Source organism: Amycolatopsis albidoflavus (genome assembly GCF_039525725.1).
In the GTDB taxonomy this organism is placed as follows: Bacteria; Actinomycetota; Actinomycetes; order Mycobacteriales; family Pseudonocardiaceae; genus Amycolatopsis; species Amycolatopsis albidoflava.
This window is the reverse complement of the sequence record NZ_BAAAHV010000024.1, coordinates 16,032-73,702: the sequence shown is the minus strand read 5'-3', so window position 1 is coordinate 73,702 and position 57,671 is coordinate 16,032. Positions and strand designations below refer to the sequence as shown.

Genomic DNA, 57,671 nt, shown 5'->3' with positions numbered 1-57,671 from the left:
ATCCGCACCGCAGTGACCGCCGCCGGGCTCCAGCCCGCGTCGAGCACTGCTTTGGCGAGCGGGCCGGAACTCGCGAACAGCACCCAGGAGACCAGGCTCAGCCCGGTCGCCCGCGCGGTACTGCCCTGGTCGGCCACGTCCGCATTCTGCGTCCCGGCCCCGCGCCCGAGCCACCGGTTTTCCCGGTGCGACGCGGGTCACATCCGGAGTTGTCACATCCGGCGGGCGGCCGGCATCTCATGGGCATCCGCTTCACCACACTGGAGGATCTGATGAGCGCACGGTTCGATCTGATGAACAACGACCTCGGCAAGTCGATCGGCAAGCGGTTCGCCGGGCTGAGCATGCTGGTGCACAACTCGTCGCTGCCGAGGTCGACGCAGGAGCTGGTTTCGCTGCGGGCCAGCCAGATCAACGGCTGCGGTTTCTGCACCGACATGCACACCAAGGACGCCACCGCCGCGGGCGAGACCGCGGAACGGCTGCACCTGGTCGCAGTCTGGCGCGAGGCGACCGTGTTCACCCCCGCCGAGCGGGCCGCGCTCGCGCTGGCGGAAGAGGGCACCCGAATCGCGGACGCCGGCGACGTTTCCGACGCGACGTGGGCGCAGGCGCGCGAGCACTACGACGACGACCAGCTCGCCACGCTGGTATTCCTGATCGGCCTGATCAACGCGGCCAACCGGATGAACGTCATCGTGCGCACGCCGGCCGGGCTGTACCAGCCGGGCCAGTTCGCCAACGCCAGCTGAGGCGAACACGGGACGCCGCCGAGCAACGGTGGAACTCGGCGGCGACCCGTGCGCTTCCCCGATATGGCCAGGCTGTGCGCTTTCGTCAGCGGCAAGGCGCAGATCGCGTCGGCGTGGTGACCTACTCGAAGCAAGCCACGCCTCTCGATCACCGCACTCGCAGCCGGGCATCCACATCGCTTCTGCCCGTCGCGAAACAGGCAGGCGTGGTGGCTTTCGCTGTCAAGCCGGACAGGCTGCGCCACCTCGTCGCGGGACGATGGAGCACTGGCCGGACCATCGGGCACAAGCAGTGCCCCTGGGCCGACCGTCCCGCCGGACCAGTTCGCCGCCTTGGCCTGTCTGGTCGGACTGATCAACGCAGCCAACTGCACGCCGGCCGGGCCAGTTCGCCAACGCCAGCTGAGGCGAACACGGGACGCCGCCGAGCAACGGTGGAACTCGGCGGCGACCCGTGCGCTTCCCCGACGCGGGGGGCCGGGGATGTCCTTCCGGCGCGCTGAAGTCCACTCTCGTCGGAGAACGGCCGGTGGACAACGGACTGGTTTTCAGATGGTGACAACGGCCGGGGTCAGTGCGCGACGGCTAACGTGCGAGACACCCGGCAGGCGGTGATGGCACGCCGCGACAGGCACTGCTCGCCCCCGACGCCGGACAGAACGCCCGCGCCAAAACGCCATCACCCACGCCAATTCGTACCCGCAGACCCACAAACGGCCGGTGTCACTGCGCGACGACCAGCGCACGAGACACCCGGCAAGCAGTGCGGCGCACCGACTCCACCCGAGCCGAACCCAACCTCCGCACCGGCAGCGAAATTGCCACCGCGCCCAGCACCCCCGGTGCGCGAACCGTCGTCGCCACGCAAGCCATGCCGAGCAAGTACTCCTCACGGTCGCTGAAAACATCGCCGCATCGCGCCAGCTTCTGTTCCAGGACCCGGCTGTCGGTAATGGTGTTCGGCGTGAGATCCGCCAGCCGATGCCGCGACAGGTACTCCCGCCGGTGCTCGCTGGCGAGGCCGGACAGGATGCACTTTCCGAACGCCGTCGCGTGCGCCGATTCGTGGACGCCGACCCACAAGTCGACCGACGGGGCGGCCGCGCTGTCGGCGATGTCGATGAGTTTGATGTCGCCGTCGGAGTACAGCGAGAGGTAGGCCGCGCCGCGCACCTCGTCGCGCAGCGCTCGCAGTGCCGGGCGGATTCGCGGCAGGACGGCGTGCAGCGACGTGCGCTGGCACAGTTCGCTGACCTGGCCGCCGAGTGCGTAGCCGTCGTCGAGTTTCCGGAGGTAGCCCTCGTGGACGAGGGTGCGCAGCAGGTGATACGTCGTGGGCAACGGCAGTCCGACGCTGCGGGCGAGCACTTTGGCCGGCACCGGCCGCTCGCTCGCGCCGACGGCGTCGAGCAGGTGCAACGCGCGTCGCACGGATCCGATCAAGGTCGGCCCGGCCGTCATCCCGTCACCTCCGCCCCGTGTGCTCCAGGATGCGCTTCCTGGTCTGACCTGGGCAAGGGCAGTTCCGCGAGGCGGATCACGAGGATCCGCAGAAGGTCCGTTCGGCGGCGAACGGGTCCGGCGGGACAGTCACCCCGGTCCGGTGCACGGCGCCGGTGAGGTTGGCCCAGAACCGGCCCGGCGACATCGGTTCTCGCACCGAGCGCTGGATTTCCGCCAGCTCGCCGCAACTCAGCGCGTGCCGGGCGGCGGCGACCTGGTCCGCGGTCACGTCGGCGCGCACCGCGAAGTTGCCCGGGCTGGGGACCGGCGCGGAAGGGTCCGCGTAATCCGCGAGCAGCCAGGCGTTGCTCAACGGTTTCGAGTGTCCCGGTTTCACCGTCGGGAATTCGAACCGCGCGCCGATCGGGTTGGCCAGGCCCCAGAAATCGACCACGCCTGCGTCCACCGGCGACATGACCCCGGTCGTCCCCAGGTACACCCCGATGATCACGGACTTCGACGGGACGTCCGCGCGCAGCGGTACCGTCAGAATCCGCGCTTGCGGGCCGGGGCCTTCGTAGGTCAACATCCGCGGCCTGGCGGCGTTCCGGAGGTATTCCAGCTTCCAGGTGAAGTCCGCCGATTCGGTGGGCCACGCCTGACCGGTCCACGCGTGGTAGTAACCGCGCTCGTCGTCGATCAGTTCGCCGTTCCGCGGCACGAATTGCCCGAGACTGCCGCAAAGAACGGCCCACGCGAGCAGGACGACGGCAGCCACGCGAGTGTTCTTCGAAGCCGGGACCACCAGTACCGGCAGCATCAGCAGGAAGAAGATCGGCAGCGCCATCCGCGCGTGCATGTAGTCGCCGCCGACCTTGAGCAGATATCCCAGCGACAGCAGACCCGCGACGACCGGGGTGAGCGTGACGACCAGATCGGTGCGGCGCCGCAGCACTCCGGCGAGCAGGACCGTGCAGAGCACCAGCGGCAGCCACAGCAGATACGGGTTCGCGAAGTCTCCGACGTACCCGAATCCCCTTGCCCAGAAGGATTCGCTCGCGTTTTTGGTGAGCGCGGGCATCGGCACGAGGATGCCGTAGAAGCCCATGCGGAAGATCTCGTAACCGACCGGCAGCGCGCCGGCGGCGGCGACCGCGCCGAGCGTGACTCGCCAGGACGGCTTCGCCACCAACCACAACGCGGCCAGGAACACCGCCGCGACCAACGCTTGTTCCGGACGGACCAGCGGCCCCAGTCCCATCGCGAACGCCGCGCCGACCACCGACCTGGCGGACCTGGCCGACCCGCCGCCGCGCGAGCGCACCAGCAGCCACCAGCACAGAGCCATCCAGAACGTGTTGAGCCCGGTCTCCAGCCCGGACGTCGCGTATTGCCACACCGGCCGGACGCCCAGCAGTGCGAGAACACCGCACGGCACCATCGCCGCGACGTGCCCGCCGTGCAACCGGCTCGTCGCGCTCACCGCGAAGCCGAACCCGGCCGCGGTGAGCAGCAGGCCGAGCATCCAGGACAGCGTCGAGGTGTCCGACTGGCCGAACACGAACCCGGCGAACGCGAGCAGCCATTGCCACAGCGTGCTTGTCGACGCTTCGGCCCGTTCGCCGAGATTGTAGACCGGACCGTTCCCGGCGAGGATCTGCTCGACGATTCTGGTGAAAATCAGCGCATCATCGCAAATCCAGCGGGTGACGTAGCCGAGAATGGCGATCAACAGTATCGAACCGACGATTATCCAGCGGTTTCTTCGCCGATAATCAGGGAGGTAAACCGGCTGTTTTACGGCGCGCGGAAGCGCTCTGGGAATAGTGTCCAAGATTAAGATCTCCGCCGGTAATCGATGATTCCGGTCGCGACCAGCGCCACGATGCCGGCGCCCACGACGCAGATCTGCAGCAGCTCTGTCGGCTCGAAGCCGGCGCCCGCCATGGTGGCCCGGAGCACGATCGGCTGGGTCAGCACGAACGCACAGCAGGCCGCCAGCGAGAACGACCACGCGGGCGTGCGGCGCCGGAACGCGAAATAAGCCGGGATGATCAGCACGGCCGCCCACGCATACCAGGAGAGCCCGCGCAGATCCGAGTCGACGAAGGAGCCGAAGTAGAGCGCCGAAGCCGCGATCGCGGCCAGCGCGAGCCACCATTTCCGCGCGACCGGCAGGGGCGCGCCAGCATGGAATCCGGCGACCATCAACAGCAACGGCAGCCATTGCGGGACGAAATAGCCCAGTAGATCTGGACTGAAACTAAACGAATACCGGTACAGGAACGCGGCGAATCCCGCGACCAGCACTGCCCCGGCGACCATTCGAGCGGCCCGGCGCCGTCCGGCGAACAGCAACACGAGAGGCACCGTCGTCGCGGCGGTCAAGGCGAGGTCCAGCCAGAGCCGATGAGCCACATGCACCATCACCGTCGCGGCGAAGGGACCGAGCAGATGCGGAAAGGTGACAGCGTCGGACAAGTCACGCCCGACGGCGAGGACGCCTTTCATCACGCCCCACAGGAGACCGAGCAGCGCGACCAGGCGCACCGTGTCGCCGAAAGCGACCACGCGAGCCGGGGCTGAGCTTGCGGCCAGCCGGGCACGCAGGCCCAGCCCCAGCATCGCGAGCAGTTCGCGCCCTTCCTCGATGCGACCGCCGTCGCGCGCGTCCAGCAGCGCGCCGACCATTTCGTCCTCGCGTTCGGCGCGGTACCACCGAGGCAGCAGCCGCACCATCCGGCGGTACTGGAGTTCGGGAGCGGTCATGCCTCGCCGCCCGTCCGCGGCGCCCAGCCCCGCGCCCGCAGCACCGAATCCGCAGCCGCGGCATTCGCCGCCAGCCGCCGGGTCTGCTCGGCCAAAGTTCGGCCGCCGAGATCGGTCAGCCGGTAGTAACGGCGCAGCCGGCCCTGGTGGATCTCCTCCTTGTCCCGCTCCGCCCACCCGTCGGCCACCAGCCGGTCCAGCACGCCGTACAGCGTGCCGACCCGGAGGCGGACTCGGTTCTCCGACAGCTTCTCGACGGCCTGGACGATGCCGTAGCCGTGCTTCGGCTCGTCGGCGAGCGCGGTGAGGATCAGGAAGACCTGCTCCGACATGCCTCGTTCGGTCACTCGTCCATATATATCACGTTGCGATATATGCGGGTGGCCGAACTACGGCACTACAGCTCGGCGACAGCGGTCCCCTCCAGCTCGACCAGCAGAGTGGGGATCGCCAGCCGGGTCACGCCGAGCATCGTGGTCGACGGGGCGATCCCGGCCGCGGCCAGGCGGGCGGCGAGGACGCCGTAGTGCTGGAAAAGCTTGTCGACGTCGGTCGTGTAGACGTTGAGCCGGACCAGGTTCGCCAGCGTCATGCCCGCTTCGGCGAGCACCTTCTCCAGGTTGTCGAGGCTCAGCGCCACCTGCTTGGCCATGTCCCCTGTGTGCTGCGGTTCGCCGTCGCCGTTCATCGCGGTCTGCCCGGAGCAGTACAGGGTCCGGACCGGGCCGGACACCAGTTCGCCCTGGTTGTATCCCATCGCCGTCGACCACGCCCACGGGTTGACAGTCGTTCGCTCCACCACTTGCTCCATTCGCGTTCTCGGCAGTACTTCTCGGCAATACGAGGAGGAGCTTGGCAAGCAATACGCGACATCCTGTGTCGTGTATTGGCTAGAATTTCCGGTATGCGCGCCGACCGGTTGGTCTCGCTGGTCCTGCTGCTGCGCCAGCGCGGCCGGCTGTCCGCGACCACTCTCGCCCGCGAGCTGGAAGTCTCCACCCGCACGGTGCTGCGGGACATCGACGCGCTGTCCGCGGCGGGCGTGCCGGCCTACGCCGAACGCGGGCGCAACGGCGGTTTCGCGTTGCTGCCCGGATTTCAGACCGAACTCACCGGGCTGAACCACGACGAAGCCCTCGCGCTGCTGGTCGCCGGGTCACGCCGCGGCGCTCAGGCGTTCGGCCTCGGTTCGGCGCTCGCTTCGGCCATGCTCAAAGTGGTCGACGCGCTGCCGGAAAGCCATCGGCACACTGCGGCGGGCGTGGCCGAGCGACTGCTCATCGACCCGGAGATCGACCTCCTTTCGCGCCGCGCGGTCGCGGACGAGGCACCGGACGCGGTGGTGGCCGAGATCCGCCGCGCGGTGTTCGCCGGCCACCAGGTGCGCATCCGCTACCAAGCCCTGAACCAGTCCCCGAAGTGGCGCACAGTGCACCCGATCGGACTGGTGACCGTACGGGAGCTGGGATATTTGCTGGCCACTCGCGAGGGCGAGGACCGGACGTATCGGCTGTCGCGGGTGCTGGCCGCCGAGGAGCTCGACGAACCAGCGCAGCGGCCCGATCGAGTGGACCTCGGCCGGGCCTGGCAGGAACGCAGCACCCGGTTCCGCGGCGGCGGTGACCGCATCGTCGCGCTGGTCCGGATTCGCCCGGCGCAGCGGGAGGAATTGGCACGCACCGCGCTCGCCATTCTCGCCGAGGAATCCGGCCCGGACGGGTGGATTCGACTGGAGGCGGCTTTCCAGGATTCCCGGCACGCCGAATGGGCGCTGTGGCAGGCCGGCCGGAACGCGGAAGTCCTTGCGCCGCAATCGTTGCGCACCGCGCTGCACGACCGAGCCGCCGCGCTCGCCGCCGCCTACTCGGGGCAGGCCTGACTCCCCGGCACCGGCACTGCCTGCACATTCCGTAGTTGTGCGGATACCTACTCACTGGTAAGTTACCCGCCAGTCGTGATCCACATCATGGTTCGTACTTCATGGTTCAAAGGGGAGTCATGATCCGGAAACCCGTCCGCGCGCTGATCGCCGCCGCCGCTCTCGCGATCACGTCCGCCGTCGCGCTGCCCGCCGCCGCCTCGGCCGATTCCTTCTACAGTTACGACGGCAGCACGCCGCTCTCGTCGTACGCGCCGGGCACCGTGCTGAAGACGCGAACGCTGACCTATCACGTGTTCGGCTTCCCGACTCCAGTGCAGGCCACCCAGCTGCTCTACCGGACCGCCGACGCACAGGGCAATCCCACCGCGAACGTCACCTCGGTCGTCCGCAATCCCCTGGGCGGCAACGGAAAGGTCATTTCCTACCAATCCGCGTACGATTCGCTCGACCCCGAGGACGCGCCGTCCCGCGCGATCGCCGGCGACGTCCGGCTCGGCGGCGTGCTGCCGAACGCCGAATCGCTGCTCATCGCACCGGCGCTCGCGCTCGGGTACAGCGTCGTCATCCCGGACACCGAGGGCCCGACCGCCGATTTCGCCGACGGTCCGGAATACGGTCAGACCACTTTGGACTCCATCCGCGCCGCGACGCACGCGCCCGGCACCGGAATGACCGAATCCACCAAATTCGGCCTGATCGGCTATTCCGGCGGCGCGATCGCGACCGGCTGGGCGTCGGCGATCGCCGCGAGCTACGCGCCGGACGTCGAGAAGAACCTCGTCGGGTTCGCCGAGGGCGGGGTGCTCGTCGACCCCGCGCACAACCTCAAGTACGTCGGCGGCAGCCCGGTCTGGTCCGGCGTGATCCCGATGGCGCTGATCGGCGTCTCGCGCGGGTACAGCATCGACCTCAAGCCCTACGCCAGCGAGTACGGGCTGAAGGTGCTCGGCGAGCTGGAACACGCGTCGATCGCCAACGCGCTCGGCCGCTACCCCGGGCTGACCTGGCAGAAGCTGGTCAAGCCGGAGTACGCGAACCCGGATTCGGTGCCGCCGTTCGTCGACGCGGTCAACAAGGTGAACATCGGCTCGGCGGCGACGCCTTCGATTCCCGGGTTCATCGCGCAGGCCAACAACGGCGCGCTCGAAGGCACTGTCAGCAATGAGCCGGGCATCGGCACCGGCGACGGCGTGATGGTGGCCGGCGACGTGCGCGCGCTCGCGAATCAGTACTGCGCGACCGGAAACACCTCGATCAAGTACACGCAGTACGACCTGCTCAGCCACGCGACCGCGCTTCCGGCGTGGGCGCCGGCCGCGATCGCCTGGCTCGGCGACCGGTTCGCGGGCAAGGCCGCGCCGTCCAGCTGCGGGCAGATCCCGCCGGGGAACTCGCTGGAACCGGAGCAGCACACCGGGTCCTGAAGGGCCTGATCCAGGCAACGGTTCGGCGACGAAATCCCGGCGACTGAGTCACCGTCGTCGCCGAACCGCCTGGCCTGACCGCACACTGACCGCATCCGCCCGGCCTGCCCCGGGGACCTTTTCCCTAGGCAGGCGCGTCATGAACACCTACTCTTCACAAGTCCGCGGGCTTCCGGCGCGAAACGTTGTGCTGCGCAAGATCCCGGTGGCGGCGGGGATTCTGCTGCTGTCCGCATGCAGTGGGCCTACCGGCGTCCCAGCACCGCCGGGCACCACCACACCGTCCGCTCCCGCCGCGACTTCGGCTCCCGCCACCACGGCAGCCCAGAACGCTACTGCCGCTCCGTCCTCTTCGGACCGTCCGGCACCGTCCCGTTCGGACAGTCAGCCCGCACCCTGTGGCCCGACAAGGAATTGGGGCACTGGAACCAAAGAAAGTCCCGGTTCGACGACTAACGCGCTGTACCTCGTCACCGTCAGCCGACACGGCTGTTACGACGAAGTCGTGTTCACTATCAATGGCGCTGCCGCAGCCGGATTCACCGTGCGATACGTTCCGCTCGTGACCGCGGATCCCTCCGGGAAACCCTTGCCAGTTCCCGGAAACGCGGTCCTGCAAGCGGTGATCCGCGCACCCGCGCAGGGTTTTGACGACAGCGGACACCAACCTGGTCGCGTACTGGCCCAGGTCGGTGACTATTTCGCGCAGCCAACCGGTTGGCCGTCCTTGCGCGCGGTCCGATTCGCTGGCTTCTTCGAAGGCCAGTGCACTTTCGCTATCGGCGTCCGGGCACAGGCGCCATTCCGGGTGAGCAGCCAGGAAGTACCAGCCGACCAGATCCGCCGGGTGGTGGTCGATCTCGCGCACTGAACTCAGCCCGCTCAGCTCACGAAATCCGCTAGGAGGTCGAGCTGCCGTAGCGCGTCGGCGGGATCCTCGTGGTCCGCGAGTTCGAACAGCACCCGGTCGACGCCCGCCTCCGCATAGTCCGTCAGCTTCTCCGGATCGGCCCCGTACAGCGTGACCGGGACGTGGCGGCCCGCCCGCTCGCGCAGTTCGGCGATCCGCGTGCGCAGGAAGTCGATCGGGTACAGCGGCAGCGGGAGCCAGCCGTCGCCGTGGCTGAGCACGCGGTCCAGCACCTTCACCCCGACCCCGCCGATCAGCACGGGCAGTGGGCGCGCCGGTTTGGGCCAGGACCAGATCGGGTCGAAGTCGACGAATTCGCCGTGGAACTCGGGTTCGTCCTCGGTCCAGATCGTCCGGACGGCGGCGACGTGTTCGAGCATGCGCGCGAGCGGCCGGGCCGGGTCGACGCCGTGATTGGCCATCTCCTCGGCGTTCCAGCCCGGGCCGGCTCCGAGTTCGAACCGGCCGCCGGACAGCACGTCGACGCTCGCCGCCTGCTTGGCCAAGGTGATCGGATGATGCTGGCTGACCAGCGACACCGCGGTGCCGAGCCCGATTCTTCGCGTGCTGGCCGCGATGGCCGCAAGGGCGGTGAACGGGTCGAAAGTGTGCGAGTAGTAGCGCGGCAACGGCTGCGGTTCCGCGGCGCCGACCGGGTACGGGGTGAGCCTGCTGGCCGGGATGTGGGTGTGTTCGGTGAGGAACAGCGAGCCGAAGCCGCGCTCCTCCACCGCCTGCCCGAGCCGGACGGGGGCGATGCCGTAGTCGGTGAGGAAGGTGACGATTCCGTGGTCCATGCGACCACCGTAGCCTAAATGTCAGTCGACTGACATTTAGCTCGGCGGTGCTAGCGTGACGCCCGTGCCCAGAACCGAACGTTCGCGAGCCGACGCCCAGCACAACCGGCGCGCCATCCTCGCCGCGGCGCGCACGGCGGTCCAAGGCAGCGGCGACGTCTGGCTCGACAAGATCGCGCAGGCCGCAGGGGTGAGCGCGCGCACGCTCTACCGGCATTTCCCGACCAAGGACGACCTGCTGACCGCAGTGCTCGAGGACTACTTCGCCGAGCAAGCGGAGCCGATCCGCGTTCGTGTCGACGCTGAGCCGGATCCGCGCCGGGCGCTGGAAATCGTGCTGGAGAGCGGGGTCGCCGCGTTTCGCGAGCACCCGGGGATCCTCGCGCTGGTCAACGGGAACGCCCTCGCCGCCTCGATCGCCGGGCGGCATCTGGGGGCGTTCGGCGAGGTGCTGTCCCGCGCGCAGGAATCCGGGGCGGTGCGTTCCGATCTGACGCTCGAGGATCTCCCCTGCCTGATCACCATGGTCACCGCGGTGGCGGGTGCGAGCTGGCCTCGCTATCTCGCCCTGCTGCTCGACGGCCTCTCCCCAGCCGCAGCCACCCCGCTGCCCGCCTGAGACAAAGAAAGCCCCCGCCCGCCAACAAAGCGGACAGGGGCTTTCCCTTACCGGCTAACCGCGAACGCACCTGAGCGTTCGGCGAGGTGCTGCCCGCGCAGGAATCCGGCGCAGTGTGCGCGGACGTGACGCTCGAAGCCCTCCCCTGCCTGATCACCATGGTCACCGCAGTGGCGGGCGCGAGCTGGCCCCGCTATCTCGCCCTACTGCTCGACGGCCTCTCCCCGGCCGCAGCCACCCCGCTGCCCGCCTGAGACAAAGAAAAGCCCCCGCCCGCTAACAAAGCGGACAGGGGCTTTCCCTTACCAGCTAACGAATCAGCCGTCCGATTCAGCCGACGGGATGAACGCCCCAGGCACCTGGTCCGGGGCGAAGATCTTGTCCTCGCCCGGATACGGCTGGCTCCACCCGTGCACCTGGTACCACGTGAAGTGGTCCATCTGCGCCGGGTTGGCGTAGTCCGCGGTGGCGTTCGGGCCGGTCAGCTTCTGCTGCGACTGCCATTGCTGCCACTGCTGCGCCAGCTGCTGCTTGTCCGCGGGCACCGCCGTCGACGCCGCCGCGGTGGAGGCCGTCGGGACGTTGTCCGTGCCGCACGACGGCGGGGTCTTCAGGCCCGCGGTCAGCGACGTCTGGTTCGGCACCGCGGTGAACGGCGTGGTGTCCGGCTTCTGCGTGAACGCGGTCGCCATCGGGGTGGCCGCGCTGTCCTTCTGGTTCATCGGGTGGATCCCGAGGATCTGCTCGATGGTGCGGATCATGGTGATCTGCGAGTAGTACCGGCTGTCGGTCGCGCCGCGCTGGGCGTACGGGCTGATGATCTGGATCGGCGCCCGGTGCCCGTCGACGTGGTCCAGCCCGGCCTGGGAGTCGTCCTCGACCACGAAGATCGCGGAGTCCTTCCAGTACTGGCTGTGCGAGATCTTGTCGACGATCTTGCCGACGGCCAGGTCGTTGTCGGCGACCTGCGCGGCCGGGCTCGGCGGGCCGCCGGTGTGGTCGCTCGACAGCCAGAACATGTTCAGGTTGGCCGGGCCGTTCTTCTCGAAGTCGTTCTTCCAGATCTCGTACCGGTACTGGTCCGGCACGTCGGTGTCGAACTTCGGGAAGCCCGGCACCGAAACGCTGTTCAGCGACGGGATCGGCGACGACGAGACCAGCGGGTAGGCGGTCGGCTCGCCGGTCGCGGCCATGTTCTTCGAGTCGCAGTACAGGTTCTGCCAGCTCGCGCCCGCGGGCTTGGTCAGGAACTGCTGGAACTCGCCGAAGTCGCGGACGGTCTTGCCCGCCGCCTGCGCCCCGGTCCACAGGAAGCCGCTGCGCTGGTGGCCCAGCGCGTCGTCCTCGGTGTCGTAGCTGCGCTTGTACTCGCCGGCCGACGACTCGGTGTACTCCGGGTTGTCCGCCTGCATCAGCCAGTTGTGGCCCTCGGCCGAGTTCGTGCCGATGTCGTAGGTGTTGTCGTACAACCCGAACTGGTCGGCCAGCGCGTGCTGGTTCGGCGTGACGGCCTGGCCGAACTGCGCGAGCGCCGGGTTGCCGTTGCCCTTCTTCATGTCGCCGAAGAGCTGGTCGTACGTCCGGTTTTCCTTGACCAGCAGGAAAACGTGCTTGATCGTGGACGGGTCGCCCAGGCGCTGCGGCACCGGAACCGGCTTGACGTTGCGGTTGCCGTTAGCCTTCTGCACCGAACCGGGCGTCCAGCCGTTCTGCTTGAACACCTGGTACGTCTGCGCCCAGGTCTGCCAGTCGGTCGGCAGGGTGAACCGCTGCAGGCTCGACGTGGTGTCGTGCGTGGCGTGCCCGGCCGCGGTGGTCGGGCGGCGGGCGTCGATGCCGCGGGTGTTCGCGACCAGGATGTTCTTGCCCGAGGCGGAAATGCCGGACGGGAAGTAGTCCGTCGGCAGCAGCCCGATGAAGGCGGCGGGGGCCTGCGGGAACCAGTAGCGGTAGACCGCGACCGCGTTCGCCCGGCCGAGGGTCACCAGCAGGTGGCCGTCGTCGGTGAGCGCGATGTCAGTCGGCTCGTAGCCGACGTTCGCCTCCGGCCACGGCTGCGTCGCGATGGTCTGCACCACGACGTTGCGCTGCGCGTCGATCACCGAAACGCTGTCGCCGCCGGTGTTCGCCACGAACAGCGTGTTGTTCTTGGCGCGCAACGCGGTCGGGTGCAGGCCGACGTCGATGCTCTTGACCGGAGCGGCGGGGTTCGCCAGGTCGATCACGCTGACCGTGCCGGTGGTGGCGGCCGCGGTCTTCGGGTCGGCGACGACGTCGGTGCCGTACGAGTTGATCGTGGTGTCGCCCGGCTTCGCCGCGCGGCCGCCCTCGTTGCTGACGTAGATCCGGTCGCCGATCCGCACCAGTGCGCGCGGCGCGTTGCCGACGGTCCAGCTCTGCTTGATCTGGCCGCTGGCGGCGTCGATGGCGACGACGCGGTTCTGTCCGTTCACCGCGGAGTACACAGTGGACCCGTCCGGCGAGAAGATCGCGCCAGCGGCAAGGGAATGCTTGGCCCCGTCAGCCGGGATCGCGACCCAGGTCGGGTTGGCGACGGTGCCGTCCGGGTTCACGTCGAACTTGCGGTAGCCGTCGATCTGGCCCAGCCACAGCGTTTTGCCGTCCGGCGAGTACGACGGGCCTTCCTGGCCGACGTCGTTGCCCGGCAGCTGCAGGTCGGCCTTCTTGTCCTTGCCGACGAGCTGCTGCACCTTCCAGCTCTTCAGGTCGACGATGGTCAGCGCGATGCCGCCGTCGGTGGTCAGCGCGGCGAGGTGGCTGCCGTCCGGGCTGACTGTCGAGGACATGATCTTGCCGTTGGGAACGACCAGCCGCTCGCCGATCGGCTTGAGGTACTGGTCGCTGGAGATGGTCAGGCCGTTCGCGGTTTCCTGGCCGACCTGGTCGGTGCCGAACTGCTTGGTGGAGGCGAGGCCGATGCCCGAGCCCGTGGCGACGAGCGCGACCGTGGTCGCCCCCGCCGTGACGAAGCGCAGCTTGCGGGATCTGCGGAGGTCTTTCTTCCCGCCACGCCTGCGACGGCGCGTTACTTGCATGTCCTCATCCCTTCGTGGAGGAGAGCAGTTCGACGTTGCCGTCGAACTGCCACAGCGGGTTGGGCCGGTCCCCTTCCGGGGTCCGCACCTGGAAGTAGCCGTTCACTTCCTTCGGTCCGTCGCCGTCGGCGACATACCGCCCGTCCGAGGTGACATCGAGCTGGTAGATCGCCTGTCCGGTCGCCGCGATGCCGGGGAGATGCCAGGAGACGACGCATCGCCAGTCGTTGCCGGGGCCTTCGGCCTCGACGAGGCCGCCGCCCTTGGTGCATTCCGTGCTGGTCGCGAGCTGCTCCTCCATGACGTCCGGACGGTGCAGCTGCGCGGCCTGGAGCCGGTAGAGGTGCGCGAATTCGGTGGACAGCGACTGCTGCAGCTTCGCCTGGTCGATGCCCGAGCCCGTGGCAGGCGTAGCGACCGCGACGACCGCCACCGTGATGCCGACCAGCGCGGCGAGCGGCAGCAAACCCGCGGTCAGTACGCGACGACCCGCACCGTCATACGTCAGATCGGTGAAGTCGCGTCGCACGAACAGCAGGTAGGCCAGCGCAGTCGCGACCACTGCCCAGACCAGGCTCACGCCGACGCCGATCAGCAGCGGACCGAACTGGGCCGGGTCGGTGAAGAGGCCGTTCCACGAGATGAACGCGTACGTCGGCAGCGCGAGCCGCACGACGACCGGCAGCGGCAGGAGCTGCGCCACCGCCATCACCAGCGCGACCACCGCGGGCAGCAGCAAGCCCATCGGCGACCGTCCTAATGCGACAGAGCCGAGCAGGCCGATCCCTGCCAGGGCAAGGGTTGGGGCGAGCACGCAGATCCAGGCGAGAATGACCTTCAGCGCCGCGTCGCCCGAGGACAGCAGGTGTCCGTCGAGGCCGATCAGCGGCTGCCCGCCGACTGCGACGAGACCGCCGACCGTACTGGACACCGCCAATCCGAGGACCAGCAACAAGATCACGGTGAGGCTGGCGAGCGCCTTCGAGACGAAGATCCGCCGGTACGACCGCATCGCCACCAGCAGGTGCCGCCAGGTGCCAAGCCGGTCTTCGGCGGCGAAGACGTCCCCAGCGACCAGCGAAGTCAGCAGCGGAAGCGCGTAACTGCCCGCGAAACCGAGCAGCACGAGCGGCCCAGCCCAGCCGGTGGTGTTCATCAGACGGCCGAACAGGGTGTCCACCGGCAGGTCGCTTTGCTGGCTGACCGCGGCGACGAATACTGCGGGCGCGAGCCAGCAGGCGAGCAGCAGTACGCGGATTCGCCACTGCGACAACAACTTCACCAGCTCGAACCGATAGCCGCGGCCCAGCCCGACCGGGCGGACCGGCGCCGGTGCCCGTTCTTCGGTGACGGTCATCGCTTCTCCCCCTGCTCCGTCAGCTCCAGGAAAGCCGCCTCCAGCGGCGAAACGACCGGAGCCAGTTCCCGTACGCCGATGCCCTTGCCGACGACGCGCGCGACGAGGTCGTCCAGCGCGGGCACCAGGCCGCTCACCACCAGGACGTCGGCCTGTCCGCGCGGGGCCTGGGTGTCGTCGAGCCGCAGCCCGGGCACGTTCTCGGCGATCTCGCGCGCGGCCTTCTGGTCCGAGGTGACCAGGCGGTAGGCCAGTTCGCGATCGTCGGAGGACAGTTTCGCCAGCGGGCCGGTGAAAACGACGCAGCCGGCGGACAGGATGGTGACCTCCGAGCAGAGCGCTTCGAGGTCGTCCATCCGGTGGCTGGACAGCACCACCGCGGTACCCTCGTCGGCGAGCCGGGTGAGCACGCTGTGCACGTGTTTCTTGCCCGCCGGGTCGAGACCGTTGGCGGGCTCGTCGAGGATCAGCAGCCGCGGCTTGGTCAGCAGCGCGGCGGCGAGGCCGAGGCGCTGGCGCATGCCGAGGGAGAACCCGCGCGCCCGGTCGTCGGCGACGTCGGTGAGGCCGACCTGCGCGAGAAGGTCGTCGAGGTCGACGGTCTGTCCGCGCAGCGAGGCGAGCGCGGCGAGGTTCTGCCGGGCGGTGAGCGAGGGGTACAGCCCCGGGCCGTCGACGAACCCGGAAATGCCGTCCGGGGTGGCGAGCGCGCGGCCGACCGGGCGGCCGAGGATCTCGAGTTTTCCCTCGTCGGCGACCGCGAGCCCGAGCAACAGGCCGAGCAGCGTCGTCTTGCCCGCGCCGTTCGGGCCGACGAGCCCGTGGATCTCGCCGTAAGCGACGTCGAGATCGACACCGTCGAGCGCGATGACGTCGCCGAAACACTTGGTGATCGCGCGGGCCCGCACCGCGTCGCTGGTTTTCATGAATCCCCACTTTCCGAAGCCGTGAGGAACTTAGGCACGACAAGTGACATGCGAACCCGTGCCAGGTTGAACGTTGGGGAAACCCCGTGCGCCACAGCCGATTTCTCGACGGTCAATCGGACAAAACAGGATCAATCGCGCGACGGCAAAGTGTCCGAGATCTCCCGGACCAGCGCATAGGACCGTTTCCGCTCCGCGTGGTCGTGAATCGGAGTGGTGATCATCAGTTCGTCCGCACCGGTGTCGGCGATGACTGAGCGCAACGAATTCCGCAGCGCCGCCGGGGCTCCGGCGAGCACCGGACCGGGGCCGATCGCCGGGTCCACGGTCGCGTCTTCCGGACGCGGCAACAAGATCCGCTCGCCGCGCGAACGGCTCAACGCTTTAGCCCGAATGGACCTGGCTAGCCATTCGGCTCGCTCCTCGGTCGCGGCGGCGACCACCGCGACGCTGACCACAATGGACGGTTCAGGAGTGTGGCCGGGGCGGAAGTTCTCGCGGTAGATCCGGGTCGCGGCGGTGGCTTCAGCGGGGCGGAGGTGGTAGGCGAACGCGTACGGCAGGCCTAGTTCGGCGGCGAGGTGCGCGCTCGCGGTGCTTGAGCCGAGGAGCCAGATGCCCGGCACATTCCCTTGCGCGGGAGTCGCGCGCAGTGGCTGGTCTGAGTCGGAGAAGTAGGTCAACAACTCCTTGATGCGGGCGGGAAAACTCTCCGCCGGGCCGGGGTTCAGCGCGTCGGCCACGCGTTGCGGACCGCCGAGCGCGCGGCCGAGCCCGAGGTCGATCCGGCCGGGATGAAACGCGGCGAGCATGCCGAATTGCTCGGCGACGACGAGCGGCGGATGGTTGAGCAGCAGGACGCCGCCCGCGCCGACGCGGATCCGTGGCGTGGCATCCGCGACGCGTGCGGCCGCCACAGCGGGAGCGGCGCTCGCGACACCACGCATGCTGTGGTGTTCAGGCAGCCAGTAGCGGTGATACCCCAGTTCATCGGCGAGTTCGGCGAGATCGACCGTGCGTTGCAACGCCTCCCGCGCGGTCGATCCCGCGACGATCGGCGACGTGTCCAGCACTGAAACCCGCACCAGGGCATCATCCCGCAGCAGGCTTTCCTCAGCAGTGCGGCATGGCTGCGTTCCGGCGAAGGTCCGTGAGGGGAACCCTGAGGGACTCTGAGTCCCTCAGGGTTCCCCTCACGGACCTCGGCATTGCGCGTCTGGCGGTCCGGCAGCGGGTTACGAGGTCTCCCGTACCGGCGCGGGCGCGGGCTCCTCTTCCGCCACCGCTTCGCTCAGCTGCCAGCCGCCCCGGCGACGCAGCACCACGAGGTAATACCCCAAGGCCAGCAACGCGATCGCGCCGGTGACGATGAGGCTCGGCCGTCCGATCACCGGGTCGGTCGCGTTCACGTAGAGCACGAACGCCAGCGCGATCAACGCCACCACCGGCGCGATCGGGAACCCGGGCATCCGGTACTTCGCCCCGGCCGTCGCCCCGGAACGACGGCCCAGAATCGCGCCGAGGCACAGCGCCGCGTACACGACGACGATCGACGTGCTGGTCACGACTGTCAGGATCTGCGGGTCCACAAAGCACAGTGCGGCGGCGATGAAGCCGGTCGCCAGCGTCGCGACCCACGGGGTGCCGAACTTCGGGTGCACCGCCGAGAGCGCGCGGTTCATCGCCTTCGGCCACGCGCGGTCCCGGCCGCTGCTGAACACCAGCCGGGAACTGATCAGCACGATCGCGAGGACGGCGTTGATGATGGCGAGCGCGACCGCGAGGCTCAGCACGGTGTCGAGCGTGCTGCCGCCGCGGGCCTGCACGAAGTACGACAACATGTTGGGAGAGCTGAACAAAGTGCCGAGATCGGGCGCACCCATCAGCACGGCGGTGACCGGGATCAGCTCGGCCAGCACGGTGACCCCGAGTCCCATGAGGACAGCGCGCGCCACCCCGCGTCCGGCGTCCTTGGTTTCCTCGCCGAAGTAGACAGCCGAGCCGTAGCCGTTGTAGGCGAAGATCGCGATCGCCGTCGCGATCATCACCGCGCTGATCGTCGCCGGACCGCCGCCCGGGGCGACCGGATGCGCGAGCAGATCGGTGAACGGACGGGCCGGCTTGGCCAGCCCGAGCACCGCGACCACGGCCAGCGCCAGCAGCTCCACCGCGAGGAAAATGCCGGTGACCCAGGCGTTCAGCTTGATGTCGAACACCGCGACGATCGCGGCGAGCACGCACGTCACCGCCGCCACGACCGCCGGGGACACGCCGGGCAGCACCACGCTCAGGTACTGGCCGACGCCGAGCGCGATCACCGCGACGATCAGCACCTGCGTCACGATCATGATGCCCAGCACCATGAATCCGGGCAGTTTGCCCAGCGTGCGCGCGGCGATCGTGTACTCGCCGCCCGCGGACGGGAAGGCCGAGCCCAGTTCGGCGTACACGAAGGCCATGAAGATGCCGACTACGGCGGCGGCGAGGAAGGCGTAGAAGGCGCCCGATCCGGCGCCGGTGAGGACGCCCGGTGCGATGACGAACACCGAGGACGCCGGGCTGATCGCGGAAAGCGTGATCAGCAGCATGCCGAGGGTGCGCAACCCGCGGCGCAAGACGGGGGTGGACAACGCTGGCCTCCATCAAGTCGTTGCTCAAGTACGTTGTTTGAATGGAACTCAAATAACCAGCCGGGCGTTCAGCTAAGGCCCTCACGCCCGCCACGTCAAGACTTCTGCGGTCTCGATCCGTTCAGGACTTGCATTTTTCGAGATTTGTTCAAAGAATCAAGGCATGGCAAGACCGAGCAAGGCCCCCGAGCGGCGGGCGGAACTGGTGGCCGCGGCGCGGCACACCGTCGTCGAACGCGGCGTGCTGAACCTGAAGCTGCGCGATGTCGCGGACCACGCCGGCATGTCGCCGGGTTCCCTGTTGTACTACTACCCTTCCCTGAGCGACCTGCTTGAAGACGTGCAGCAGGAGGCCGTCGAACGCTTCTGCGTCGCGCGTGAAGCCGCGGTCGCGGCGGAGGCCGATCCGCGCGCCCGGATGCGCGCGATGATCGGCAGCGGCCTGCCGAACGGCAAGAACGACGAGCTGTGCGTGCTGCTCTACGAACTGGGCACCATCGCCCGCCGCGAACCGGCTTACTCCGCGCGGCACATCGCGCTGTACGAACGTCAAGTCCGCGGGTACGTCGGCATCCTGGAAGCCGGTGCCGCGACCGGGATTTTCGACCTGACCGACGACCCGGTCACCATCGCCCGCAACCTCGTCACCCTCGAAGACGGGTACGGCCTGCACCTGACTCAGGCGGTGCCGCCGCTCGACCGGTCCGTCGCCGAGGCGATGGTGCTCTCCTATGCCCGCGTTTCGACCCGATGCTCCCTGGAGGCCCCCGCATGACCCGCGCCCGCGACCTTGGCTTGACGCTTGGCGGCAAGCCCGGCCCGCACAACGCGATCACCGACATCCCCGGCGTCGAGGTCGGATACACCACCTTGATCGAAGGCTCGTCGGTGCGGACGGGGGTCACCGCGATCCTTCCGCGCGGCCGTTCCCAGTTCGATGTGCCTTGTTCGGCGGGCACTTTCTCCTTGAACGGCAACGGCGAAATGACCGGCCGGGCCTGGCTGGCCGAGACCGGGTCCTTGACTCTGCCGGTCTTGATCACCAGCACCCACTCCGTCGGACAGTGTCACCGGGGCACGATCGATTGGGTGGTGCGGGAACGCCCGGACGCCGCGGCGGAGTGGCTGCTCCCCGTGGTGGCGGAGACGTGGGACGGGTACCTCAACGACGTCAACGCCCCGACTATCCAGACTGAGCACGCCGTCTCCGCCATCGATGCGGCTGCCTCCGGCCCCATTGCCGAGGGTTCGGTGGGCGGCGGGACCGGGATGACGTGTTATGGGTTCAAGGGCGGTACCGGGACTTCTTCGCGGGTTGTTTCGCACGGTTCGGACAGCTACACCGTTGGGGCCTTGGTGCAGGCGAACTTCGGAAGCCGCCCGGAGCTGACGGTGGCCGGATCGCACCTAGGTGCCGAGCTTCTTGACGACAACCCGATGGCCGACACGAGCTGGCTCGCTCCGGCTGGTGCCGGTTCGGTGATCGTGGTGATCGGGACTGATGCGCCTCTGCTGCCTGGTCAGTGCACTGCTCTGGCCCGACGGGTGCCGCTCGGGCTGGCCCGGACCGGGACCACCGGCTCGCACTTCTCCGGAGACCTGTTCCTGGCCTTCAGCACGGCTAACGCGGGTGCTTTGACCAGCCATTTCCCCCGGCCGGACGACGAACCTTACGAGAGCATGCGGTTCATCCCGTGGGGTGCGATCGATCCGTTCTTCGAGGCAGTGGTGCAGGCGGTCGAGGAGGCGGTGCTGAATGCGCTGGTGGCCAACGAGGAGATGACCGGGCACCGGGGGCATCGCGTTCCGGCGCTTCCGGTGAGCCGCTGGAAGGAGGGGGCCTAGAGCAGGCGCGGCGGGCTCGCCTGGGCGCTTTGGCTGAGTACGCGCCGCGCCCGGGCGAGCCGGGACTTCGTCTCATGGACCCGCCCCCGCCGAGAAAAGCCTCGTGAGCGCCTGTCACGGTTCTGACCGGGATGGGCGCTCACGAGGCCCATCTTGACGCCGACGCATAATCCGCCGAGAAGGGCGCAGCGCACGCATCAGGACGGCTAGGTCTCTGAGCCCCTTGGTATCTCCTGTCTTGTGCACGATGAACGCCGCCAGACCGAGCACGGCGACGAAGGCAGCCAGAGTGCACAGGGGAACCACCAGCAACAACAAGTCAACTCCGCAACGACGTACACCGGCCCCGGTGCCAGTGTCGATGCTTTGAGTTGTCTGCAGTTGCTGTCGCTCATGTTGATCCGACCCTGAAACCGAGCAGCCATCCGGGCGCTGCTCTGTAGCTGCCTTGCGCAGCCCGCGCTGTACGACACCAGCGCGTCCAGGGCTCCCCAGCAGGGGCCATGAGCCACAAGTACCGCAGATAGTACTGGCCAGCGTGCGGCACCGCGGTACCACTCCGCCCAGCGCGTCGCCACCCCTTGCCCCAACCGTCCAGGATCGTATATCTTTTGAGATATCTTCCTCTCCCGACGACATCCGGGCAGGTCAACCCCCATGAGTCCCGTATCGAGCACCACCCCGCCGGAGCGGCCGGGCAAGGTCATCGCGCTTCACCTGAACTATCCGTCCCGCGCCGAGCAGCGCGGGAGGACCCCGGCGAAGCCCTCGTACTTCGTCAAGCCCACCACCTCGATCAGCGCCTCCGGCACCCCCATCGAGCGCCCCGCGGGCACCGAACTTCTCGCCTTCGAGGGCGAGATCGCGCTCATCATCGGCAAGCAGGCCCGCCGCGTCTCCCCCGACCAAGGCTGGAGCTACGTCGAGAGCATCACCGCCGCCAACGACTTTGGCGTATACGATCTGCGGCACGCCGACGGCGGTTCCAACCTCCGCTCCAAGGGCGGCGACGGCTTCACTCCCCTCGGCCCGGCCACCATCCCAGCCGCCGAGGTCGATCCCGCGAAGCTGCGCGTCCGCACCTGGGTCAACGGCGAGCTCGTCCAGGACGACACCACCGAGGACCTCATCTTCGACTTCGGCACCCTCGTCGCCGACCTTTCCCAGCTGAGCACCCTCGAGCCCGGCGACGTCATCCTCACCGGGACTCCGGCCGGGTCGTCCGTCGTGCAGCCGGGCGACACGGTCGAAGTGGAGGTCAGCGGCGGCGCGAAGACCACCGGGCGTCTCGTCACGCCGGTCGTGGAGGGCACCAGGCCGCTCCCGGAGTTCAGTGCTCAGCCCAAAATCGACGACAACCAGCGCGAACAGGCTTACGGCGACAGGGAATCCGCAGGGCTCCCGGCGGAATTCGTGCTCACCGAGGAACTCAAGACCAAGCTCACCAGCGTAGGCACGGCGACGCTTTCCGCCCAGCTGCGCAAGAACGGCTACAACCACGTCTCCATCGACGGCCTCGGCTCCACCCGCCCGGACACGAAACTCATCGGCCGCGCGCGGACTCTCCGCTACCTCCCCTTCCGCGAGGACCTCTTCAAGTCCCACGGCGGCGGCTTCAACGCCCAGAAACGCGCCATCGACTCGCTCAACCCCGGCGACGTCCTGGTCATGGAAGCCCGCGGCGAAAAGGGAACCGGCACGATCGGCGACATCCTCGCGCTGCGCGCCCAGGTCCGCGGAGCAGCGGGAATCGTCACCGACGGCGGCGTCCGCGACCTGGCGGCCGTGGCCGCGCTGGACATCCCGACTTACCACTCCGGACCGCACCCGGCGGTGCTCGGCCGTCGTCACGTTCCGTGGGACGTCGACATCACCATCGCCTGCGGCGGCGCAACAGTGCAGCCGGGCGACGTGATCGTGGGCGATTCCGACGGCGTCCTGGTGATTCCGCCGCACCTGGTGGAAAAGATCGCGGACGCGGCGATCGAACAGGAACGCCAGGAAACGTTCATCGCGGAGCAGGTCGCGAACGGCGAAAGCGTCGACGGCCTCTACCCGATGAACGACCACTGGAAGGCCAGGTACGCCCAGTGGCGCCCGTAGCAGGCGAGAGCAAGTCCCAGCGCGCGTACCGCTGGATCAAGGACCGGATCGCCGACCGGACCTTCGGCCCCGGCTATCGCCTGGTACTGGGGCAAATCGCCAAGGAACTGGACGTCAGCGTCGTCCCGGTGCGCGAAGCGATCCGGCTGCTCGAAGCCGAAGGGCTGGTCACGTTCGAGCGGAACGTCGGCGCGCAGGTGGTGATGGTCGACGAGACCGCGTACGAGCACACCATGCAAACCCTTGCCCTGGTGGAAGGTTTCGCCACCTCGCTGTCCGCACCGAAACTGTCCGCTGAGGACATCGAACGGGCGCGCGCGGTCAACGAGCAGATGCGCCTGTCACTGGAGAAGTTCGAACCGCACCGGTTCACCGAGCTGAACCAAGAGTTCCATTCAGTCCTCTTCGAACCGTGCCCGAACCCGCACGTGCTCGACCTCGTGCACCGCGGCTGGCATCGGCTGGCCTCGCTGCGCGATTCGACGTTCAGCTTCGTCCCGGGCCGCGCGCACGAATCCGTCAAGGAACACGAACAACTGCTGGTGCTGATCGAGCAGAACGCCGACCCGCTCGAACTCGAGCTGGCCGCGCGCCGGCACCGCACCGCCACCCTCGACGCCTACCTCGACCGGCGGGCCGCCCCGCCCGCCGAAGCTCCCTAGGAAGGACCCCACCCCATGAGGTTCCGCAGTACCCCGAACGCCATCACCGGCTCGATCGCGCCGCTGATGACCCCGTTCACCGCCGACGGCGCCGTCGACCACGAGAGCCTGACCAACCTGGTCAACTGGCAGATCGCGTCCGGTTCGCACGGCGTTTCGATCGGCGGGTCCACCGGCGAGCCCGGTGCGATGACGGTGGCCGAGCGCGCGGAGACGATCCGCACCGTCGCCAAGGCGGTGGGCGACAAGGTTCCGTTCATGCCCGGCACCGGTTCGGCGAAGCTCGACGAGACGCTGGAGCTGACCTCCGAGGCGCGCGACGCGGGCATCGACGCGGCGCTGATCATCACCCCGTACTACGCGCGGCCCACCCAGGAAGCGCTCTACAGCTGGTACGCCACGGTCGCGAAGGAATTCCCGGACCTGCCGATCGTCGCCTACAACGTGCCGAGCCGGACGTCGGTCGACCTCGCCCCGGAGACGGTCGCGCGGCTGTTCCGCGATTTCGACAACTTCGTCGGGATCAAGGAGACCACCAAGGACTTCGAGCACTTCTCCCGCGTACTTCACCTGTGCGGCAAGGAATTGCTCGTCTGGTCGGGCATCGAGCTGCTGTGCCTTCCGCTGCTTTCCCTCGGCGGCACCGGTTTCGTGAGCGCGACCGCCAACATCGCCCCGGCCGCCAGCGCCGAGATGTACCGCGCGTGGACCGAGGGCGACTTCGACCGCGCCCGCGAGATCCACTACGGCCTGCACCCGCTGGTCGACCTGCTGTTCGTCGAGACCAACCCGGCCCCGGGCAAGTGGGTGCTGGAGCAGCGCGGGCTGATCCGCTCGGGCTTCGTGCGGCCGCCGCTGATCACCCCGACCGAACCGGGCATCGCCCGGATCACCGAACTGATGCGCCAGGGCGAGCAGTACCTCTCGCCCGTCGACGGCTTCACCGTGGAAGGAAAGTGACCATGACCGCGCACTACGTTCCGGAGAACCTGCCGGAGCACATCCGCCACTACATCGGCGGAGCGCCGGCCGACAGCGTCTCGGGCGACACCTTCGAGGTGCTCGACCCGGTCACGAACAAGCCGTACATGACGGCTTCGGCGGGCAAGGCCGAGGACATCGACCTCGCCGTCGCCGCGGCGAAGGAAGCCTTCGACCACGGCCCGTGGCCGAAGATGCTGCCGCGCCAGCGCGCCCGGATCCTCAACAAGATCGCCGATCTGGTGGAGAGCCGCGACAAGCAGCTGGCCGAGCTGGAAACCTTCGACACCGGCCTGCCGATCAAGCAGGCGCTCGGCCAGGCGCAGCGCGCCGCGGAGAACTTCCGGTTCTTCGCCGACCTGATCGTCGCGCAGGCCGACGACACCTACAAGGTGCCCGGCAAGCAGGTCAACTACGTCAACCGCAAGCCGGTCGGCGTCGCCGGGCTGATCACGCCGTGGAACACGCCGTTCATGCTGGAGAGCTGGAAGCTCGCGCCGGCGCTGGCGGCCGGCTGCACCGTGGTGCTCAAGCCCGCCGAGTTCACGCCGCTGTCGGCGAGCCTGTGGGCGGACATCTTCCGCGAGGCCGGCGTGCCGGACGGGGTGTTCAACCTCGTCAACGGCCTCGGCGAGGAAGCGGGCGACGCGCTGGTCAAGCACCCGGACGTCCGGCTGATCTCGTTCACCGGCGAAACCACCACCGGGGAAACGATCTTCCGCAACTGCGCGCCCGGGCTCAAGGGCATGTCGATGGAGCTGGGCGGCAAGTCCCCGGCAGTCGTGTTCGCCGACGCGGACTTCGAAGCGGCGCTGGACTCCACGCTGTTCGGCGTCTTCTCGCTCAACGGCGAACGCTGCACGGCGGGCAGCCGGATCCTCGTCGAACGCCCGATTTACGAGGAGTTCTGCACCCGCTACGCCGAACGCGCCCGCAACATCGTCGTCGGCGACCCGCACAACCCGGCCACCGAGGTCGGCGCGCTGGTGCACCCGGAGCACTTCGACAAGGTGATGAGCTACGTCGAAATCGGCAAGACGGAGGGGAAGCTGCTCGCCGGCGGCGGACGTCCGGAGGGTCTCGACACCGGGAACTACGTCGCCCCAACGGTGTTCGCCGACGTGAAGCCGGACGCGCGGATCTTCCAGGAGGAGATCTTCGGCCCGGTCGTGGCGATCACGCCGTTCGACACCGACGAGGAAGCCCTGGAGCTGGCCAACAACGTCAAGTACGGCCTGGCCGCCTACGTCTGGACCGCCGACCTGACCCGCGCGCACAACTTCGCGCAGAGCATCGACGCCGGGATGGTCTGGCTCAACTCGCACAACGTGCGCGACCTGCGCACGCCGTTCGGCGGGGTCAAGGCGTCCGGCCTCGGCCACGAAGGCGGCTACCGCTCGATCGACTTCTACACCGAACAGCAGGCCGTGCACATCACGCTCGGCGACGTGCACACGGCGCGCTTCGGGGCCGGGAAGGACAAGGCATGACCACGACCCCGCCGGACGTCATCCGCTGCGCCTACGCGGAACTCATCGTCAGCGACCTCAAGGCGTCGCGAGAGTTCTATGTGGACATTCTCGGCCTCGTGGTGACCTACGAAGACGACGAAGCGGTCTACCTGCGCGCGTTCGAGGAATACCTGCACCATTCGCTGATCATCCGCAAGGGTGCGGAGCCCGCGCTGTCCGTGCTCGCGTACCGCGTGCGCAGCGAAGCCGAACTTGACGTCGCCGAGGCGTACTACCGGGAACTCGGCGTCCAGGTCCGCCGCGTCCCGAAGGGCACCACGCGCGGCATCGGCGAAGCGGTGCGCGTGGTGGACCCGCTCGGCTTCCCGATCGAGTTCTTCTACGAGGCCGAGCACGTCGAGCGGTTCACCCAGCGCTACGACGTGCACGGCCCTGGCGCGCTGTCGCGGCTGGACCACTTCAACGTGAACACACCGGACGTCCCGGCCGCGCGGAAGTATTACGAGGGCCTCGGTTTCCGGGTGTCGGAAGACATCGTGGACGACGAGGGCACCGTGTACGCGGCGTGGATGTTCCGCAAACCGACCGTGCACGACGTCGCGCTCACCGGCGGCGCGGGCCCGCGGCTGCACCACATCGCGTTCGCGACGCACGAGCGGCACCAGATCCTGCACATCTGCGACCACCTCGGCGCGGTGCGGAAATCGGACCAGATCGAGCGCGGCCCCGGCCGGCACGGCGTGTCGAACGCGTTCTATTTGTACGTGCGTGACCCGGACGGACACCGGATCGAGATCTACACCCACGACTATTACACCGGCGACCCGGACAACCCAGTGATCAGCTGGGACGTGCACGACAACCAGCGTCGTGACTGGTGGGGCAATCCGGTGGTGCCGAGCTGGTACACCGAGGCCTCGCGGGTGCTCGACCTCGACGGGAAGCTCCAGCCCGTCGAGGAACGGACCGAGACGAAGGAAATGGACGTGACCATCGGTGCGGACGGGTTCTCCTACACCCGCACCGACGACACCGCCCGGGGTTTCAAACTGGGCGAACAGGTCTAAGGTGCGTCCCGTCCGTGAAGGGCTCCTTGAAGGAATCTGATTCCCTCAAGGAGCCCTTCACGGACCATCAGCAGCGGTACCGGCACTTCGACGGAGAGGTGACATGATGACGGCAATCTTGCAGACGCCGACCACGGTCGCGCAGGACTTCACGGAGTTCCGGTCCGCTGTCCTGCGGTCGTTCGTGCCGCTGCAGGTGAGCACCGAGCACCGCGACCGGTTCCACGGCAGGCTCCGCACGCACGAGGCGGGCGAGATCGCGCTCACCGAGATCACCGCGTCGCCGCACGCGGTGGAGCGCACGCCGGAACTGATCGCCCGCGCGGACCGGCCGTGCTACAAGCTGAGCGTCATGCTGGCCGGCACCGGAATCCTCACCCAGGACGGCCGCGAGGCAGTGCTGCGGCCCGGCGACGTCGCGCTCTACGACACGAACCGGCCGTATTCGCTCGTGTTCGAAGAGAATTTCCGGACGCTCGTGCTGATGTTCCCGCAACAGCAGGTCGATCTGCCGCGGGATCTGGTCGGTCAGCTCACCGCGGTGCGGATGTCCGGCCGCTCCGGCGTCGGGAACGTGGTGGTGCCGTTCCTGGCGCAACTGGGCGGGAATCTGGACGTGCTGACGAGCCCGGTGGGCGTACGGCTGGCGCACAACGCGGTCGACCTGCTGACCACAATGCTGGCCACCGAACTCGACCTGGACCGCACGGCGGCCGACCCGCACCACGACTTGATGCGGCGGATTCGCAGTTATATCGACGCTAATCTGTCTCGGTCTGATCTTGGTCCGGCGCAGATCGCCGCGGAGCATTACATCTCGACGCGGCATCTGCACGGGTTGTTCCAGGAGCAGGGGACGACGGTGGCGGGGTGGATCCGACAGCGGCGGTTGGAGCATTGCCGCCGGGATCTGCGGGATCCGTTGCTGGCGGCGCGTCCGGTTGCGGCAATCGCGGCGCGATGGGGGTTTGTGGACGCGGCGCATTTCTCGCGGGTGTTTCGGGCGGCGTTCGCGCAGTCGCCTAGCGAGTTGCGCGCTCGGGGCTGAAGCCCGCCAAAACAGGTACGGCGCTCCCGGACAACGGGGGCGCCGCTTGTCGTTTCCGCCCCGAACCCCTGGTATTGACCGCGAGCGTCCGGCAGTTGCCCGCCAGCGCATGAACGTTCGCTCACCGGCCGGGGCGCGGCGAGCATGATGGGCATGTCCGACCCTTCCCCTGACGAATGGCGCACCTACGACGAGTTCGCCGCCGGGATCGACACCTACCGGCTGCCCAACGCGGACCTCACCGGGCGGGAGCTCACCGTCACGCTCGATGACGGCGCGAAGCTCGAGTTGCGGTTCCTCGACGGCGAACGGCTCACCCTCAACGGCGTCGAGGATCCCTACGACGCGGTCGCCGTGCGTCCCGACGTCTTCTTCGTGAACCTGCCTCTGACGAGCGTCGAGGGCGAATCCCTCACCGTCGTCTACTCGACCACCACGCACCGCGCGATGACCGTGCGGTCGGTGATCGGCGACGAGGACGTCGAAGGCACGCCGCGGGTTTCGCAGACCTTCCACGCCGGCACCACCGACGGCGGCGAGCCGACCGGCGACGTGCCCGGGCCGTCGCGGGACCTCATCGGCAAGCGCAACGTCTACCGCTACAGCCCGAATCACCTGTACGAGCACGTTTATCTCTCCTCCGAACGCTACTGCTGGCAGTGCGTCGAGGGCGTGCAGCGCGGGCACGGCGACGTGGACATGTCGACCGTCTGGAAGTTCGCCGACGGCCTGTACCTGTTCTGCTTCCGGGAGTTCCGCATCGCGGTGGCCAGCGTGTGGCTGCACGACCTCGGCTACGACCTGCGCACCACCGGCGTTTTCCTCGGCATCACCGGCGACGGCCGGTCCGAGCATTCCCGCGCGGGCGGGCACATCTACCCGCTCGGCTCGATCAGCTACCCCGACGTCCAGCCTGTCTAAGGAGTTCTCCTGTGTCCAATTTGGACGTGATCACCGCGCACTACGAGGCCAGCGATCGCGGCGACCTCGACGGCATGCTCGCCCCGATCGGCCCCGAAACCACCTGGACCGAGGCCGCCGGATTCCCCTACGCGGGCACCTACACCGGCCCGGACGAGGTGAAGCGCAACGTCTTCGAGGCGATCGCCCGCGACTGGGACGGCTACCAGTTCACGTTGTCCGCGCTGCTGGACGCCGGTGACTCGATTGTCGGGCTCGGGACGTACACCGGCACGAATCGCAAGTCCGGCAAGGCTTTCACCGCCCGGGTCGCGCACGTGTGGAAGTTCGACGGCGACAAGGTCGCGAGCTTCGAGCAGATCGTCGATTCCGCCCCGGTCGCCGCGGCGACCGACTGAGTCTCTCGCGAAACGGCGGTGCCGGTCCTTCCCCCGGCACCGCCCCCCTTCTCCCCTCCCCCTCTGGTCACTGTGGACCGGAAAGCCGAGCCATGATGAGAAAGTTCCTGCCCGCGCTCGCCTCGGCCGTGCTCGTCACGCTGGTCGCGGCGGGCTGCGCGGGCACCGCCGATCCGAACGGACCGATCGTGGTCGGCTCGGTCAACGCGCTGAGCGGACCCGCCACCTTCCCGGAATCCTCCCAGGCCGCCAAGGCCGTCTTCGACGCGGCGAACGCGGCGGGCGGCGTGCACGGGCGCAAGATCGAATACCACGCCATCGACGACAAAGGCGACCCGGCGGCAGCGGCGGCCGCCGCGCGCGAAATCGTCGGCGGCGATCAGGCAGTCGCGCTGGTCGGTTCGTCCAGCCTCATCGAATGCCAGATCAACGCGAAGTACTACCAGCAGGAGAAGGTGCTTTCCATCTCCGGCATCGGCGTCGACCCGTCGTGCTTCACCAGCCCGAACATCGGGCCCGCCAACGTCGGTCCGTTCCACGACATGACGCTGACCCTGCTGTACGGCTCCGAAGTGCTGCACCTGCAGGACATGTGCGCACTGCTGGAAATCGCCGGGAACACGTTGCCATACTACCGCGCGGCCATCGACGAATGGTCGAAAATCACCGGCAAAAAACTGAAGTACGTCGACGCCACCGTGCCGTACAACGGCTCCGACTACACGCCGTACATCGTCAAGGCCCGCGCGGCCGGCTGCAAAGCGGTGACGGTCAACCCGGTCGAGCCGGACTCGATCGGCCAGCTGAAAGCCGCGCAGGCACAGGGTTGGAAAGATGTGACCTGGCTGCTGCTCACGAGTGTCTACAGTGAACAGTACGCGAAGGCGGTTTCGGACGCAGGCAAGGGCGTTTACGTCCCCGCCGAGTTCTACCCGTTCACCGACCCGTCGAGCCCGCGCACCAAGGAGTGGCGGGATCTCATGACGCGCAACAACATTCCGCTGACCTCGTTCAGCCAGGGCGGTTACCTCGCGGCGAAGTACTTCCTGCAGGTGCTCAACGGCATGCAGGGGGACATCACGCGGGAATCGGTGACGAAGGCGCTGCGCGAGATGAAACCGATCACCGATCCGATGGTCGGCACGCCGTACGTGTTCGGCCCCGGGCAGACGCACCACGACAACATCGCGGGCTGGCCGGTCAAGCTCGCGACGGGCACGAACCGGTGGGAAATCGCCGGTACCGACTGGCTGCGGATTCCGCGGCGCTAGCCCGATCCACTCTGGAAAGAGGAGAACTGCAATGGTGCAGGGAGCGCTGGCCGGGCTGGCCGCCGGCGGGCTTTACGCGGTGCTGGCGGTGTGCCTGACCTTGATGTCCCGTCTGGTCCGCGTCGTCAACTTCGCCCAGGCGGCCACCGGCATGTTCGGCAGTTACGTCGGGGTGGCCTTGTCCGTCCACGGCGGACTGCCGGAGTGGCTGGCGGTGGTGCTCGGCGTGCTGCTGGGCGGGTTGCTGAGCGTGCTGATCGGCTGGGTCGTCTCGACCTGGCTGGCCGAAGCAGGCACCGGCACCCGTTCGGCGGTCACCGTCGCGGTGCTGCTGCTGTTGATTTCGCTGTCGTTCATCCTGTTCGGCAACAAACCGCAGCCGTTCCAGGCGTTGCTGGCCGGTCCGGCCTTCACCGTCGGCGGCGTGGTGATCAGCCAGGTGACCGTCGTGACGGTCGCGCTGGCGGTGGTGATCGCCTTCGCCGCACGGCTGATCTTGACCAAAACGCCCGTCGGCATCTCACTGCGCGCGTTGTCGGAACGCCCGACGACCGCTGAGCTGCTGGGTATCCCCGCGAAACGGCTCAGCGCCGCCGTCTGGGGCGCCACCGGCCTGATCAGCACCATCATCATCGTGATCGTCGCCCCGTCCCAGTCGAACGACGCCACCTCGCTGGCCATGCTGGTGGTGCCCGCCGCGGCGGCGGCCCTGCTCGGCGGGTTCCGCCGGCTGGACCTCGCTGTCGTCGGCGGGCTGGTGCTCGGCATGCTGCAGGGCGCGCTCGCGCAGGTCGACCAGCTTTCGGTAGTGCGGAATTTCGTCCCGTTCCTGGCCATCGTCGGCCTGCTCGTGTGGTCTCAGCGCAAGGAGGTGTGGGATGCAGCTCGCTGACCGGGGCGCAGTGTCCCGCTTCGGAACCCCACTGGTCGTCGCGGTGGTCGCGGTGCTGGTCGGAATCGGCCTGACTGTCGGCCTCAACGGCTACTTCGCCTACCTCGGCGTAAGCGTCGTAGTAGCCGCCATCGCCCTGCTCGGCTTGGGCGTCGTGACCGGCAGCGCCGGCATGATCTCCTTGTGCCAGCTGACTTTCGGCGCGATCGGCGCGTGGGTCGTCTCCGCACTGAATGTCGCCAACGCTCCTGGCGGCTTCCTCTTCTGGCTGCTTCTGGGCGGTCTCGCGGCAGGCGTGGTCGGTGTCCTCATTGGACTTCCCGCGCTGCGTCTGCGCGGGATCAACCTGGCGGTGGTGACGCTCGGTCTGGCCGCGGCCGCCGATGTCACCCTGGTGGAAATCCAGTTCCCCGGCACCACCGACGGCGTTTCGGTGGACCGGCCGTCCCTGGTCGCCGACGACAACGCGTATTTCCTGCTCTGCGTGATCGTCCTGATCATCTGCGCGTTGGTCGTGCACTTCCTCCGGCGCGGTCCGTGGGGCAGCAGCTGGGCCGCGGTGGCGTTCTCCGAACGCGGCACCGCTGCGGCAGGAGCCAGCGTCCGCACGGCCAAGCTCTCCGCCTTCGCGGTCAGCGCCACTCTGGGCGGCATCAGCGGCGGTCTGCTCACCGCGCAGGTCGGGTTCGCTTTCCCGACCAGCTTCGCTCCGCTGCAGTCGCTGGCGTTGTACGTGCTGGCCATCATGTCCGGTGCACACCTGATTGACATGGCAGTGTTCGGCGCTGTCCTGTGGGTCGCCGTACCGGAGCTGCTGAAGCGATGGGGAGTCCCGCAAGACTGGGGTTACGTGATCTTCGGCCTGCTGGGCATCCAGGCTCTGGCCGGACGCGGCAACCTGGGCACCGCGATCCGCGAACTCTGGCGTCGCCGGTCGAGGGCCAGCGCTGGCGTCCAAATCACCGCGCTGGACGAAGAACCTCCGCGCTTGCCACCCGGCGAACCGGTGCTGGTGGTCCGCGGTTTGAGCGTCACTTTCGGCCAAGTCAAGGCACTGTCCGGAGTGGACTTAGCCGTCCCGAAGGGCGGAGTACTAGGCGTAATCGGCCCGAACGGCGCCGGGAAGTCCACTTTGGTCGACGCCATCAGCGGCTTCCTGCCCCAAGCTCAAGGGACCGTGGAACTGGCCGATCGCCCACTCACCGGCAACCCGACACAACGAGCCCGCTCCGGTCTCCGCCGTACCTTCCAGCAAGACCGGGTCCCGTCGGGACTGACCATCGAGGCGTACGTCCGTTTCGTGGCCCGCCGACGCCCGCCCGCCGCCGAAGTCGCTGCCGCGCTGGAGTTCTTCGGTTGCCCGCCAGCGGGAACGCCGCTGGACCGGGTCGATGTGGGCGCACGCCGGTTGGTCGAGGTCGTCGGCCACCTCATGGCAAAGCCCCAGGTGCTGCTCCTGGACGAGCCGGCGGCGGGTCTCCCGCACGAGGAACACGTGGCCTTCGGCGAACGCCTGCGTCAGGTCCCGGCCAGATTCGGCGTCTCGGTGCTGATCATCGAACACGACCTCGACCTGGTCCGGTCCGTCTGCGACACCCTGACCGTGCTCGACTTCGGCGAGGTGCTGGCCAGCGGCCCGCAGGCGGAAGTGCTGGCCGATCCCGCGGTCCTGAAGGCATACCTGGGCGAAACGGAGATGCTGTGAGCACGCTGCGCATCGAAAACCTGACCGTCACGCGCGGTGCGGGACCCGTCATCGCCGACGTCGGCCTGACCCTGGAACCGGGCAAGATCACCGCGCTGGTCGGCCCCAACGGCGCGGGCAAGACCAGCCTGCTGGAAGCGTTGTCCGGCGTGATTCCCGCGGCCTCCGGGACTATCCACGTCGGACACACCGACGTCACCAAGCACTCGCGGGTGTCCAGAGCGCGGCTCGGATTGGCGCACGTCGAGCAAGGACGGGCGGTCTTCGCCAGCCTGACCGTGCTGGAAAACCTGCGCCTGACCGCCAAAACCCCCGCCGGGGTGGACGAAGTCCTGGCGCTCTTCCCCGAACTGGAGAAGCGCAAGAACTCGCCCGCCGCACTGCTGTCCGGCGGCGAGCAGCAAATGGTGGTGCTGGGCCGAGCCTTCGCGGCGAAGCCCAAGTTCCTGCTCATCGACGAGATGTCGCTGGGCTTGGCTCCCGCCGTCTTCACCAGGCTTCTCCCGGCGGTCACCGAATTCGCCAACGCGGGCGCGGCGATCCTCCTGGTGGAGCAATTCACCCACCTGGCGCTGAAAGTCGCGCAGGAAGCTCTGGTCGTCTCCTCCGGCAAGGTCACCTACGCCGGGGAATCGCAGCCCCTGCTGGACAATCCGGACACGCTGCACCAGGCGTACCTGGGCACCAACTGACCCGGGGCGTGGGCGTTCCGCGGTGGGACGCCCACGCCCCGGCCGGTCAGCCTTCGCGGATGGTCATCTTCGCGAGCCGGTCGCCGTCGACGTCGAAGACGAACTTCGACCGTCCGTTGGCGTGGTTGCTGCGCCAATCCCCGACGACGGTGACGGTGTCGCCGGAGACGGTGACCTCCTCCGGGGTCAGGACGCCGCGCGAGCCGATGAACTCGACGTCGCTCCAGCCCTTGATCTCAGTGCGGCCACTGAACGACCGGCCCCAGTCGTCCACGACGCCCTTTTCGGTGAACGCGTCGAGGAACGCGGCGTCGTCGTGCCGGTTCACCGCGTCGACGAACGACGCCACCGGTTCCGGAATCTCCACTTCGGACATTGCGTTTCCCTTGCTGTCGCGGGTGAAACTCAGCGGGTGGTGTAACCGCCGTTGGCGAAGACAGTCTGCCCGGTGATCCACCAGCCGGACGTCGCGAGGAACGACACGATCGGGGCGATGTCCTCGATCTTGGTCAGCTGCCCGCCCATCGCCTGCGACTTGTGGAATTCCACCCGTTCCGGGGTTTCCTGGCCGTAGAAGAACGGCGTGTCCATCGGGCCGGGCCCGACCGCGGTGACCGAGATCCCGCGCGGGGCGAATTCCTTGGCCGCGGCGCGGGTGAAGTGCTCGACCGGGCTCTTGCCGCCCGCGTAGGTCGAGTACCCGTCGGTGAACGCCGCGAGCAGGCTGGTCACGATCGTGATGACCTTGCCGCCGTCGGCGACGTTCTTGCCCGCTTCCTTGATGAAGAAGTACGCCGCCTTCGAGTTGATGTCGAACATCGAGTCGTACTCGTCCTCGGTGGTCTCGGTGATCGGCTTGCGCAGCACCTTGCCCACCGTGTTCACCGCGACGTCGATCTTCCCGAGCGCGGCCTCGGCATCCGCGAACAGCTTCGCCACGTTCGCCGGGACAGTGAGGTCGCCGGTCAGGAGAACGCCCTTGCCGCCGGCCGCCTCGACCGCGGCGAGAGTCTCCTCCGCCTGCGGACGGGTCGACGCGGAGTTGTAGTGGATCGCGACGTTCGCGCCGGCCTGCGCGGCCTGCCTACTGATGAGCCCGCCCAGGTTCTTCGCCCCGGCGGCGACCAGGACGTTCTTGCCTTCGAGAGTGTGGCCGGTCATGGGTGACTCCTCCGTCTCTTTATCGCTGATATGCATCAATGTATCAGTGCAACAGCGGCTACCATAGCGGTGTGACACAGATTGCGAACGCGGATACACGGACCCGGCTCCTGGACGCCGCCGCCGAACAGGTCGCCGCGACGCCGGGCGAGGACATCTCGCTGCGCGCGATCTGCGCACAGGCCGGGGTGAAAATGCCGACGCTGTACCACTTCTTCGGCAGCAAACAGGGCCTGCTGGACGCGGTCGTCGAGCGGGGTTTCGACCTGTACCTCGCGGAAAAGGGCGCCCACGAACCGTCCGGCGACCCGATCCAGGACCTGCGCGACGGCTGGGACGCCCACGTCGCCTTCGGAATCGCGAACCCCGGCTTCTACACGCTCATGTACGGCCAGGTCCACCCCGGCCACGCCCCCGCGGCGCAAGAACGGCCCAGCGCGATGCTCCGCGCCCTGACCAAGGCCGCCGCCGACCAAGGCCGCCTGACGGTCCCGCCGGACCAGGCGGCCGCGCACATCCTGGTGGCGAACATCGGGGTCACGTTGCGGCAGATCATCCTCGCCGAGGAGGACCGCCCGCTGTCGGCGGCCGTCCGGGAAGGCGCGATCGCCGCGATCACCGGCACCGCGCCGAGCGCCGCCGACAGCAAGCACGCGGACATCCACCGCGTTCTGGAGCACGCCGCCGCGAACCCGGAAATCCTGGGCGCTGAGGAAACACAACTGCTGACCAAATGGCTTCGAACCCTGGCGGAAGCGGACTGACCTCGCTCCACGCCCCGCTTCCGCAGAAGTCCGTGAGGGGAACCCTGAGGGACTCTGATTCCCCCAGGGTTCCCCTCACGGACCTCCGCAGCGCGCACCGAGCCGGGCGAGAAGCGGGGAACGGTTAGGCGGCGGGCTGGTCGATCCGGTCGGGAAGCGGGTCCCCTTCAGGAGAGTCCGCGGCGAAGACCGGCGTAGTCCCCGCCATGCTGAGGTACCCGTCGATACTGCACCTGATCGCGAACCCGTACCCGTCGGAGGTGCTCGCGTAACCGGCGGGCGGCGGATCCTCGAGGAACTCCGTCGCCCAGCCCCGGTCGCGCCACGAACGCATCGTCAGGTCGAGGTACTGATCGGCCGTCGCGGCGGTGGCTCCGAGCACCCAGTAGGCGATGTCGAAGAACCGCCGGGTTTCGTCGAGGCCGAAATCGTCGGACAGGGTGACCCCGCGGTGAAAGGCCGCGTTGGGCAAGCCCGGATGCCGCCGCACCAGTGCCGATCCGGGCGGCAGGGCGCGGAGCGTTTCGGTGAAGTGGCCGAGCAGCCGGGCCCGGGCCTCGGCTTGAGTCGTCACGTCGGCTGACCGGCGGCTTCGCGGAGAACCTTCGCGGCGGCGTTTCGCACGTCGTCCAGCACCCCGGTGGCCCACGCTTGCGTGTCGGCGTCCTTGAACTGGCTGTCCACCACGCCGGTGAGAACGGTGGCGGCCCGCGCCATCGCGGCGGCCAGCGTGCCGACAGCGTCTGCCACCTGGTCGACCCAGTCGTCGCCGTAGGCGTCGGACACGACCGCGACCGGCAGCTGTTCGACGTTGTAGAAGGTCCGGCTGGCCTCGCGCGCCGCCGCCAGAATCGCGAACATCCGGTCGGCGAGCGCATCGCGTGCGCGCGCGACCGGGTGTCGCGGATACGTCATGGCCTCGCGGCCGAGCAGGACCTCGACTTCCCGGGCGATCACCACGGCCTTGTCCACGAACCGCCGGTTGGCCTCAGCGGTCTTCGCCGCCCAGTCCCCCTCGAACGTCATCCGGCCATTATCGGACTACATCCCCGCCCGCTCAAAGGCCAACGTGGGCAAGTCGACAGCGTGCGCCCCGCCGTCCGCCACCAGCACCGCACCGGTGATGTAGGACGACTCCGAAGACCCGAGGAACCGAACAATAGAAGCAATTTCCTCCGGCTCGGCAGGCCGCCGCAACGGCACCTCAGCAGTCACCCGCCGGTACCCCTCGTCGTGCCCGCCGTCGAATCCGGCCGCCTCGGCGAACTGCTCCATCTCGCCGTCCGCCATCGGCGTCCGAACCCACCCGGGGCACACCGCGTTGGCCCGAACCCCGCGAGGCCCGTAATCCCGGGCAATAGACCGGGTCAGCCCGATCAACGCGTGCTTGGCCACCGTGTACCCGGCGACATTGGGCCCGGCGAACAAACCGGCCAGCGAAGAAACAATCACGACCTGCCCGCCGCTTTCCACCAGGGAAGGCAACGCGGCCCGGCAAAACACGAACGCACTGGAAAGATTGGACCGGAGCGCGATTTCCCATTCCTCGTCCCCGGTGTCCACCACCGAAGACAGCCCATGCCCGCCGGCATTGGCCACGATCACGTCCAGCCGCCCGTACTTCTCGAGAATCTCCGCGATCGCCGCCTCCGCGTCCTCGCGAACACTGGCGTCGCAAGCGATCACATGTGCACCAGTCTCCGCAGCGACCTTCTCCAGCGGCTCCCGCCGCCGGCCCAGAACCACGACCTGTGCGCCTTCGCCGGCGTACCGCCGAGCAACCGCAGCCCCAATGCCCGTCCCTCCGCCGGTAATCGCCACGACCCGCGTGTCTGCCATCGTTATTTCTCCCTTTCAAGCAGGAAACCCAGACCGAGCCGAATAGCCGAAGTCGGCGAGCAAGGCCTGTCCGTTCACCGTCCGCGCCCGCGCGGAAGCCAGATACACCACCTGCTGGGCGACCTCCTCGGCCGCCTGCACCGGAAATCCCGGTTCGTCCAGCAGATCCCCCAAATCCCCCCGCGCCATCGGCGTATCGACCACCGACGGGCACACGCAATTGACCCGGACGCCGTCGAACTCCACCGACAACGCCCGCGTCAACGACACCACCGCGCCCTTCGACGCGCAGTAGGGCACCATCCCCGGCGCGCACACGAACGCCGAATCGCTGGCCAGGAAGACGATCGAGCTCCCGTCTCCCAGCCACGGCCGCGCGTGCTTCGCGACCAGGAACTGCCCCAGCACGTTCACCGACATGACCGCGGCGAAGTCCGCGGCGCTGGTCTCCGCGAGCGGCCGTCCGACCGGCCCGGAGATCCCCGCGCAGCCGACGACCACGTCGATTCCGCCGAACGACTCCGCCACGAGCTGCACCGCCGCGGCGACCTGCCCTTCGTCGGTAACGTCCGCCCGGGCCGCGACGACCTCCCCGGGCAGCGACGGCGGCCGGACCCGATCCACCACCCCGACCCGCGCGCCCTCCGCCAGGAACGCCCGCGCGCAGGCCAGCCCGATCCCGGACGCGGCGCCGGTGATCAGCACGGCCTTGCCGTCGAGGTCCAGTCGCATGGAGCAATCCTGCAGCAACGGCCCTTCCGGGGATTGGCAGCGAGTGCATCCTTGTTGTCAGCGACCGCACGACCCCCCGAGCCCGGCTACCGCTACCCCCGGGCCACCGCGAACACTGCGGCGAGGAGCGCGAAGGGACACCATGAGCAACGCACACCCCCACCCCCTTGACCCGCTGACCGCCGACGAGCTCGCGGCAGGCCGGGCCGTGCTGGAGGCACAGGGGCTCGTCACCGACACGACCCGGTTTCCGCAGGTCCTCCCGGTGGAGCCGGACAAGGCCGCCGTACTGGCCGGTACTGAGACCGACCGCCGGATCCAGTTCACCCTGCTCGACACCGCGACCGGCGAATCCGCCGACGCGATCGTCTCGGTGACCGGCGAGACGCTGGTCAGCCACGAGAAGTGCGGCGAGGGCCAGCCCCCGTATCTCTTCGAGGAGTACGACCTGGCCGAGGCCATCACCAAGGCCTCCCCGGAGTGGCAGGCGGCCATGCACCGCCGCGGTCTCGGCGACCGCATCGAGCACGCGTTCTGCGCCCCGCTCGCCCCCGGCTACTTCGGCCGCGAGGACGAGACCGGCCGGGTCATCCGTTCGCTCACCTTCCTGCGCGAGGACGACGCCGACAACCCCTGGTCCCGCCCGGTCGAGGGCCTGGTCGCGCACCTCAACCTCACCGAACAGCGCGTCCTCCGGGTCGAGGACGAGGGCGACACTGCGGTCCCCCAGGACTCCGGCCGCTACGGCCACGACCCCGCGCGGACCACGCTCAAGCCGATCGAGATCACCCAGCCGGAAGGCCCGAGCTTCCAGGTCGACGGCTCGCTGGTGACGTGGGAGGGCTGGCAGCTGCGCGTCGGGTTCAACGCGCGCGAGGGCCTCACCCTGCACCAGCTGACTTTCCAGGACCGCTCGGTGCTGTATCGCGCGTCGGTGCCGGAGATGGTCGTCCCCTACGGCGACACCTCGATCGGCCGGTTCTGGATCAGCTACTTCGACGCCGGCGAGTACCTGCTCGGCAAGAACGGCAACAGCCTGCGGCTCGGCTGCGACTGCCTCGGCGTCATCCACTACTTCGACGCCTTCCTCGCCGACGACCACGGCCAGCCGGTGCGCGTGCCGAACGCGATCTGCATGCACGAGGAGGACTACGGGATCCTCTGGAAGCACACGGATCTCGACGGCAACGCCGAGGTCCGCCGTTCCCGCCGGCTGGTGATCTCGTCGATCTCCACCATCGGCAACTACGACTACGGCTTCTTCTGGTACCTCTACCTCGACGGCACCATCGAATGCGAGGCCAAGGCGACCGGCATCGTCTTCTCCGGCGCCGCCGAGCCAGGTTCCGCGCATCCGCACGCTTCCGAGATCGCGCCCGGCCTGTTCGCTCCGGTGCACCAGCACCTGTTCTGCGCCCGGCTCGACTTCGCCGTCGACGGCCAGCGCAACTCGGTGTACGAAGTGGACGCTGTCGGCATCCCGATCGGCGAAGAAAACCCGTACGGCAACGCCTTCACCTGGAAAGCCACCGAACTGCGCACCGAGCAGGAAGCGAAGCGGAACGCGAACCCGGCGGCCGCTCGGGTGTGGGAAGTCCGCAGCACCGAACACACCAACCGGCTCGGCGCGCCGACCGCGTACCAGCTCGTGCCGCGGCCGTCGGCGACCCTGATGGCGCAACCGGAATCGACGGTCTACCAGCGCGCGACGTTCGCCACGAACCACCTGTGGGTCACGCCCTATGCGCCCGGCGAACGCTTCCCGGCGGGCGACCGCCCCAACGCGCACCCGGGCGGGGCGGGCCTGCCCGCGTGGACGGCGGCCGACCGGTCCGTCAGCGACACCGACGTCGTGCTGTGGCACGTCTTCGGCCCGACTCACATCCCGCGCCCGGAGGACTGGCCGGTCATGCCGGTCGACTACTCCGGATTCATGATGCGCCCCTACGGGTTCTGCGACCGGAACCCGGCACTCGACCTGCCCTCGGCCGCCCACGGCCACTGTGACCACTGAACACTGAGGAAGGCTTTACTCCATGCCCGCGACCAACCTGTCCGACACCTCCACCTGGCTCCCGCTCGACGGTCTCGCTCCCGGCTTCGACGCCAACAAAGCGGCCACTGTGGACGATCTCGACAACCAGTCGTTCACTTTGGACTGTGCCGACGGCGGCACCTTCTCGATCAGCTTCTCCAGCGGCCGCGCGTCGTGGAACGAGGACGGCGCCACCGGCGAGACCGCGTCCGAGACGTTCCTCGTCGACGCCGGGCTGTTCTACGTGCAGTTCCACCCCGGCGCGGAAACGTCGTTCAGCCTGCTGCTGGACGTCCGCCAGGGCCGCGCGCTGGTCATCACCAGCACGATCGGCGACGGACTTCCCCGGGTGACGCAACGGTTCCGTCCCGCGACCATCCAGGGCCGCGAGGCGCACGGCGAGGAGATCGCGCCCAGCACGGCGTTGATCGGCCGCCGCGTGCAGTGGGTGTACAGCGAAGAGCACGCGTACGAGCACGTCTACCTCACCCCGCACTGGTACAGCTGGCAGTGCCTCTCCGGTCCGGAGCGCGGGCTCGCCGACACCGACGAGAACTCCGTCTACCAGATCCGGCCCGGGATCTACGTGTTCACCTGGCGCGAGAAGGTCATCCCGTGCGCGTCGGTGACCGTGGCCGACCACCGGAACGTGCGGGAACTGCGGTCGCACGGTTCGCTGTTCGGGCTGGGCGAGGACGGCAAGACGCCGACGCACTTCACCTTCGGCGCGTACGGCCGGCTGCTCAGCAACACCGTCTATTCGCCGGACTACGACCCCGCTGGACAGTGACCCGTGGCGCCTGAACTGCTCCTCACCAACGCCACTGTGTACACAGTGGACGAAGATCGGCCGTGGGCGACCTCGCTCGCGGTGGAGAACGGCCGGGTGACGACCGCGGAAGCCGGTCCGGACACCGAGGTCCTCGATCTCGGCGGCGCGTTCGTGCTGCCCGGCTTCGTGGACGTGCACAGCCATCACGCGCTCGCCGGCCGGGAATTGTTCGAGCTGCGCCTGAAAAGCGGCTCGGGTCTCGACGAAATCCTGGCCGCGGTAAGGGAATGGGCAGCGGGACTCGACCCGGACGAATGGGTGGTCGGCGGCGCCTGGCCGTCCACTTTGGCCTCCGAGCTCGGCCACGATTCCGTGCGGCGGGCGCTGGACGAGGCGGCGGGCGGCCGTCCGGTGGTGCTCATCGAGGACAGCAGGCACAACCGGTGGGCGAGCAGCCGGGCGCTGGAACTGGCCGGGATCGACGCGTCCACTCCGGACCCGGCGGGCGGGACGATCCACCGAGACCTGACGAGCGGCGCGCCGACCGGTTTGCTCATCGAGACCGCGGGCTTGGCGGTGGAGCGGGCGATGCGGGACACGCGCGCGCTCACCGCCGAGCAGCACGCCGAGGCGTCGCGCCGGGCGATCGAAATCCTGCACTCGTACGGCATCACGGCGTTCCAGGACGCCGGCGCTACCATCGACATCCTCACCGCGCTGAAAACCCTTGACGACGCTGGGGAACTGGCCGCGTGGGTAGTGTCGTCGATGCTGGTGAACGACCCGATCTTCGGCGCGGACCCGATCGGCAAGCCGCTGCTCGACCGCGCCGCGGAGTACCGCAGCGAGCACCACCGGCCGGACTTCGTGAAGATCTTCCTCGACGGCACCCCGCCCGCGCACACCGCGGCGTTCCTGGAGCCGTACCTGCACCACGAGTGCTTCTGCGGCGACATCACGATGGCACCGGAGGAACTCGCGGATTGGCTGGACGTCGCGGTCTCGGCCGGTCTTTCGGCGAAGATCCACTGCGCGGGCGACGCGGCCGTCCGGGCCACTTTGGACGCTGCCGGCGCCCTGCGCGCCCGCGGCGACTACACGACGAAAATCCAAGTGGCGCACGGGCAGTTCATCCACCCGGACGACCTGGAACGGTTCGCGACGCTCAACGTGTCGGCGGACATTTCGCCGTTCCTGTGGGTGCCCGGCGTGATCCCGGACGCCATCTCCCAGGTGATCCCCGCCGAACGCGCGGCGCGAATGCAGCCGAACCGCGCCCTGCTGGACACCGGCGCACTGGTCGCCGGCGGTTCGGACTGGCCGGTGAGCGAATCCCCGAACGCCTGGGAAGGCATCGAGGGCCTGATCACCCGGCAGGACCCGTACGGCAAGCATCCGGGGAGTCTGTGGCCGGAGCAGGCGATCACGCTGGCCGAGGCGATCCAGGTGTTCACGCTGAACTCGGCCCGGGCGTGCGGCCTTGACGACGTGACGGGGTCGCTGACGCCGGGGAAGTCGGCGGATTTCGTGGTGCTGGAACAGGATCCGTTCAAGACTCCGGCGGATCAGCTGGCCCGGATCACGGTGCGGGAGACGTGGTTCGGCGGCAAGCGGGTGTTTACGCGGGATTAGGGCTCGTGCGTGGTTATGCCGGTTCTAACCGGCATAACCACGCACGACCTCCTCCACCGTCTCGCCGCTCTCCCCGCGCACCAACAGCACCAAGCGCGCGGGTACGCCTGCCGCGGCGTAGGCGGCCAGCCGGTGGTGCCCGTCAAGCACGACGCCCAGCACGAACCGTTCCGGCCACTGGGCGCTGATGTACCGGTCCTCCGCCCAGGCCAGCAGCAACGCCGCCGGACGCTCGCCGCGGGCGATGGCTTCCGCGTACCGGTCGATTGTCACCTGGTCCAGCGCGTCGAGCGGTTGCGACGGAACCACGCTGCCGTACGTCGGCATCTCGCCGGGAATCGCTTGTGGGAGCTGGAAATGCTCGATGCCCGGCCAGTCCGGGTCTCCCTCCCACGCACTGCGCGTCTCGGTTCTGCGCATCGACCACCACGACTGCTCCAGCGTCCGCACGCGTTCCAGCGGCAGATCGGCCAAGAGCATCCGGTAATGCCCAGTCTCCAACTCCTGGAGCAGCGGCTCCAGCGCGCGCACTGTCGCCGCGGTGAGTTCGCGGGGCGCAGCAAGGACTTCCCGCACCCGGGCGGCACCGGCCAAGGCTTCAGCGGGACCGAAGCCGAGCAGGTGCAGCGTTGATTCACAGGTCTCGCACCCCGAGCCGACGCCGAATCGCGCCCGATCCCCGACGTACAGGGTCTGCTCCCAGCGCGGCCACATTGATCCCGGCAGCGACGGGTCGAACTCGACGCGCACCCGAGCCCGGCCTTCGTCGACGGAAAACCGCAGCGCGGAAGGAGAATCGACGGCGACGTCCCGCACCTCCGGGACTGGCCCGACGGTCAGGTCGAGCCCTGCCCACACCTGGCGGATGTCGTCCGGCGACGGGAGCAACGGGGACCGCCCGGTGAGCCGGACCAACGCCCGGTGGACGTCCCAGGCATTCTGCTCCGGTCCGTTCGCCAGCCAGTCGAGCAGCACCGGAACCGCGGCCGGATCGCCCATCTCCTCCAGCGCGACAGCCAAGAAGATGTGCTTGAGCCCGGCGACCGCGAAAAGCCGCCGGGCGATCGGCACCGTCCATTCGCGCGCGCCGAGCCGAGCCAGCGCGAGCGCCGCCCGGCCGCACCGGTTGTCGTCTTTCAGCAGCGCACCGAGCGCCTTCGCCCGCCGCCGGTTCCCGGACAATCCTGCCGCGTCGATGACCGGCGGCTGATATCCCAGTTCCTTGATCAGCTGATCCAGCACGGGCTCGGGCACCGGCAGGCCCCGGTGCACCACCGATGCCAGCAGACTGGCCGTGCGGAGCCGGATCAGCAGGTCGAGCAGGATCGGATCGCCGTCCGCCCCGAGCAAGTCCAGCAGGTACTCGAGGTGTCGCCGCTGGTCGTCGTTCGCCGCCGGGTACAGCTCTCCCGCGCGCGCGGCCAGCGTCTCCGGTCCCGAAGGCGGGTCGGCGGCCAAGGCGGCGAGCATCGGATAGTCGGCGGCGAGAAGATCATCCACGCGACGAGCCTACTGCCGCATTCACCCGAATTACGCCAGCAAGAACTCCGCCACCCGCTCCCCCATCAACACCGCGGGCGCGTTCGTGTTGCCGCTGATCACCCGCGGCAGCACCGAAGCGTCCGCGACCCGCAGCCCGGACACCCCGCGCACCGCGAGCGTCGGGTCCGTCACCGCCAGCTCGTCCGTTCCCATCCGGCAGGTGCCCACCTGGTGGTGGTAAGTGATCGCCGTGCGCCGGACGTACTCCCGGACATCCGCCGGCCCCGGGTACAGCTCCCGCGCGCCCCACTTCTCCGCCAACGCGGGGGCGCTGCCGATCAACCGGCACTGCTCCACCGAAGCGACCAGGCTCTCGAAGTCCGCCGGGTGCGCGAGCGCGGCGAGATCGATGAGCGGCATCTCGGCCGGATCCGTGCCGCGCAACCGCAGCGTGCCCCGGCTCTGCGGCGTGATCATGCCCGCCATCAGCGAAAACCCGGTCTCCGGTCCGGTCATCCACGGCTCGTACATCGGCACGCTGAAGTGGATCGGCTGGGTGTCCGGCACCTCCAGACCCGGGCGGCTGCGCCAGAACAGGTGCGTCTGCGTCACCGAAAGGCCGGTCTGCGGCGGCGCGACCTCGCGCCGGTCAGTGGCGAACACGACCGGCGACAGCAGATGGTCGTGCAGGTTCTCGCCGACACCCGGCAGGTCCGCGACAACGTCCAGGCCCAGCGCGGCGACGTCGTCGGCCGGGCCGATTCCGCTGCGCAGCAGGATCGCCGGGGACGCCAGCGCGCCGGCGGCGAGCACGACCTGGTCGGCGAACAGCGGCTCCAGGTTGCCGTCGATCTCCGCCAGGACGCCGATGCAGCGATCACCCTCGAAGAGCACCCGATGCACCAGCGCGCCGGTGTGCACAGTCATCTGCTCGGCGACCGGCTCGGCGTAGCAGAGCCAGGTGTTGCGCCGCCGTCCGCCGGCCATGGTGACCTGCTGCACGGAGATGCCGTCGAGCACACCGCTGTTGTAATTGTCGTTGAACGGCAGGCCGATCTCCTGCGCGGCGTCCACAATGGACTGCTGGATCGGCTGCAGCGGATCGTGCTGCTCCAGGTCGAGCAGGTCGCGTTCGATCCGCTCGTACACCGGGCGCACGTCGTCCCAGGCCCAGCCGGGCAGGTCCCACCCGTCGTAGTCCGCCGCCGCGCCGCGGACCCAGATCATCGCGTTCAGCGAATGCGAGCCGCCGAGCACCTTGCCGCGCGGCAGGTGCAGCCTGCGGTTCCCGGCGTGCGGCTGCGGCACCGTGTAGTAGTCCCAGTCCTCGGCGGCGTGCCACAGCTCCCCCGCGCGCGAAGGGTCGTGGATCGCCGCGTTCGTGTCCGGTCCGCCCGCTTCCAGCAGCGTCACCTTCGCGCCCGCGTCGACCAGCCGCCGGCACACCACCGAGCCCGCCGAGCCCGCACCCACCACGATCACGTCCATGTCCTGATCCTGGCCGGTCCCCCGGCCCCGCCCGGCATTGTCTTCACTCGCCGACAACGGGCGTGCCCTCGCGGACAAGACCGCCCGGCCGCCGCGCGCCGATACTCGGAGGCGACCAGAAGATTTGGGACTAGGGAGCGCCATGCCGACACGCCTGTTCATCGACGGTCAGTGGACCGAGGCCGGCGGGGAGCCCATCCCGACCCGCGATCCGGCCACCGGCACGGTTCTCGAAGACGTCGGGACGGCGACCCAGGCCGACGTCGACGCGGCGGTCGCCGCCGCCCGCCGCGCGCTGACCTCGCCGGAGTGGGCCGGGCTCGCGCCGGTGCAGCGCGCGAAACTGCTGTTCCGCCTCGCCGACCTCGTCGAGCAGCACCACGAGGAACTCGCCGCGCTGGAAACCCGCGACCAGGGCCAGCCGATCGGCATCTCACGCCAGGTGAGCGTCACCGGCGCGGCCGAGCACCTGCGCTATTTCGCCGGCTGGGTCACGAAAATCCAGGGCACCACCAACCCGGTTTCGTTCCCGGACACCCTGCACTACACGCGCCGCGAGCCGGTCGGCGTGAACGCATTGATCACGCCGTGGAACTTCCCGCTGATGATCCTGGTGTGGAAGCTCGCACCCGCGCTCGCCACCGGAAACACCGTGGTGATCAAGCCGAGCGAGGTCACGCCGCTGACCAGCATCCGGCTGGTGCAGCTGGCCGAACAGGCCGGCATCCCCGCGGGCGTCGTCAACCTGGTCACCGGCGACGGCCCGGTGGGCGCGATGCTGAGCGCGCACCACGACGTCGACCACGTCTCCTACACCGGCTCCACCGCGGTCGGGAAGCTGATCACCGCGGCGAGCGCGGAGTCCAACCTCAAGCGGCTGACCCTCGAACTCGGCGGCAAGGCCCCGAGCATCATCGCCGCGGACGCCGACCTGGACGCCGCCGTCGCGGGCAACCTCGCCGGCGCGACGTTGAACACCGGCCAGGTCTGCGCGGCGTACACGCGGTTCTACGTCGACCGCAAACGCGAGCAGGAGTTCGTGGAGAAGATGGCCGCCGGACTCGCCGGGCTGCAGGTCGGTCCCGGCTTGGAGGAGACCACGCAGGTCGGCCCGCTCGTGTCGGACAAGCACCGCAAGCACGTGGCGAAGCTGGTGGCGACCGGCCGCTCCGAAGGCGCGGACCTGGTCACCGGCGGCTCGGAGGTCGACCGCGACGGCTACTTCTACCAGCCGACACTGTTCGCGGGCGTCACCGACAGCATGACGATCATGCGCGAGGAGATCTTCGGCCCGGTGCTGGCGGTGACGCCGTACGACGACCCGGACGAGCTGGTCGCGCGCGCGAACGACACGCAGTACGGCCTCGCCGCGACCGTCTGGACCCGCGACATCCGCACGGCGCAACGCTATGCGGACGGGATCCGCGCGGGGGCGGTGTTCGTGAACATGCCGCCGATCCCAGACATGGCCGCGCCGTGGGGCGGGTACAAGGCATCGGGCTGGGGTCGCGAGATGGGGCCGTGGGCGCTGGACGCGTACACCGAGACGAAGGCGGTTTGGCTGCACTACGGCTACTGAACGCCTTCGGGGCTCGGCGGTCTTTCTCCGGCTGCCGAGCCCCGTTCAGCGGGCCAGTTCCGCCAGCGACAGCAGCAGATGCGCCGACTCCGGGTACCAGATGTCCGAATGCGCCCCGGCTGGATTCCACCAGCGCCCGCGCCGGAACCGCCATCCCGACTCGACATTGACGATCCTCCGGTCCATTTCGGACCGTGAGTAGGCCGTGTCCACTTTGTGCAGTACCGTATTCGCGATCTCGCCGACCGGGACTTTCACCCCGGCATTCCCGATCCCCGGCACGCCTTCCGCCAGCCGGTGCCACAATCCGGTGGCCCGGTCGGCACGGGAACGGGTGAGCACGATCGGCCCGTTGATCGGCGCGTCGCGCAACACCGGGGCGAACCGGTTGGTGAAGATGTCCGGCCGCGCGGCCATCTGGAACACCAGCAGAGTGTCCACAGTGTACGGATAACGCGGATCCGCCCGGTCCCATCCGAGAACCGGCGGACCGTCCCCGGCAGCGGCCTGCACCGCTTCCACCGTGAACCGGCCGCCGAAGGAATGGCCGACGCAATGCAGATACTGACCGGTGACAGTCCGCAAACTCGGCGCACTGCCGGGCAACTGCCGTTCCGCGTTCAGATATCCGAGCAGCTGGCCAAGCGCCTCCGCGGCCCGCCCGTCTGTGGTCATCTTGTGTGCCCGGTCGCGGATCCGCCGGTAGCCGGTCAGGAACGGATTGCTCATCGACGGCCAGCGCACCATGACGTAAAACCCTTGCCACGCACCGAGTCCTTCGTACGATCCGGCCGCGTAGCGCTCTTCGATCAGGCCGAAGAACTGCCGGGCCCGCCGGTCCGCGGTCTCCCGATTGTTCTGCCAGCCGTGCACGAACACGACGATGTCGGTCGCCTTCGCCGGGACTTCCAGCCACCGGGCCAGAAACCGCGGCGTCGCCTCGGCGGGCACTGGCCGTCCGGTTTCCGGATCCACGAAATCGCCGTGCTCGTCGAGGTCCAGGATCACCGGTTCGGTCACGGTCGCCCTTCCTGCCACAGATGCACATCGATCCCGCGGTACAGCGAAAACATCAGCCCGAGCGGATTGTGGTGGTCGTCGGCGAACGAGCGCGCCAGCGAGCGCACGATATCGCCCAGTTTCGCGCCCGAATCGATGAACTCGGTGAACAGCCGCTGCGAATACTCCCGCGCGAACGCGGGCGGCAGGTCGATCTGCGGACCGATCAGGCAGCGTCCGCCGTTGCCCAGCAAGGCTTTGCCGAACGCCGAGTAGAACGCCGACGTCACCTGCCCGCCCTGGCACGCCCCGACGTACACGAACGGCCGCGTCGGCAGCGGCGCTTCCGCCAGCCACGCGATCAAGTCGGTGCCGTAGATCCGTTCGCCGTCGCCGAGCTTGAGATACGGCTGCTCGACCAGGCCACCGGAACCGCTCACCTTGCCGTGACAGCCGAAATATGTGACGTGGTCGGCGAAATCGCGGCTGCGGAAGTGCGCGGCGAGCGTTTTCTTGTCCGGCCGCAGCACCACCTCGGCCCGGCCGTGGAAGAAGTCGACCACTGGCGCGATGTAAGGCGTGTCCGGGAATTGCTTGTCGACGCCGTGGTCGACATTGAGCCCGACGACCGGTTTCCCGCCGTCCACCGTGATCCGCGCGTCGAAGTCGTCGACCCGCGAGAAGGTGTGCTCCACGACGTGCCGATAGCCCCAGAACCCCGCCAGAGACCAGTTTTCGTCGTCCGGGTACTCGTCTGGCCCTCGCGGTGACGTGTACAGCATTCCCCACGGCACGATCAGGCTGTCCGATTCGATGCTGATCACGTTCTCGCCCTCGGCGAGCGCCAATTCCAGCAGCGAACGGATCCGCCGCAGCCCGTCGTCCTGACCGGCGAACAGCAGCCGGTACATCAGGTAGCCGGCCTCGGCGAGCGCGAAACCCGCGCGCCGCAACAGTTCCGGCCGCGCCGACAGGTCCCAGCCGTCGGCGAACGGATACCGGCGCGGGCCGCGTTCGGTCTGCTCGGCGAGGTCCACAATGTGCCGCTGCCACGTTTCGCGGAGGATGTCGATCCGGGAATTCAGCTCGCCGAGACTGTGCGTGATCCGGCCCTGATACCCGCCGCCGCCGTCCTCCGGGAACGCGCTGCCCCAGGCCTGCACGAGAAGCCCTGGCACACCAGGGAATTCGAGGAACCGAAGATTGACCGTCCGCGCCCGGTTGTACGGCGGCACCGCGACGCGACTCAGCCCGGCGGTGTTGTCGACGGTCACCTCGGCGCTCAGCTGACGGGTCATGACGGCACCTCCACCGGCAGCGCGGCCGCGATTTCCAGGAGCAGCTGGGCGTCGTGCTCGCGGTAGATCCGGAACACCAGCCGCAACGTCCCCGGTTCAGCCGGGACGACCCCGAACGCCGCCGGTTCGCGCAGCCGGTCGCCGGTGATCCAGCCGACCCGCGACACCGGCACAGCCGTTCCGGGCGCGGCGTCGAGCAGCACCCGGACGCGCACCACGTCCGACTGTGCGGGCGCGGGTTCCTTGCGCCGCACCGAAACCGCGACTCCTACCAGCTGCCCGACGAGGACCGGGCCGTCGGACTGGCACTCGACGGTCGCCTCGAGCAAACCCGGAGCAGGCGGCGGAGCGTCGTCCGGCGGTCTCGCGCCGATCGCCCGCAGCCCGGCCCAGATGACGCGCTGGGAGTCGAACGGATCCGGCCCCGGGTCGAGGTGATCAGGCCGCACCGGATAGCCTACCCGGCCGGTGCGCCAGGTACCGGGCCGCGGATCAGCCCGCCGGGAATCAACACGCCGCGAATCGACCCGACGCGAGTCCACTCGGCGGGAATCCACCCGACGCGACTCGACCCGGCGCGAATCCACCCGACGAGAGTCGACCCGACGCGACTCCACCCGACGGGAATCGACCCGGCGCGACTCGACTCGCGCGCTGAGCACCGCCCCGTCCGCAACCGGATCGGGAGCCAGCAGGTCGGTCTCGTAGGCCTCCTCGACCGGCGGCGGCTCCGCGGCGGCCGGAGCCCGCGTCCGATACCGCACCGAAATCCGCTCCGACAGAAAGTCTTCCCCGTCCAGCGGCCCGCGGAAACTCACGAGCCCGCTCTCCGCGTCGACGATGTCCACCAGCAACCGCAACCGGCCCAGCACGGCCTCGTTCCCCTGCGCGGTCGCCAAAGCCACCGCCGAGCCCAGCGCGTCCAGCGCGGAGTCCAGATTTCCGTTGCGGTACGCGGAAAGCGCGGTCTCCACCTCGGCCGCGAGCCCTGGCGGCCCGGTCGGCACCGGGGCCGCTTGAGCCGGATCGTCGGTCAGCCGCACGTACACGTGCGCTGCCTCCGACTGCGCGGTGTCCTGTTGCGCCCAGAGCGTGACCAGCACATTCTCTTCCCCGGTCGCCATTCTCGACGGCACGAGAAAGCTCAGCGCGTAACTCCTGGTTTCCCCCGCCGCCCACTGCCCGAGGTCGAGCACCGAATCGCTGATTCGCCGCTGTGGCAACGGCATCAGCGTTTCCGCCGGCGTCGTCTGGCCGACCCAGTACAGCACGCACCCCGGCAGCTCTCGCACGAACAGCCGCATCGAACCGCCGCCGGAGCCCGCCGTGACCACGACCTGCACAGTCGTGGTCGAAGCGTGCCGCGGCAGGTAGTCCGGGTGGTGCACCACGATGGCCGGCCGCCAGGAAGGACCCGGTTCGGGAACTTTGGCCTGGCGCACCCGGCGCGCATGCTCCCGCAGCATCGACCACGCCCGATTCGAATGCGTCCGGTAAATCTGCGCTAGGTCGTTCCGCACCTGGCGAAGGTCAGGCAGCCGGGCAGCAGCCGAAGGTTGCCCCGGGGCCAGCCGCAGCAGCACTTCCCCGACCACCGCGGTGAGCCGGTCTTGTTCGTCCTCGTCCAGCTCCAGTTCGCCGAGCCGGGACCAGGCAACGGCGGCTTCGTCCACACTGGACAGTTCCGTGGCGAGCGCCCGCACCGCGCCGACCCGAGCCGCCGTGCTGGCGGGCACCTCGTCCAACACCGCGGCCGCGCCGACGCGATCGCCGCCCCTGAGCCGGATCCGGGCAAGCCCGAACGCCGCCGCGACCATGGCCCGGTCGCAGGCCCACACCGCCCCGTAGTAGCGCGCCGCGGCCCCGGCCGAGCCCCGCAGTTCCGCGCAGAAGCCCAAGGCCAGCAACGGTGCCAGCTCTCCCGGCAGCTGACTCGCGCACTCCCGGTACTGGCTCTCCGCGTCGTCCAGCATTCCCGCGTCCAGCAACACCCCAGCACCTCGCCAGGTTTCCCCGACCTCCTCGGACCCGGTGAAAATGGCGATGGGCAAGGCCTCCCGGACGTCGTCGAGCCGCAGCGCGTCGTCGGCGCGCAACGGCGGTTCCGCCGCCCAGTGATGCCACTCCGGCACCCCGAGTCCCGCGACGGCGAGCCCGCGGGGATTGCCGAACTGCCGGGACGCCGCCGGACGCGGCACGCGAGTGCGCTGGCTGAGCAACTGCCGCAGCACCCCGCGCAGCTGCTCGGCCATGTCGTCGGCGGTCGCGAACCGGTCGGCGTAATCCGCGGTCGCCCGGTCGATCAGCGCCCGCAGCATCTCCGTTCCGACGCTGTCGTCGAGGGAACAGGCACGCAGCAGCTCCTCCAGGGTGCGGCCGAGCGAATAGAGATCCGAACGGACGCTGACGCCGTCGCGGTCCAGCTCGGACCGCGACGGCTGATACGCCGGGGTGGCGACGAGCACGCTGTCCCGGTCGTCCCGCCGCCGCATCGAGCCAAGATCGACGAGCGTGATCCGATCGCCGTCCTGCAGCACGTTGTCCGGTTTCACATCGACGTACAGCAGCCCTCGCTGGTGCAGGTACCCGAGCGCCTCCAGCAGCTGCAGCCCGTACGCGGCGACATGCTCCGGGCGCAGCCGTTTCGCGCGGCGGGCCACCGTCCGCAGCGAAATCCCGCGCACGTATTCCATCACCAGATACCCGATCGGCCGGCCGGTTTCCGGGTCCGGGTCTTCGACGTGCGCGAGGGTGCGGACGACGTTCGGATGGTCCAGTCCCAGCAACTGCGGGACGATGGCGGATTGCGCGGCGGCCAGCGCGCCGTCGCGATCCCGTTCGCCGATCAAGCCTTTGAGCACCACGAACCGGCCGCCGTCGGCCTCGTCGCGGGCGAGATAGATCCAGCTGAACCCGCCGTGCGCGATGCAGCCGACGACCGAGTAGCGACCGGCGACGACCATGCCGGGCTCCAGCGACGGCAGGAAGCTGAACGGCGTGCCGCACTGCACGCAGAAGCCGCGCTTCCGGCCGATCCGCGCGCCCTCGCCGCGGCCCACCGGATTGCCGCATTCCACACAGAACCGGTGCCGCTCCGGCAGCGCCGAGTCGGGGAGGACGGCGTCGTACGGGTCGGGCACGATCGCTTTCGGCAGCGCGACCCGCAGGTCTCCGGTGTCCGGCGGCGGCACGCTGCCGGTGCGGACGAGGAGTTCGTCGAGCCGGTCCTCGATCACCGAATCGTCGGTCACCCATTCGCGCAGCTGCGGGAAGTACGCCAGCACCGTGTCCGCCGGAACCAGCCGCACCGCGTGGTCGACCACCACGATGCCGAGCAGCCGCCCGGTGCGGCTGTCGAACACCGGACAGCCGGACAGGTCCGGGTCGACGCGGCCCTCCAGCACTGTGAGCGGGACCCGCTCGCCGTCCGGCACGCCGGTGGTGGCGCGCACCCAGATGCCGTAGCCGAGGCGGAGGGGAAGGCTGTGGATCCGGACTTCCCGCCCGGATTCGACCTTGCGCCGGAGCAGGGCGCCGCGGCGCACCGGAGTCTCCAGTTCGAGCAGCGCCAGGTCGCCGCGCGCGCCCGCGAGCGGCGGGACCAGCCCGGCCAGCGACGCGGACCCCGCCGATCCGACCCGGAAAACGGTTTCGTCGCGGGCCGCCCGGGAGCAGGTCAGGACATACCGGTCGCCGATCAGCACGCCGGCGCCGAGGAGGCGGCCGTCGGCAGCGTGGATCCGCGTCTGCCCCGTATTCCACCCCAGATCAGCGGCCACGGGGTAAAACCTTACCCGGCGACGGCCGCCGGATCGTTCAGTTCGGGCAAAGCCGTCCGGTCACTCGGCGCGACGGGTCGCCCTCCCCGAATGGACGTATCGCGCGCGGCCGGAGCCGTCGTCGCCGAGGAAGACCAGGGGCAGGTGGATCCCGCCCTGTGCCTCGCGGAGGATCAACGTGTCGCCTTCGAGGAAGACCAGCTCGGATTTGCTGGCGGAGCTCAATTCCGCGGCTGTCCCTTTAGGACGTTGCTCCAGCCAGACCCGGCCGTCGTCGTCCTGGGAGACCACGAGATCGGCGACTGTGCTCGCGTAGGTGCCGAGATACCGATCCGCGGCGAACGCTTCCGGCTCGGACGGCGGACGCGGCGGCAGCGACACCTCGACGCCCCCGAATTCCTTGAGCAGCGCGGGAACGAGGTCGGCGTACAGGCTCATCGCGTCGCCGCCGTTGGTCAGCAACGCCACCGCGAGGTCGCTTTCGGGCACCAGCCGCAGGAACGCCGCCTGGCCGATCGTGTTGCCGTCGTGGCCGTAGACCTGGCCGCTCGGAGTGTCGAACAGCTCCCAGCCGAGACCCCAGGCGTCGCCCATGATGCCGAGCGGCGGGAGGTCGACCTGCCGCCGCAACATCGCCGCGGCGCTCTTCGCGCTCAACACTTCGCCACCGCCCGCGAGGTGCATGCGAGCGAAAGCGAGCAGATCCGCCGCGGACATCGCGAGCGACGAACCGGCCGGACCGTTGGACCGCAGCATCGACCAGAACGGCGCGGGCACGAGGTCAGCCCCCGGCTCGGGTTCGAGATGCCCGATCGCGGCGCGATAGCGGATCGCGTCGAGGGCGTTCGGGGAAAACTGCTGGAGCTTGAGGGGTTCGGCGAGGTGCTCGCGCAGGCAATCCTCGTAATGCTTGCCGCGCAACACTTCCACCAGCCGCCCGAGGACGACGTACCCGGCGTTGTTGTAGGAGAACAGCTCCCCAGGCGGGAAAAGCTGGGCGACGCCGTCGAGAGTCGCGACGAATTTCTCGACCGCGTCGTCGCCGGGCCCGGTGTCGGTGAAGAGATCGCCCTCGAATCCGGCCGTGTGGCTGAGCAACTGGCGCACGGTGATGGCCGCGTCGCCCAGCTTGACGTCGGGGAGGTACTGCCGGATCGGGGCGTCGAGGTCGGCCAGGCCCTCGTCCACGAGCTGCAGGACGAGGGTTGCCGTCCAGACCTTGGTGATCGAGCCGATTTGGAATACCGAATTGGCGGTGGCGGTGACGCCGGTGCCAAGATTGAGCACCCCGGCGGCCGCGGTGGCCGTCTCCTCGCCGACGGCCACCGCGATGACCGCGGCGGGGACCTGGTGGTGTTCCAGCAGCGCGGGGAGGTCCTGCTCCAGCCGCCTGCGGAGAGCGTCGAGCTTGTCCATCCCGGGAAGCTATCGCTCCGCTGAGGCGAAAACTTCGTCTCCCGCTACGGAAAAACCGGCGGCATGCTGGAGCAACGGACGAACTGCTCAGACGAGCAGTTCGCCGTCCCGGACCACGACCCGGCCACCCGCGATCACCAACGAACGCACCGGCACCCGCATCAACGCGTCCGGCACGTTCTCCGCCGCCACCAACACCACGTCCGCCCGGCAACCCGGCGCCAGATCATGCCGCCCACGACCCACAAACGACCCCGCCCGACGCGTCGCCAGCTCCACCGCCGCCACCAGATCCTCATCGGTCCGCAGCCCGTGCAACCGCGCGAAGCCGAGCGCGATCTGCAGCACGTCGCCGTCGCCGTACGGGGACCACAGGTCGCGGATTCCGTCCGTGCCGAGGCCGACCGGGACCTCGCGCGCGGACAGCTCGGTCCACGGCAGCGGGGCCGTCCGCACCGGAGCGACAGTCGCCAGCGAGATGCCCGCCTCGGTGATCCGGTCGAGCAGCGCCGCCTGCCGCGCCGGGGGAACCTCGCCGAGCGCGAAGCCGTGCGACACGGTGACCTTGCCCTGCAGTCCGGTGCGCACCGTCCGGTCGGCGATCAGCTCGTACTGGAACGCGCCCAGCTCGCCGCCGTCGTGCAGGTGGATGTCGAGGCCGACGCCGCGTCGCTCGGCGATCTCGAACAGTCCGTCGAGCTGGCCGACCGGATCGCGGTCGATGCCCGCCGGGTCGAGGCCGCCGATCCAGCCGGCGCCCGCCGCCGCGGCCTCGTCGAGCAGTTTGAGCACGCCGGGCCGGCGCAGCACGCCGTCCTGCGGGAAGGCCACGATCTCGACCTCCACCGCGCCGCCCAGCCGCTGCGCGGCCTCCCGCACGATCTCAATACCGCGCAGGCCGAGCCCCAGGTCGACGTCCACGTGGCTGCGCGCCGCGGTGGTGCCGTGCCGCAGGAACTCGCGCAGCACCGTCTCGGCGACCTCGACGCTCGGGATCCCCAGCTTGTCCCGCTCGGCGCGCTCGTGCGCGATGCGGCCTTCGGTGCTCGCGACGCCGCCGTAGGAGACCCACGGCTTGCCCCACCAGCTCTTGTCCACGTGCGCGTGAGAGTTGACGAACCCGGGCAGCGCGAGCAGGCCCGCGCCGTCGATCTGTTCGCCTTCGACCGGGGCCGAACCGGCGGGCCGGACGTCGGAGATGCGGTCGCCGTCGAGGACGATGTCGGCCAGGTCGCCGCCCCACGGGCGCACGCCGGTCACAGTGAGAGAAGCCATGATAATGGTATACCAAATTATCGGGCCGCTGTCCCGCGAGCCTGGCCCTGACACTCCCAGGACCGAGGGGTACTGGCCGCGCCGCGCCCTCGGCAGCACCATGGACGGCAGCCGCGGCGGCACCGGCGCGGCGAGAAAGAAGGGCGGAACATTGACCGACAACCTCCCCGGCGGGACGTTCACGTTGGCCGGGCGCACCGTCGCCCGCCTGGGATACGGCGCGATGCAGCTGGCCGGCCCCGGCGTCTTCGGGCCGCCGAACGACCGCGACGAGGCGCTCGCGGTGCTGCGCACGGCCGTCGAACTGGGCGTGAACCACATCGACACCGCTGACTTCTACGGGCCGTACGTGACGAACGAACTGCTCCGCGAAGCGCTCGCGCCGTATGACGGGCTGCAGATCGTCACCAAGGTCGGCGCGGTGCGCGACGACCAGGGCGGCTGGATCCACGAGCGCTCGCCCGAGCAGCTGCGCGACCAGGTGGAGTCGAATCTGCGCAACCTCGGCGTCGAGGCTCTCGATGTGGTGAACCTGCGCGTCGGCGGCGGCGAGGACGGACACTCGCCGGTGTCGGGCTCGCTGGCCGAACCGTTCGGCGCGCTCGCCGAGCTGCGCCAGGAAGGCAAGATCAAGGAACTCGGCGTGAGCGTGGTCGACGCCGAACAGGTGGCCGAAGCGCAGTCGATCGCGCCGGTGGTCACCGTGCAGAACTGGTACAACGTGGCGCACCGCGGGGACGAGAAGCTGATCGAATCCCTTGCTGCCCAAGGTATTTCCTACGTCCCGTTCTGGCCGCTCGGCGGGTTCAGCCCGCTGCAGTCCTCGACGCTGGACGACGTCGCCGCTCGGCTCGGCGCGAGCCCGAAGGCGGTCGCGCTGGCCTGGCTGCTGCACCAGTCGCCGAACATCCTGCTGATCCCCGGCACGTCGTCGGTCGCGCACCTGCGGGAAAACGTCGCGGCGGCCGACCTGGAACTGCCCGCGGACGCCTTGGCCGAATTGGACACTATCGCCGGATAACGGCGGATCGGGGTGATGATTGTCCACCGGCGTCGACAATCATCACCCCGAATCGCGGCGGAAAACTCGCCCGGAGTTTCCGGTGAACGGACGGCGAATTTCCCTCCGCTGCCGCGCAATTCACCGACGAACGACGGTGCAGCGAAAGTCCCGGCGAGATTAGCGTTGCTGGTGGCAATTTCCGCCACGCTAAGGAGAAAACGCGCCGATGAACGTCAAGAGCGCCTGCGCCGCGATTCTCGCCGTCGCCGGGCTGATCGCCTCCCCGGCCACCGCGTCGGCCGCGGTGGCCGACCTGCCCAGCTACGAACAATGGCAGTCCGACGTGCGCGAAGCCGTCGACCCGGCCATTCCGTGGCTGACCGACCGGGTCGCGCGAGGCGGGTCCAAGCTGGCGATTGTGCTGGACATCGACAACACGTCGCTGGAAACCGAATACCATCCCGGCGAACCGAACAAACCGGTTCTCGCGGTCGCCCAATGGGCAGGCCAGCACCACGTGTCCGTCCTGTTCGTGACCGCGCGGACCAGTTCCTCCTCGGCGCGCAAGCAGTTGAGCAGCGCGGGCTACCCGATCGACGCGATCTGCACCCGCGAATCCGGCGAGGGCACCGCGGAGGGCAAGCAGCGCTGCCGCGCCGACCTGACCCAGCAGGGCTACACGATCACGGCGAACATCGGCAACCGGTCCACCGACCTCGAGGGCGGGGACTACGAAAAGGGCTTCAAACTGCCGGACTACGACGGCCAGCTCTCCTGACTCGTGAGTGGCGGTGC

At 68.9% G+C, this 57,671-nt stretch carries 52 protein-coding genes (1 of these 52 only partly in view); 27 read left to right on the top strand and 25 right to left on the bottom strand.

Annotation, left to right across the window (positions count from 1 at the left end; all coding sequences use genetic code 11):
* A protein-coding gene (locus ABD156_RS39640) for an EamA family transporter (RefSeq protein WP_344286181.1) crosses the window boundary here: on the bottom strand, positions 1–137 show its 5' portion. The gene continues 817 nt to the left of window position 1, outside the view; 137 of the gene's 954 nt are visible here — the first part of the coding sequence; the start codon lies at positions 135–137; its stop codon lies off the left edge, out of view.
* A gap of 135 nt (positions 138–272) precedes the next feature.
* Between ABD156_RS39640 and ABD156_RS39635 the strand changes: the two genes are divergently transcribed.
* Positions 273–752: a carboxymuconolactone decarboxylase family protein gene (locus tag ABD156_RS39635; protein WP_344286180.1), complete on the top strand. Its 480-nt coding sequence runs from the start codon at positions 273–275 to the stop codon at positions 750–752.
* 723 nt (positions 753–1,475) lie between these two features.
* On the opposite strand, the gene ABD156_RS39630 is transcribed toward ABD156_RS39635, so the two are convergent.
* The 5 genes from ABD156_RS39630 to ABD156_RS39610 all read right to left on the bottom strand — a co-directional run bounded on the left by ABD156_RS39630 (position 1,476) and on the right by ABD156_RS39610 (position 5,763).
* Entirely contained in the window at positions 1,476–2,213 is a 738-nt protein-coding gene (locus ABD156_RS39630; protein WP_344286179.1) for an IclR family transcriptional regulator, read from the bottom strand.
* Between the two features lie 76 nt (positions 2,214–2,289).
* Complete coding sequence (locus tag ABD156_RS39625) at positions 2,290–3,927, bottom strand: arabinofuranosyltransferase AftB family protein (RefSeq protein ID WP_344286178.1); 1,638 nt, start codon at positions 3,925–3,927, stop codon at positions 2,290–2,292.
* A gap of 104 nt (positions 3,928–4,031) precedes the next feature.
* Positions 4,032–4,964, bottom strand: coding sequence for a hypothetical protein (locus tag ABD156_RS39620; protein ID WP_344286177.1), 933 nt, complete (start codon positions 4,962–4,964; stop codon positions 4,032–4,034).
* A complete protein-coding gene (locus ABD156_RS39615; protein WP_344286176.1) occupies positions 4,961–5,311 on the bottom strand; it encodes a PadR family transcriptional regulator in 351 nt (116 codons plus the stop codon). Before ABD156_RS39615 ends, ABD156_RS39620 begins: the two co-directional genes overlap by 4 nt.
* 50 nt (positions 5,312–5,361) lie before the next feature.
* Positions 5,362–5,763, bottom strand: coding sequence for a RidA family protein (locus tag ABD156_RS39610; RefSeq protein WP_344286175.1), 402 nt, complete (start codon positions 5,761–5,763; stop codon positions 5,362–5,364).
* A 105-nt stretch (positions 5,764–5,868) separates the two neighbouring features.
* Here ABD156_RS39610 and ABD156_RS39605 point away from each other — a divergent pair, with 105 nt between their 5' ends.
* The 3 genes from ABD156_RS39605 (at position 5,869) to ABD156_RS47915 (ending at position 9,141) form a co-directional block, all read left to right on the top strand.
* Entirely contained in the window at positions 5,869–6,843 is a 975-nt protein-coding gene (locus ABD156_RS39605; protein ID WP_344286174.1) for a helix-turn-helix transcriptional regulator, read from the top strand.
* 119 nt (positions 6,844–6,962) lie between these two features.
* The gene (locus ABD156_RS39600) at positions 6,963–8,270 is read left to right on the top strand and encodes a lipase family protein (protein WP_344286173.1); all 1,308 of its coding nucleotides are present in this window, start codon (positions 6,963–6,965) and stop codon (positions 8,268–8,270) included.
* 139 nt (positions 8,271–8,409) lie between these two features.
* Positions 8,410–9,141, top strand: coding sequence for an AMIN-like domain-containing (lipo)protein (locus ABD156_RS47915; protein WP_425546126.1), 732 nt, complete (start codon positions 8,410–8,412; stop codon positions 9,139–9,141).
* An 11-nt stretch (positions 9,142–9,152) separates the two neighbouring features.
* Here ABD156_RS47915 and ABD156_RS39590 read toward each other — a convergent pair whose 3' ends face one another.
* Complete coding sequence (locus ABD156_RS39590) at positions 9,153–9,977, bottom strand: LLM class F420-dependent oxidoreductase (protein ID WP_344286171.1); 825 nt, start codon at positions 9,975–9,977, stop codon at positions 9,153–9,155.
* A gap of 64 nt (positions 9,978–10,041) precedes the next feature.
* Between ABD156_RS39590 and ABD156_RS39585 the strand changes: the two genes are divergently transcribed.
* Complete coding sequence (locus ABD156_RS39585) at positions 10,042–10,596, top strand: TetR/AcrR family transcriptional regulator (protein ID WP_344286170.1); 555 nt, start codon at positions 10,042–10,044, stop codon at positions 10,594–10,596.
* 86 nt (positions 10,597–10,682) lie between these two features.
* Positions 10,683–10,850 carry a hypothetical protein gene (locus ABD156_RS39580; RefSeq protein WP_344286169.1) on the top strand — a complete coding sequence of 56 codons (168 nt, stop codon included), beginning with the start codon at positions 10,683–10,685 and terminating at the stop codon, positions 10,848–10,850.
* Between the two features lie 63 nt (positions 10,851–10,913).
* Here ABD156_RS39580 and ABD156_RS39575 read toward each other — a convergent pair whose 3' ends face one another.
* The 5 genes from ABD156_RS39575 to ABD156_RS39555 all read right to left on the bottom strand — a co-directional run bounded on the left by ABD156_RS39575 (position 10,914) and on the right by ABD156_RS39555 (position 18,565).
* Complete coding sequence (locus tag ABD156_RS39575) at positions 10,914–13,652, bottom strand: bifunctional YncE family protein/alkaline phosphatase family protein (RefSeq protein ID WP_344286168.1); 2,739 nt, start codon at positions 13,650–13,652, stop codon at positions 10,914–10,916.
* A gap of 4 nt (positions 13,653–13,656) precedes the next feature.
* Positions 13,657–15,009, bottom strand: coding sequence for an ABC transporter permease (locus ABD156_RS39570; protein WP_344286167.1), 1,353 nt, complete (start codon positions 15,007–15,009; stop codon positions 13,657–13,659).
* Positions 15,006–15,935, bottom strand: coding sequence for an ABC transporter ATP-binding protein (locus ABD156_RS39565; RefSeq protein ID WP_344286166.1), 930 nt, complete (start codon positions 15,933–15,935; stop codon positions 15,006–15,008). The genes ABD156_RS39570 and ABD156_RS39565 overlap by 4 nt, the downstream gene beginning before the upstream one ends.
* A gap of 131 nt (positions 15,936–16,066) precedes the next feature.
* The gene (locus ABD156_RS39560) at positions 16,067–17,020 is read right to left on the bottom strand and encodes an MsnO8 family LLM class oxidoreductase (RefSeq protein WP_344286165.1); all 954 of its coding nucleotides are present in this window, start codon (positions 17,018–17,020) and stop codon (positions 16,067–16,069) included.
* 150 nt (positions 17,021–17,170) lie between these two features.
* Positions 17,171–18,565, bottom strand: a complete 1,395-nt coding sequence (locus ABD156_RS39555) for an APC family permease (RefSeq protein ID WP_344286164.1) — start codon at positions 18,563–18,565, stop codon at positions 17,171–17,173.
* 163 nt (positions 18,566–18,728) lie between these two features.
* Here ABD156_RS39555 and ABD156_RS39550 point away from each other — a divergent pair, with 163 nt between their 5' ends.
* From ABD156_RS39550 to ABD156_RS39485, 14 genes are all read left to right on the top strand, one after another.
* Positions 18,729–19,340 carry a TetR/AcrR family transcriptional regulator gene (locus tag ABD156_RS39550; protein ID WP_344286163.1) on the top strand — a complete coding sequence of 204 codons (612 nt, stop codon included), beginning with the start codon at positions 18,729–18,731 and terminating at the stop codon, positions 19,338–19,340.
* Positions 19,337–20,410, top strand: a complete 1,074-nt coding sequence (locus ABD156_RS39545; RefSeq protein ID WP_344286162.1) for a DmpA family aminopeptidase — start codon at positions 19,337–19,339, stop codon at positions 20,408–20,410. The genes ABD156_RS39550 and ABD156_RS39545 overlap by 4 nt, the downstream gene beginning before the upstream one ends.
* A gap of 657 nt (positions 20,411–21,067) precedes the next feature.
* On the top strand, positions 21,068–22,513 hold the full coding sequence (locus ABD156_RS39540; RefSeq protein ID WP_344286161.1) for a fumarylacetoacetate hydrolase family protein: 1,446 nt from the start codon (positions 21,068–21,070) through the stop codon (positions 22,511–22,513).
* Entirely contained in the window at positions 22,501–23,175 is a 675-nt protein-coding gene (locus tag ABD156_RS39535; RefSeq protein WP_344286160.1) for a GntR family transcriptional regulator, read from the top strand. Before ABD156_RS39540 ends, ABD156_RS39535 begins: the two co-directional genes overlap by 13 nt.
* A gap of 15 nt (positions 23,176–23,190) precedes the next feature.
* On the top strand, positions 23,191–24,135 hold the full coding sequence (gene dapA / locus ABD156_RS39530; protein ID WP_344286159.1) for a 4-hydroxy-tetrahydrodipicolinate synthase: 945 nt from the start codon (positions 23,191–23,193) through the stop codon (positions 24,133–24,135).
* Positions 24,136–24,137: 2 nt separating this feature from the next.
* A complete protein-coding gene (hpaE, locus tag ABD156_RS39525) occupies positions 24,138–25,646 on the top strand; it encodes a 5-carboxymethyl-2-hydroxymuconate semialdehyde dehydrogenase (protein WP_344286158.1) in 1,509 nt (502 codons plus the stop codon).
* Complete coding sequence (gene hpaD, locus ABD156_RS39520) at positions 25,643–26,695, top strand: 3,4-dihydroxyphenylacetate 2,3-dioxygenase (protein ID WP_344286157.1); 1,053 nt, start codon at positions 25,643–25,645, stop codon at positions 26,693–26,695. The genes hpaE and hpaD overlap by 4 nt, the downstream gene beginning before the upstream one ends.
* Before the next feature lie 103 nt (positions 26,696–26,798).
* Positions 26,799–27,743, top strand: a complete 945-nt coding sequence (locus tag ABD156_RS39515) for an AraC-like ligand-binding domain-containing protein (protein WP_344286156.1) — start codon at positions 26,799–26,801, stop codon at positions 27,741–27,743.
* A 153-nt stretch (positions 27,744–27,896) separates the two neighbouring features.
* Positions 27,897–28,664 (top strand): MoaF C-terminal domain-containing protein, encoded by a 768-nt coding sequence (locus tag ABD156_RS39510; RefSeq protein WP_344286155.1) that lies wholly within the window; start codon positions 27,897–27,899, stop codon positions 28,662–28,664.
* A gap of 11 nt (positions 28,665–28,675) precedes the next feature.
* Positions 28,676–29,062 (top strand): nuclear transport factor 2 family protein, encoded by a 387-nt coding sequence (locus tag ABD156_RS39505; RefSeq protein ID WP_344286154.1) that lies wholly within the window; start codon positions 28,676–28,678, stop codon positions 29,060–29,062.
* A 92-nt stretch (positions 29,063–29,154) separates the two neighbouring features.
* Positions 29,155–30,333, top strand: coding sequence for an ABC transporter substrate-binding protein (locus ABD156_RS39500; RefSeq protein WP_344286153.1), 1,179 nt, complete (start codon positions 29,155–29,157; stop codon positions 30,331–30,333).
* 31 nt (positions 30,334–30,364) lie between these two features.
* Positions 30,365–31,225, top strand: coding sequence for a branched-chain amino acid ABC transporter permease (locus tag ABD156_RS39495; RefSeq protein WP_116199195.1), 861 nt, complete (start codon positions 30,365–30,367; stop codon positions 31,223–31,225).
* Complete coding sequence (locus ABD156_RS39490) at positions 31,212–32,930, top strand: branched-chain amino acid ABC transporter ATP-binding protein/permease (RefSeq protein ID WP_344286152.1); 1,719 nt, start codon at positions 31,212–31,214, stop codon at positions 32,928–32,930. Before ABD156_RS39495 ends, ABD156_RS39490 begins: the two co-directional genes overlap by 14 nt.
* Positions 32,927–33,622, top strand: a complete 696-nt coding sequence (locus ABD156_RS39485) for an ABC transporter ATP-binding protein (RefSeq protein ID WP_344286151.1) — start codon at positions 32,927–32,929, stop codon at positions 33,620–33,622. Before ABD156_RS39490 ends, ABD156_RS39485 begins: the two co-directional genes overlap by 4 nt.
* Before the next feature lie 46 nt (positions 33,623–33,668).
* Here the strand turns inward: ABD156_RS39485 and ABD156_RS39480 are convergent, their stop codons facing one another.
* Positions 33,669–33,998 (bottom strand): nuclear transport factor 2 family protein, encoded by a 330-nt coding sequence (locus ABD156_RS39480; protein WP_344286150.1) that lies wholly within the window; start codon positions 33,996–33,998, stop codon positions 33,669–33,671.
* A 29-nt stretch (positions 33,999–34,027) separates the two neighbouring features.
* Positions 34,028–34,783, bottom strand: a complete 756-nt coding sequence (locus ABD156_RS39475; protein ID WP_344286149.1) for an SDR family oxidoreductase — start codon at positions 34,781–34,783, stop codon at positions 34,028–34,030.
* Between the two features lie 71 nt (positions 34,784–34,854).
* Here ABD156_RS39475 and ABD156_RS39470 point away from each other — a divergent pair, with 71 nt between their 5' ends.
* Entirely contained in the window at positions 34,855–35,547 is a 693-nt protein-coding gene (locus ABD156_RS39470) for a TetR/AcrR family transcriptional regulator (protein WP_344286148.1), read from the top strand.
* Between the two features lie 124 nt (positions 35,548–35,671).
* On the opposite strand, the gene ABD156_RS39465 is transcribed toward ABD156_RS39470, so the two are convergent.
* From ABD156_RS39465 to ABD156_RS39450, 4 genes are read right to left on the bottom strand one after another with little or no spacing between them, the layout of a single operon-like run.
* Entirely contained in the window at positions 35,672–36,121 is a 450-nt protein-coding gene (locus tag ABD156_RS39465) for a hypothetical protein (protein ID WP_344286147.1), read from the bottom strand.
* Positions 36,118–36,573: a hypothetical protein gene (locus ABD156_RS39460; RefSeq protein ID WP_344286146.1), complete on the bottom strand. Its 456-nt coding sequence runs from the start codon at positions 36,571–36,573 to the stop codon at positions 36,118–36,120. The genes ABD156_RS39465 and ABD156_RS39460 overlap by 4 nt, the downstream gene beginning before the upstream one ends.
* A 15-nt stretch (positions 36,574–36,588) precedes the next feature.
* The gene (locus ABD156_RS39455; protein ID WP_344286145.1) at positions 36,589–37,386 is read right to left on the bottom strand and encodes an SDR family NAD(P)-dependent oxidoreductase; all 798 of its coding nucleotides are present in this window, start codon (positions 37,384–37,386) and stop codon (positions 36,589–36,591) included.
* A 15-nt stretch (positions 37,387–37,401) separates the two neighbouring features.
* Positions 37,402–38,118 (bottom strand): SDR family NAD(P)-dependent oxidoreductase, encoded by a 717-nt coding sequence (locus ABD156_RS39450; RefSeq protein ID WP_344286144.1) that lies wholly within the window; start codon positions 38,116–38,118, stop codon positions 37,402–37,404.
* 142 nt (positions 38,119–38,260) lie between these two features.
* On the opposite strand from ABD156_RS39450, the gene ABD156_RS39445 reads away from it, so the two are divergent.
* Genes ABD156_RS39445 through ABD156_RS39435 form a run of 3 tightly spaced genes read left to right on the top strand, consistent with a single transcriptional unit; the run spans position 38,261 to position 42,557 of the window.
* Positions 38,261–40,132: a primary-amine oxidase gene (locus ABD156_RS39445; RefSeq protein WP_344286143.1), complete on the top strand. Its 1,872-nt coding sequence runs from the start codon at positions 38,261–38,263 to the stop codon at positions 40,130–40,132.
* Positions 40,133–40,154: 22 nt separating this feature from the next.
* Positions 40,155–40,943 (top strand): molybdenum cofactor biosynthesis F family protein, encoded by a 789-nt coding sequence (locus ABD156_RS39440; protein ID WP_344286142.1) that lies wholly within the window; start codon positions 40,155–40,157, stop codon positions 40,941–40,943.
* A gap of 3 nt (positions 40,944–40,946) precedes the next feature.
* On the top strand, positions 40,947–42,557 hold the full coding sequence (locus ABD156_RS39435; protein ID WP_344286141.1) for an amidohydrolase: 1,611 nt from the start codon (positions 40,947–40,949) through the stop codon (positions 42,555–42,557).
* 24 nt (positions 42,558–42,581) lie between these two features.
* Here ABD156_RS39435 and ABD156_RS39430 read toward each other — a convergent pair whose 3' ends face one another.
* Together ABD156_RS39430 and ABD156_RS39425 are read right to left on the bottom strand one after the other, a co-directional pair.
* Positions 42,582–44,057: a hypothetical protein gene (locus ABD156_RS39430; protein ID WP_344286140.1), complete on the bottom strand. Its 1,476-nt coding sequence runs from the start codon at positions 44,055–44,057 to the stop codon at positions 42,582–42,584.
* Between the two features lie 30 nt (positions 44,058–44,087).
* Positions 44,088–45,527 carry a GMC family oxidoreductase gene (locus ABD156_RS39425; protein WP_344286139.1) on the bottom strand — a complete coding sequence of 480 codons (1,440 nt, stop codon included), beginning with the start codon at positions 45,525–45,527 and terminating at the stop codon, positions 44,088–44,090.
* Positions 45,528–45,669: 142 nt separating this feature from the next.
* On the opposite strand from ABD156_RS39425, the gene ABD156_RS39420 reads away from it, so the two are divergent.
* Positions 45,670–47,106 carry an aldehyde dehydrogenase family protein gene (locus tag ABD156_RS39420; protein WP_344286138.1) on the top strand — a complete coding sequence of 479 codons (1,437 nt, stop codon included), beginning with the start codon at positions 45,670–45,672 and terminating at the stop codon, positions 47,104–47,106.
* A gap of 45 nt (positions 47,107–47,151) precedes the next feature.
* Here the strand turns inward: ABD156_RS39420 and ABD156_RS39415 are convergent, their stop codons facing one another.
* The 5 genes from ABD156_RS39415 to ABD156_RS39395 all read right to left on the bottom strand — a co-directional run bounded on the left by ABD156_RS39415 (position 47,152) and on the right by ABD156_RS39395 (position 55,873).
* The gene (locus tag ABD156_RS39415) at positions 47,152–48,126 is read right to left on the bottom strand and encodes an alpha/beta hydrolase (RefSeq protein WP_344286137.1); all 975 of its coding nucleotides are present in this window, start codon (positions 48,124–48,126) and stop codon (positions 47,152–47,154) included.
* Positions 48,123–49,403: a hypothetical protein gene (locus ABD156_RS39410; protein WP_344286136.1), complete on the bottom strand. Its 1,281-nt coding sequence runs from the start codon at positions 49,401–49,403 to the stop codon at positions 48,123–48,125. The genes ABD156_RS39415 and ABD156_RS39410 overlap by 4 nt, the downstream gene beginning before the upstream one ends.
* Positions 49,400–53,182, bottom strand: a complete 3,783-nt coding sequence (locus tag ABD156_RS39405) for a protein kinase domain-containing protein (RefSeq protein ID WP_344286135.1) — start codon at positions 53,180–53,182, stop codon at positions 49,400–49,402. The genes ABD156_RS39410 and ABD156_RS39405 overlap by 4 nt, the downstream gene beginning before the upstream one ends.
* A gap of 60 nt (positions 53,183–53,242) precedes the next feature.
* On the bottom strand, positions 53,243–54,598 hold the full coding sequence (locus tag ABD156_RS39400) for a serine hydrolase domain-containing protein (protein ID WP_344286134.1): 1,356 nt from the start codon (positions 54,596–54,598) through the stop codon (positions 53,243–53,245).
* Between the two features lie 87 nt (positions 54,599–54,685).
* Complete coding sequence (locus tag ABD156_RS39395) at positions 54,686–55,873, bottom strand: amidohydrolase (protein WP_344286133.1); 1,188 nt, start codon at positions 55,871–55,873, stop codon at positions 54,686–54,688.
* Between the two features lie 151 nt (positions 55,874–56,024).
* Here ABD156_RS39395 and ABD156_RS39390 point away from each other — a divergent pair, with 151 nt between their 5' ends.
* Positions 56,025–56,894: an oxidoreductase gene (locus ABD156_RS39390; protein WP_344286189.1), complete on the top strand. Its 870-nt coding sequence runs from the start codon at positions 56,025–56,027 to the stop codon at positions 56,892–56,894.
* A 208-nt stretch (positions 56,895–57,102) separates the two neighbouring features.
* Positions 57,103–57,654, top strand: coding sequence for an HAD family acid phosphatase (locus tag ABD156_RS39385; RefSeq protein ID WP_344286132.1), 552 nt, complete (start codon positions 57,103–57,105; stop codon positions 57,652–57,654).
* Positions 57,655–57,671: the final 17 nt, after the last annotated feature.

Coding starts and splice junctions, on each gene's coding strand:
- ABD156_RS39600 (WP_344286173.1), top strand. CDS start 6,963: ATGATCCGGAAACCCGTCCGCGCGCTGATCGCCGCCGCCGCTCTCGCG.
- ABD156_RS39480 (WP_344286150.1), bottom strand. CDS start 33,998: ATGTCCGAAGTGGAGATTCCGGAACCGGTGGCGTCGTTCGTCGACGCG.
- ABD156_RS39605 (WP_344286174.1), top strand. CDS start 5,869: ATGCGCGCCGACCGGTTGGTCTCGCTGGTCCTGCTGCTGCGCCAGCGC.
- ABD156_RS39565 (WP_344286166.1), bottom strand. CDS start 15,935: ATGAAAACCAGCGACGCGGTGCGGGCCCGCGCGATCACCAAGTGTTTC.
- ABD156_RS39500 (WP_344286153.1), top strand. CDS start 29,155: ATGATGAGAAAGTTCCTGCCCGCGCTCGCCTCGGCCGTGCTCGTCACG.
- ABD156_RS39590 (WP_344286171.1), bottom strand. CDS start 9,977: ATGGACCACGGAATCGTCACCTTCCTCACCGACTACGGCATCGCCCCC.
- ABD156_RS39490 (WP_344286152.1), top strand. CDS start 31,212: ATGCAGCTCGCTGACCGGGGCGCAGTGTCCCGCTTCGGAACCCCACTG.
- ABD156_RS39495 (WP_116199195.1), top strand. CDS start 30,365: ATGGTGCAGGGAGCGCTGGCCGGGCTGGCCGCCGGCGGGCTTTACGCG.
- ABD156_RS39400 (WP_344286134.1), bottom strand. CDS start 54,598: ATGGACAAGCTCGACGCTCTCCGCAGGCGGCTGGAGCAGGACCTCCCC.
- ABD156_RS39510 (WP_344286155.1), top strand. CDS start 27,897: ATGTCCGACCCTTCCCCTGACGAATGGCGCACCTACGACGAGTTCGCC.
- hpaE (WP_344286158.1), top strand. CDS start 24,138: ATGACCGCGCACTACGTTCCGGAGAACCTGCCGGAGCACATCCGCCAC.
- ABD156_RS39420 (WP_344286138.1), top strand. CDS start 45,670: ATGCCGACACGCCTGTTCATCGACGGTCAGTGGACCGAGGCCGGCGGG.
- ABD156_RS39630 (WP_344286179.1), bottom strand. CDS start 2,213: ATGACGGCCGGGCCGACCTTGATCGGATCCGTGCGACGCGCGTTGCAC.
- ABD156_RS39395 (WP_344286133.1), bottom strand. CDS start 55,873: ATGGCTTCTCTCACTGTGACCGGCGTGCGCCCGTGGGGCGGCGACCTG.
- ABD156_RS39540 (WP_344286161.1), top strand. CDS start 21,068: ATGAGTCCCGTATCGAGCACCACCCCGCCGGAGCGGCCGGGCAAGGTC.
- ABD156_RS47915 (WP_425546126.1), top strand. CDS start 8,410: ATGAACACCTACTCTTCACAAGTCCGCGGGCTTCCGGCGCGAAACGTT.
- dapA (WP_344286159.1), top strand. CDS start 23,191: ATGAGGTTCCGCAGTACCCCGAACGCCATCACCGGCTCGATCGCGCCG.
- ABD156_RS39450 (WP_344286144.1), bottom strand. CDS start 38,118: ATGCGACTGGACCTCGACGGCAAGGCCGTGCTGATCACCGGCGCCGCG.
- ABD156_RS39425 (WP_344286139.1), bottom strand. CDS start 45,527: ATGGACGTGATCGTGGTGGGTGCGGGCTCGGCGGGCTCGGTGGTGTGC.
- ABD156_RS39575 (WP_344286168.1), bottom strand. CDS start 13,652: ATGCAAGTAACGCGCCGTCGCAGGCGTGGCGGGAAGAAAGACCTCCGC.
- ABD156_RS39475 (WP_344286149.1), bottom strand. CDS start 34,783: ATGACCGGCCACACTCTCGAAGGCAAGAACGTCCTGGTCGCCGCCGGG.
- ABD156_RS39385 (WP_344286132.1), top strand. CDS start 57,103: ATGAACGTCAAGAGCGCCTGCGCCGCGATTCTCGCCGTCGCCGGGCTG.
- ABD156_RS39440 (WP_344286142.1), top strand. CDS start 40,155: ATGCCCGCGACCAACCTGTCCGACACCTCCACCTGGCTCCCGCTCGAC.
- ABD156_RS39635 (WP_344286180.1), top strand. CDS start 273: ATGAGCGCACGGTTCGATCTGATGAACAACGACCTCGGCAAGTCGATC.
- ABD156_RS39550 (WP_344286163.1), top strand. CDS start 18,729: ATGGCAAGACCGAGCAAGGCCCCCGAGCGGCGGGCGGAACTGGTGGCC.
- ABD156_RS39570 (WP_344286167.1), bottom strand. CDS start 15,009: ATGACCGTCACCGAAGAACGGGCACCGGCGCCGGTCCGCCCGGTCGGG.
- ABD156_RS39545 (WP_344286162.1), top strand. CDS start 19,337: ATGACCCGCGCCCGCGACCTTGGCTTGACGCTTGGCGGCAAGCCCGGC.
- hpaD (WP_344286157.1), top strand. CDS start 25,643: ATGACCACGACCCCGCCGGACGTCATCCGCTGCGCCTACGCGGAACTC.
- ABD156_RS39445 (WP_344286143.1), top strand. CDS start 38,261: ATGAGCAACGCACACCCCCACCCCCTTGACCCGCTGACCGCCGACGAG.
- ABD156_RS39460 (WP_344286146.1), bottom strand. CDS start 36,573: ATGACGTTCGAGGGGGACTGGGCGGCGAAGACCGCTGAGGCCAACCGG.
- ABD156_RS39620 (WP_344286177.1), bottom strand. CDS start 4,964: ATGACCGCTCCCGAACTCCAGTACCGCCGGATGGTGCGGCTGCTGCCT.
- ABD156_RS39515 (WP_344286156.1), top strand. CDS start 26,799: ATGATGACGGCAATCTTGCAGACGCCGACCACGGTCGCGCAGGACTTC.
- ABD156_RS39455 (WP_344286145.1), bottom strand. CDS start 37,386: ATGGCAGACACGCGGGTCGTGGCGATTACCGGCGGAGGGACGGGCATT.
- ABD156_RS39410 (WP_344286136.1), bottom strand. CDS start 49,403: ATGACCCGTCAGCTGAGCGCCGAGGTGACCGTCGACAACACCGCCGGG.